Below are 56,329 nucleotides of genomic sequence, written 5' to 3' on the forward strand. Positions count from 1 at the left end.
GACCGCGGCAAGCGCTGGACGACGAGCCGGTCGTCACCGACGGCAACATCACCACGAGCCGGTCGCCCGACGATTGTCGAGCGGTAGTGACAGCGATCGTTTTGACTGAGAATCGATGTCGCTGAGAAGTAGCAGCGCTCTTGGGCGTGCGGTGAGGTGATGAACACGCTCCCGCACGATGAGCGGGCGCTGGTGCGATCGGAGAGCACGGTCGAGTCGTAGGCGGCGATCCGCCGCGACCCCGAACCCGGCTGCTTCACCGCTTCGAGCGCCGTCCGTTGGAGGATCTACAGCTGAGGCGCGGAGGCTGGGACACTGACAGCATGGCGGTGACCGTCGTGGATGGATGCGTGGCGGCGGGTGAGCGGCGCGTCGAGTACTGCCTGTACTCCTGCGGGGCGCCTCGCCGGGCGCTGTTCCAATACGGCACGCCGGGCACACGGTGGCTGTCGCCTCAGCTGACCGAGACCGCCCGATCAGCCGGGTTCGACCTGCTGGTCATCGACCGTCCCGGCTACGGCAGGACCAGCAGGCGGCCGGGACGGCGGATCGTTGACGTGGTCGACGACGTGCGCATCGTGGCGCAGAACGTGGGCTGGGAGCGGTTCGCCGTCTGGGGCGGGTCGGGCGGAGCGCCGCACGCGCTGGCGATCGCCGCCCTGCTGCCGGATCAGGTGAGCGCCTGCGCCAGCGTGGTGGGTCTGGCTCCCTATGATGCGCCCGGCCTGGACTGGTACGCCGGGATGTCCGCCGGCAACGTGGCAGAGTTCCGTGCTGCGGCCCGGGGCGAGCAGGACTATCGCGTGCTCGTCGAACGGCTGGCTGCAGAGGCGCTGGCCGGCGTCGAGGCCGGCGGCCTCCAAGTCGCCGATGCTTACCAGTTACCCGAGGCCGACCGCCGTGCACTCGCACGACGACACCACGAGGACGGCTACCTCCAGCGCATGCGGCTGACCTACCGTGACGGCGTTGACGGCTGGGTCGATGACTGCATCGCCTTGACCCGGCCGTGGGGCTTCGAGGTGTCGACGCTCACCACGCCGACCAGCGTGTGGTACGGAACCGCCGATGTGCTCGTCTCCCGGGACCACCATGAGTACCTGCTGGCCACCATCTCCGGTGCACGACGGCGGGAGCTTCGCGGCGGCCATGTCCTGAGCGATCGGGACCTCGCGGCGATCTACGACTGGCTGGCGGATCCGCTTCGTTAGCCGAACGCGCACGCCAGACACCCGGCGGCGCGATCGTCGAGACGGCCGACCGGCGCGATCGTCGTCTCAGATCGGTGGTCGGCGAAGCTGCCCGGCGATGGGGGCTAACCGGCCGGCTCCAATCGGGAGCCGCCCGTGCTCCGTCGCAGCTCCTTGAGAACTGACCTCGGCGAACTGCAAGCGACTGTCCGGAATCACCGTGGCCCACCACCCGGCGGCGTTTCGGGGATGAGGTCCCTGCCGTAGACGTACCGTAAGGACGCATTGAGGTCAGGGTCGACGGGAAAGGCGTCGTACAGGCGGGTGAGCGTCATCAGGCGCTCGAGTACGCCGGTCACTCCGGCCAGGCGCAGCCATCCACTGTTCTCGTAGGTCTGACGCAGCAGCGTAAGCAGCTCCCGCAGACCGGTGGAGTCGCAGAATGTCACCCCATGGACGTTGAGGATGATTTTCGTTCGCCCGTTCGTGATCGCTTGGTCGGCGACTTTCCTGAGCAAGTGCACCGAGGGCTTTTCGAGATCTCCGGCCACGGTGATGACCGTGTGGTGGAGATCGTCGGGGAACGGGGTCTCGGCTACCGTGAGCGGGACACTCACTGGGCCCCCTCATGATTGTGAAATCAGGGCGAGACGCGCTGCTCCTGACTCTCCAATGCTAGAGCACTATCGATGGAAAGCCAGGAGTGGAGCGGAAGGTTCACAGCACCGGGAGACCGGGCTTGCAGGGAAGGTCGGACAGTCCTGCTTTTCCAGCGGGTGTGTGACGATCGGGAAATGTCCACCGAACAATCTGAGGCCCGCACGGCTCTGTCATCGAAGACGTACGCCACCCCACCAGTCCTCACCCCGTCTGCGGGTGCGTGATCCATGTGAAGTGCTCTTGCCCGTCGGCGCACACCAGGTCGACCTGGATGTAGTCGACGAGAATGCCCAGCAACACCCGCTGTCCGTCCCGGTCCACCGAATTCCACCACATGGCGCGCTGCTCCGCCGGCGGCTGCTCCCCCTCGGCGGCTCCGGCCACCACCAGGCGCGTCCACCCCTGAGTCTGGCCCATCAGCGTCAGTGCCTGGGGAACGATCTGCTCCTCCAACGGCGCAGCTGCGACGCGGACTGTACCGCAGCCGTCGCACACGTATACGTACCGCTGCCGCTTCAGACTCGTGCCGCACATGCCGCACACGACGAAGTCATCCAAGAGAAGGACGGGCTCCGGCGGAACGCTGTGGACCCGAGCGGGACGTGATGTCGCGGCGGCCCTGCTGCTGCCCCCTCTCGCCCCGCCCGGGCGCGCGGTTCCTCGCGCCGACCCGTCAGCTGATCGAAACGCCGCCCTGAAGAGGGCCGGCTCGATCCGGAGCTGCACGGCGGACGCGGCTCCGTGGGAGCGGCCGCCCGCATCACCCGGCGGATCCTGGCGTTCCAGGTCTGCTCGGAGCTGGAGGACGACCCGGCCGGCCTGTTGTCAGGTGAGTGTGGAGTAGTCGGTGTAGCCGCGGTGGTCGCCCCCGTAGAAGGTGGCGGGGTCGGGGGTGTTGTAGGGGCCGCCCGCGTGGATGCGGGCGGGGAGGTCGGGGTTGGCGAGCCAGAGGGTGGCGAGGCTGACGGCGTCGGCGAGGCCCTCGGTGAGGGCGTCGGCGGCGGTTCGCGGGGCCGCGGGGAAGGCGTCGGGGGTGGGGTGGGGGTTGAGGATGAGGGGGTGCGGCCAGGCCTCGCGCAGGGTGCGGCTGAGGGATCGGCTTCCGCCTTCGAAAAGGTGGAGGTAGGCGAGCTGGGTCTCTGCGAGCGTGTTCAGGAGTTCGCGGTAGAGCGGGACGGGGTCGGCTTCGACGATGCCGTTGTAGGGGTTGCCGGGGGAGAGCTTCAGCGCGGTGCGTTCGGCGCCGATCGCGTCGGCGACGGCTTCGACGACCTCGACGGCGAACCGGATCCGGTGGGTCACCGAGCCGCCGTAGCCGTCAGTGCGCAGGTTGGTGTTGTCGGCGAGGAACTGGTGGAGCAGGAAGCCGTTGGCGGCGTGGATCTCGACGCCGTCGAAGTCGGCCTCGACGGCGTTGCGCGCGGCGCGGGCGAAGTCGTCGATCGTGGTGGCGATGTCGGTGGAGGTCATCGGCCGCGGGGTCGGGTGGTCGAGCATCCCGTCCGGGCCGGGCAGCTGTTCACCCGAGGCGACCGCCGACGGCGCGAGCGGCAGTTCGCCGCCCGGGTACAGGACGGGGTGGCCGATCCGGCCGCAGTGCGTGAGCTGCAGGAAGATCCGGCCTCCGGCGTCGTGGACCGCCCGCGTCACCTGCTTCCACGCCTCGACCTGCACGGGGTCGTGGATCCCCGGGGTCGCGAAGTAGCCCTGGCCGAGAACGTTCGGCTGGGTGCTCTCGGTGACGATGAGCCCGGCGGAGGCCCGCTGCGCGTAGTACTCGGCGTGCAGCGCGGTGACACGCCCGTCGGGAGTGGCCCGGTTACGGGTCATCGGCGCCATGACGAGCCGGTTCGGCAGTTGCAGTTTCCCGATCGTGACGGGCTGGAACAAGGGGTTCATGGTGGGTTCCTGGCTAGGGGAGGGGAAGGGGGCGGATGCCGAGCGCGGCGAACTCGCCGGTGACATCGGCGCTGTAGCGGTGTTCGGGACGCATCACGAAGACCCGCAGGTCGTCACCGACCGCATCCCGCCAGAGGGCGGCGTAGCGTCCGCCGTCACCGCCCAGATAGCGGGCCGCCATCGGGACGAGGTCACGGGCGAAGTCGCACTCCCGCGTCTCGACGACGGGGCCTTCGAGGCTGACATAGCGGTAACCGGTCGACACCACGAGCCCGAACCGGCCGGACTCGCTGATCGCCCGGCCTTTCCGGGAGCCGAGTGAGGTGATGACCGAGATGTCGTCTGCCGCCCGCCGGTACCAGACCGGGACGGCCAGCGTCCCCGTTCGGGCCACGGCATGCAGTACGCCGACATGGGGCTCATCGAGGAATCCGTTCGGATCCCCATCGGAATAGGTCACTGACCTAACTTAGGTCAGTGACCTAATCCTTGGCAAGCGGGCGGTAAGGTCAGGGGATGGCAGGGACACGACCACGGCACGAGAGCAGATGCGCCGAGATCATCGAGATGGCCCGCGACTTGCTTCTCGGCGAAGGCCTGGATGCGTTCTCGATGCGTACCGTGGCCGCGTCAGCCGGGATGCGGCTGGGCAATCTGCAGTACTACTTCGCCACACGCGACGACCTGCTCGAGGCCGTGATCCGGGCCGAGATCGCGAATGATCTCACGGTGGTCGAGGGCTCGCTCCGCGCCGAGAGCGCGGTGCGTGACGTCTCCGAACTCGCCCGGCAGCTGGTGGAGAACTGGTCGTCCGGCGCCGGCGGGGTGTATCTCTCCCTCGCCTCGCTGGCCTATCACAGTGATCGTTTCCGGGCGCTGAACCGCGAGGTCTACGAGTCGTTCTACGCCGCGATCGGTTCACTCGTCCGTCGGATCGACCCCGATGCGGCGCTCCCGGACGTCCGGACCAGGGCACAGCTCATGACGTCGCTCCTCGACGGCGCTGCCCTGCAACTGCATGCGGCCGTCCACACGAAGGCCGAGTCTGACGCACTGATCGAGCGAGCGGCGGCCCTGCTGGTCGCGATCGCCGCAGACCGGCAGAGCTCAAGGAGTAACCCCGCAGTTCCCTGAGCCCTCCATCGTCACTCATCCGGCCTGTCTCTCCTGGTGAGCATCGGGTCCGATGATCGTCAGGGCTTGATGGCCGTGCCCTGGGCGGAGATCAGGCGCCAGGCGCCGGAGGCGTCGGCGGCGAAGACGTGGGTGTAGCGGCTGCCCGCGCTGAACGTCGTCCCGTCCGGGTTCTGGAAGGTCATGCCCGTTCGGCCGACGACCAGGCCGACGTCACCGATCCGGCGGACGACGGCCTCTTCGGGGAAGGAGTCGATCGCCGGGAAGCGCAGGGCGCCGCTGGTGATCAGGGTGAGCAGGGCGGTCTTGTCGGCGACCGCTCCGTCCTCGACGCCCACCAGGACGAAGTCCTCGGCGAGGAGCGCGTCCAGCCGGGCGACGTCGGCGTCCATCAGGGCTTGGAAGAAGTACTGGTCGTGCCGCAGCAGGGTGTCTTCGCTCATGGGCGCGTAGCCTAAGGGTTATCGTCGGCGTCAAGGTCAAGCCCGGCACGGCGGATCAAGGGCGGGCCCGGAAGGTGGCGCGGTAGGTCTGCGGGGATGTGCCGACGGTACGGGCGAAGTGGGCCCGCAGTGTCGCAGTGGAGCCCATGCCCACCGCTTCGGCGATCCGGCCTATCGGCAGATCGGTGCTTTCCAGCAGGTGCTGGGCGCGGCGGATGCGGGCGTGCAACAGCCACTGCAGGGGAGTGGTCCCGATCTGAGCGCGAAACCGGCGAGTCAGGGTCCGTACGCTGAGGCAAGCGTGACGGGCGATGTCGCCGAGGCTGAGCGGCCGATGCAGGTTGGACTCCATCCAGGTCAGCACGGGCTGGAGCGCGGTCCCCGGGTCGCGGGGATCGGCGTGTCGGATGAACTGCGCCTGGCCTCCGTCGCGCTGGGGCGACATCACTATCCGGCGGGCGGTCTCGGCGGCCACCGCCGAGCCGTGATCACGCCGGACCAGATGCAGGCACAGGTCGATGCCGGCCGCCACCCCGGCCGAGGTGAGCAGATCGCCGTTGTCGGTGAACAGCACCGAGGCGTCGACCTCGACGGCGGGGTAGCGCCGGGCCAACTCGGCGGCGTAGGTCCAATGCGTGGTCGCCCGCCGTCCGTCGAGCAGCCCGGTGGCAGCCAGCAGGAACGCCCCCGCACAGATCGAGGCGATCCGTGCGCCGCGCCCGGCCGCCGCCCGCACCGCCTCCAGGACGTCCCCGGGTGGCTCTTCCAAGAAGTTCCAATGACCGGGGAGCACGAGGGTGTCGGCCGCTGCGAGGTCATCCAGACCCCAGGCGGTCTCCAGCCGCATCGCGCCGAAAGGCTCCAAGGTCCGTACGGCACCGCCGACGGTGCACACCCGCGTCTCATACAGCGGCTGATGCCGATCACCAGTGGAGCTGCCGAAGACCTGGGCGGGCACCGTCATGTCGAAGGCGACCACCCCGTTCATCGCCAGCACAGCGACCACATGCATGGCCAGAATCTAGCGCAGTACGGCATTGCAGCCACTTTCCGCATGATCCTTCAGTGACCACGATCGAACCCATGACAGATCACTTCACCGGCTTCGCGATTCCCGACACCTCCCTGACCCGCACGGCGTACGGGTTCGTCCAGGACATCACCGCGCAGGCCGTCTTCACCCACAGCGTGCGCAGTTACCTGTTCGGCCGGGCCATCGGGCAGCGGCATGGCCTTCGCGCCGAGCACGACTACGACGACGAGGTCTTGTTTTTGGCGTGCATGTTGCACGATGTCGGACTGACCGAGCGGGGCGAACGAGGTGGACGGTTCGAGGTGGACGGCGCGGATCTGGCCGCGGAGTTCCTCGCCGGACAAGGGCTGGCCGCGGACCGGACCCGCCTGGTCTGGGAGGCGATCGCCCTGCACACCAGTCTCGGTATCGCCGACAGGATGCGGCCCGAGATCGCGCTCACCCATGCCGGTGCGGGGGCGGACGTGGCGGCGTTCGGTGCCGAGGAGCTTCCCGAGGGCTATGCCGACCGGGTGCACGCCGCCTACCCGAGGCTGGGCGGTGGCGTCGAGTTGACCGAGCTCATCATCGGCCAGGCGGCGCGCAACCCGGCCAAGGCCCCGCCGTTCTCCTTTCCGGCGGAACTGCTGCGGCAGGACGTTCCCGGCACCGCCGTTCTGCCGTGGCGTGAGGTGGTCACCGCGGCCTGGTCCGGCATCGCCTGACAGACCGGCAGATCCTGGGCGCGGGGACCGGTGGTACCTCGGTGCCGCGGTCAATCCACCGCCATCCGCCCAGGTGACCGCATCCGCGGCGAGCAGCCGTTCCAGCCCGGCCACGTCACCGCGCAAGGTCGCGGCCGGAAATCCCTGGACGATACGGCGATGCTGTTCACGGTCTGCGTCGACCCGCTTGCGAGCTTCGCCGGCATGCCCCCTCACCCGGCGATGGAGCTGCCGGGAGCAGGCCTCGTCGAGGTGTCAGCGCCCCGGCCCGGCGGCCGCTGCGGCCTTCGAGCAGTGCCGCGGTGTCCGCCGGGAGCAGCCGGCCGAGGTTCGCCGGCTCGGCGGCGATGAGTTCGCGCTGGTGCTGCACGACATCGCCACCCCGCAGGACGCCGAGACCGTGACCGAGCGCATCCTGGCTCAGCCGCCGTCCTGCGGTGGCAGCGATCTGATCAGCCCTGCTGCCGATCGGTGAGTCCTCCCCGGTGCGCCGTCCGCCACCTCGGTGACCAGGTCGAACTCCGAAGAAGGAGATTCACGGCACGGGCCTCAGAGGCTCAAGCGGCATGCCTGAACGGTCTTACTCGACTGCTTCGTCCTATTGACTCGGGCAGACAGGAGGTACTACTTTCCCGCAGGAAAGCGTTTTCCGAATCCCTCCCCATAACAGCCACCCCCACATCAACCCCCGCCATCGACAGACCCGGCGGCAGCATGGAGGAACAGTGGAAACATCCATAACCGACGTGAAACGGCGTCGGCGTCGGACCCGCTTGACGGTTGCCATCGCGGCAGCCGCGACCGTGGTCGGCGGTCTGGTGGTCACCATGACGCTGCCCGTGTCGGCTGCCACAATCGCCACCAACCTGAGCCTGAGCGGCGGCGCCGACGGCTCCAGCAAGGCCGACGGCACCAGCTACGGCAACGTCAAGGACGGCAACACGAGCACCTACTGGTCGCCCAGCAGCTCGACCGGCTCCGTCTCGGTCAAGTGGGGCAGCGCCACGACGGTGAGCAGCGCCGTCATCAAGCAGGCCTCCGGTGGCGGCTCCATCGGCTCGTGGCGTCTGCTCAACGGCGACAACGGCTCCGTCCTGGCCAGCGGCAGCGGCAACCCGAGCACCATCTCCTTCTCCTCGACCTCGTTGAAGAAGCTCACCTTCAACATCACCAGTGCGTCCAGCGCACCGCGGATCGCCGAGTTCGAGACGTACGCGGGCAGCAGCCCGAACCCGACCGCCAGCCCCACCGCCACCCCCACCTCCAGCCCGACCGTCACCCCCACCGGTAATCCCGGTACCGGCGCTCCGACCGGTCAGTGGCCGTCATCGGCGGGTTCGGTGAAGATCTCCGGCACCGTGTCCGTGTCCGGCACCTTCGACGGCGGGATGAAGACCTACTGCTGCATCGGTGACGGCGGCCAGAGCGAGTCGCAGGACCCGATGTTCAAGATCGCCAACGGTGGCACCCTGCAGAACGTCATCATCGGCTCCCCCGCCGGTGACGGCGTCCACTGCGAGGGCACCTGCACGCTGAAGAACGTGTGGTGGAACGACATCGGCGAGGACGCCGCCACCTTCAAGGGCACCGGCGGCGGCACCTCCTACGTCATCGGCGGCGGCGCCAGGTCCGGCTCCGACAAGACGTTCCAGCACAACGGCAACGGCACGGTCAGCATCTCCGGCTTCTACCTCAACGGCTCCGGCAAGCTGTACCGGGCGTGCGGCAACTGCTCCAGCTCGTACCAGCGCCACGTGAAGATCGACAACGTGCTGGTCTCCGACGTCGACATGGTCGCAGGCATCAACAGCAACTGGGGCGACACCGCCACCATCACCCGCCTCGTCGTCGACGGCAGCGCCACCGTCTGCGGCAAGTACAAGGGCGTCAGCAAGGGCAGCGAGCCCAGCTACATCGGTGAAGGCTGGAACGACTCCAACTGCAAGGTCACCAGGAGCGACGTCACCTTCAAGTAAGCCGTAGGCACGTCCTCGAAGAAGGGGCGCCCACCGCGAGGTGGGCGCCCCTTCTCTGGTATCGGTCCACCGGTTGGCGGCCAGGGCGCCGACGGGGGAACCGGGGACGGGCGGCTGATCGGCCGGCGTGCCGGGGGCGCGGCAGGCCCGGGGAAGGGCCGTGCCGTCGGCTGCCGTGACACAACTGATCAGCGGCTGTCGTCCGGGCGGTAGACGCTGAGGTCGCCGTAGGCCGACAGAACGCCGGCCAGGTCACCGGGTCCGTGCCGCAGGGTGGTGTCCAGGAAGGCGAGAGTGGTCGCGGCGACCACGTGCGGGCTCTCGGCGCGGCCCAGGGAGCCGACTATCGAGGGCACCGGCGGCAGGTACAGGGGTCCGTCCATGAAGGTGAGGTGCGCGGCGCCGGGGATGGTGAGCCGGTAGCTCGTCTCGGTGCTGAGCTTGAGGACCTCGGTGAGGCGGGGGAGGTAGTCCGGGTCGGTTTCGGGGGTGATGGCCTGGGTGAGCGCGAGCGTCGGCTGGTGGAGGGAGGGGGAGGCGGGGCCGTGGGGATAGCCGTCCAGATTGATGACGGCGTCGAAGCGGCGCTCCTGCCGGGCGGCCTGCAAAGCGGCGGCACCGCCCATGGAGTGGCCGGTGACCGCGACCCGACCGGTGTCCAGGCGTCCGGTCAGCGGACCGGTGACCTCACCTCGGTCCAGACGGTCCAGCCGGGTGAGGACGAAGCCGAGGTCGGCGGCCCGGACAGCCGTCCACTCAACCGCCAGCTTGGCGTCCTCATCCCGGTCTCCGGTGGAGGCGATCGTGGCGCGAATCGTTCGGCCGTCGGCCAGCACGACGGCGGCGGAGTCGTAGGGATGGTCGAGGGCGGCGACCACATAGCCGTGGCTGGCCAGTTCCTCCGCCCAGGCGGTGTTCTGGGTGCGCACTCCACTCGACCCGGGAGAGAACAGCACGACCGGGAAGCGTTCGCCTTCACCGGCCACCGGGGCGTCGACGACCGCATGGGTGCGGGCACGCGGGATGCCGTCGACCAGGAAGCCGGGCAGGCCGACCTGGCGGGCGAGGGCATCGGAAACGGTGCGCGCCTCGTGCTCGGTACGTGCGAGGTACTGGGCCCGCCGCGCGCCTGCGGGGCTTTTCTGCGCCGGATACCAGAGTTGGACCACGACCGTGCGCCGGTCGTGCGGATCGGCGGTGAAGCTCTCGGGGCGGCGTGGGTCGGTCCACTGCGCCACGTGGGTGCCGACCGCGAAACGGCCCGACGGCTCGGGGAACACGGGTACGGGAAAGGCCCAGGCGGCCACCGGACCGGTGGCGATCAGGCCGGCGCAGGCCACCGACCCCGGCAACGCCAGCCACCACCGGGCCCGCCACGCCGGGCGGCCGGTACGGCGTCGCAGCAGGGGAGAGAGGGCGAACGGTAGCGCGACGGCGGCGCCTGCCAGCACCGGCAGCATCTGCCAGCGGATCCCCAGCACACTCAGCGCGATCGCGGACAGCACGAGAAGCACCCCCGCTGCGATCGTGGCGCGTGGGCGGGCGGCGGGGGGAAGCCAGCGCGCCACCACCAGCGCGACGGCGCCGAGCACGGCAAGGAGTTCCAGAGGGGACAGGTACAGCCCCGAGATGATCTCAGTCATCCGGCCATTCTCAAGGTGGGGCACGCGATGCCACATCGACCTCGGGGCGCCATTGCATGCGACCGGAGTCGCAGGCCGAGGCGTGTCCCCGGTGCGACCGGAGTCGCAACCGGGCATCCGGCCCGTGCGACCGGAGTCGCAATCGAGCGCGCCAGGTGCGCGGCCGCTTTGCGACCGCTGGTTCTGTCCGTGGAAGGGCGGTTCGCGAACTGACGTGAACCCGTCCGGCATCGATGGAGGCTCCGCTGACGCCTGCCATCACGCTGGGCCGTTCACGCCCTCGGCTCCACCACGTGGGGCACAATGCGGCAATGGAGATCATCGAGGCCCCGGCGGTCGCCGCTCTGCCCGAACGGCACTACGCGGGCATCCGGGCGGTCACTCCGTTCAAGGGCATGTTCGGGGTGCGGGATCAGCTCATGAAGGATCTTCGTGCCCGGTTCGATCAGGGGGACACGTTCTTCAGGCTGCACGTCATCGATATGGCCGGAGAGATGCACATCGAGGTCGGGGTCGTCACCGGCGCCGCGGTGAAACCGGATGGACGCGTCCTGCCCGGAGTCCTGCCGGCCGGGGATTACGCCACGATGACCTATGTCGGCCACGGGCGGCGGGCCAACCGGACGCTCCTGGAATGGATCCGTGGCAACGACCTGACGATGGACTGCGTGCCGGACCCGGCCGGTGACCGATTCGGCTGCCGCTACGAGCTGTACCGCACGGACCCGCGGACCGAACCGATGAAGACCCGCTGGCGGACTCAGCTGGCCATCCTGCTTGATCGTTGAAGGGATGATCGGGCGGTGCGAGGTCTGGCCCGTCGGCCCTCTTCGGCGGCGTGTACGTCGCAGCCTCCTATCCGAGCCTGAACGAGGCGATGGAGGCTCTGGCCTTCGCCGCCACACCGTGACGGCGGCCTTCCCACCGGGGAGTGCGAGCCCAACCCCCGGCACGGGCCGGTGCGCGACGACTTCACCCCGCTGACCGATCCGGACCACTGGCTGGGCTGGCTCGGCGACGATCCCGCCGAAGAGGTCCGCGCATCGATCGCGCAGATCCCCGACGAGCAGGTACCCGGCTCGACCCTGGAATGGGTCAAGGTCCTCGACCCGCCCGAGTTCCTCACCGGAGGGCGGCGCGACCCCGAGGACCCGGACAAGGTCCTGGTCGTGCGGGCCGCGCTGGCGCTGCCGTTCGCGCTGTCGGTCTGCCCGCCCGAGGGGGAGCGTTCGGTGCTGCAGGGCGTGTTCTCCTGGGTCGCCGCCGGGCTGGACCGGCCCGACGGCAGACGCGACCGGGTGTGGTTCGACCTCGGCACCGACCTGCAGGAGGCCGCCGAGCTGCTCCGCGACCGCATCTACTCCCTCGACGATCCGTCCTGACTTCGAGACGGCTGTGCACAGGTGCCGCGAGACGTAGTGGTGGGCGAGACCGATGGGGACATCTCCTACTTCCAGTCTTGATGACTGAACGTGTCCGATGTTTTACTCTTTGATGATCCTTGGAGCATCCAGTCTTGTGTTCCATGTGACCGATCAGGAGGAGGTGCGGCATGAAGGCGAACGAGACCACGCTCCGCCGCCTGATACAGGGTGAGCAGCAGTTGCTGGTCCCGCTGTACCAACGCCAGTACACCTGGGAGCGTGAGCAGCTCGCGCAGCTGTGGGCGGACATTCTGGCCCAGGTCGACGTGCTGGCCGAGGGAAGGCAGGACGCGCCGAGCCATTTCCTGGGATCGGTCGTGCTGGCGCCGGGACCGGACCTGGCGCCGAGCCGCTCGCAGTGGATCGTGGTGGACGGCCAGCAGCGGCTGACCACGCTGATGCTGGCGCTGTGCGCGGTCAGGGATCATCTGGCGGCGGAGGACCCGTATGCGGTGGAGCGGATCAACGAGCTCCATCTGGTCAACAGGTTCCAGCGCGGTGAGATGCGTTACCGGCTGCTGCCGACCCAGCGGGACAGGACCGCGTTCAAGGCGTGCGTGGACGGGGTCCCGGAGGGCCGGGCGGACAGCCTGATCGGCAACGCCTACCAGTTCTTCAAAAGCATGCTCAGGAAGTTCGACGACCCGGCCGATCCGCACGACATCGACCGGGTGGAGACGGTGCTGCTGGACCGGCTCAATCTGGTGCAGATCCTGGTGGAGAAGGACGACAACGCGTTCCGCATCTTCGAGTCGATCAACAACACCGGGATGCGGCTGAGTCAGGTCGACCTGATCCGCAACTACGTGTTCATGTGCCTGCCCACCCGCGGCCAGCACGTGTACGACACCTACTGGGAGCCGATCCAGGAACTCCTGGCGCCTAAAGCGATGGACCAGCTGATGTATCTGGCGCTGGCGCTGCGCCACGGGGAGGAGGCGCAGTACAACGCGGTCTACCGGGGTCACCAGCGGCTGCTCACCGCGATGGCGGGCGATGAGGGGCAGGTCGAGGCCTACGTCAGGGAGCTGGCACGTCGCGCCCGGCATCTGGAGCGGATCCTGAACCCCGACGAGGGCACGCCGATCGGCAGGAGGTTGGGCTTCCTCAACGAGTGGCAGGCCAGTACGGCCTACCCGCTGGTGATGCGGTTGCTGGAGTTCCTGGAGGAGGATCTCGTCACCGAGGAGGAGGTCGCCGAGGCGCTGCTGTACGTCGAGAGCTTCCTGGTCCGCCGCCTGATCGCCGGGGTGACCACCGGCAACCTGAACCGCATCTTCCAGCGGATCACCGTCCAGCTGTCCCCCGAAGGGTCGTCGGTGCCGCAGGCCGTGCGGACCGCCCTGTCCCCGGCCCGGCTGTACTGGCCCTCCGATGAGCAGCTGCGCGAGGAGATCCGCAGCCGCGCGTTCTACTGGCAGGGCCGTACGGCACAGCAGAAGCTGGTGCTGCGCCGGCTGGAGGAGGCGCTGGGCAGCAAGGAACGGGTGGACCTGTCCGACAAGAAGATCACCATCGAGCACGTCCTGCCGCAGACGCCGACCGCGGACTGGCTGGGGGAGCTGTCCCGCGACGGGGACGACCCCGATCTACTGCACCGGCAGCTCGTGCACACGCTCGGCAACCTCACGCTCAGCGGCTACAACTCGGAGCTGGGCAACGTCTCCTTCGCCAGGAAGTGCAGGCAGCTGTCGCAGAGCGGCCTGATGATGAACCAGGAGATCGCCGCCGCCGGGCAGTGGGGCAAGGCCGAGATCCTGGCCCGGGCGGAGCGCCTGGCCGAGCGCGCGATCGCCATCTGGCCGGGGCCCGAGGAGACCGGCCGCGGCAGCGCCGCCTCCCGCGACTGGACCCTGCTGCACAACGCGCTGGCCGCACTGCCGCCCGCCACCTGGACCTCCTACTCCGAGCTCGCCGAGCTGATCGGCTCGCACGCGGTCCCCGTAGGAGTACATCTGGCCACCACCCCGGTGCCCAACGCCCACCGGGTGCTGACCAAGTCCGGTCAGGTCTCGGAGGGCTTCCGGTGGCCGGATCCCGATGACGAGCGGGACGTCCACGACGTCCTGCGCGCGGAGGGAATCACGCTGGACGAGGCCGGTCGCGCGGCCGCGGACCAGAAGATCAGCGCTCGCGAGCTCGCCGAGCTGCTGGGGCTGCCGGGCGCGGCCGACCTGGCCGAGGCCGAGCTTGCAGAGGAACAGCAACCGGACGCCGAATCGGTGGGAGAGCGCGAGCAGCGCTTTCTGCGGCAGCTCAACGAGCACAGCGGCCCGCAGACCGCCGGTGCGGTGCAGCGCGTGCTGGAGCACTGGCGGGCACGCGGGGGAGAGGTGCAGTACGGCGCCGCGGCGGGTGCCTCGTGCGCCCCGGTCGTCCGGGTCGGCGGCAGGGCCACGGCCGTCATCCGCTTCTACGCCAAGACGGTCGAGATCCCGTTCGGGACGCTGAGGAAGCGCCCGCCGTTCGACGACCCCGGACTCCGGGAGGAGCTGCGGCAGCGGCTCAACGACGCGCCCGGCGTGGACATCCCCGTCTCCAAGCTGGAGCTCTATCCCTCCTTCAAGACCACCCAGCTCGCCAACCCCGCGGTCTTCGACGTCGTGATCGCCCTCCTCGACTGGTTCGCCGCGCAGTCGATGCCGGGTCTGCAGTCCGTCCGGTGAAACGATGTCCGCATGGCGGGCATCAAGGATCCGTTCCGGCGGCTCACCGGGCACAGGGAAATGCCCGGTGAGCCGATCGTGGACTCGGTCCACCGGCTGGTCCTCGCGGGGGAACGGGGAGGCCGCTCCGTTTTCGACGAGCTTGCCGGTGCCTTGCTCGCCGTCGTCTCCGACGCCGATCTCGCGGAGCAGGTCCTCGATGTCCTGACCGAGGCGGATCCGAAGGTCTGGATCGAGCTCGACGCGGTGTTGCGCTCCTGGAGGTACGGCTACCGCGACCCGCGTATCGCGCCGTCGCGTGTCATAGGGAAGGCGGACGATCCGCTGGCCGTCATGCTGGCCGCCTGCGACCGGAGCGGGTACGAACGCGAGAGGGCGCTCGGCCACCCCATCATGCGCACGGACGTGCGGCTGTTTCCGGTCCTGGTCGTCCGGACCGTCGACTGGGTCGGCGCAGTCCGAGACCGGGCACTGCAGATTCTGGAGGAGGCGCTCTCAAACGCGGACGCGGCGGCGCTGCAGGCGGTCGTCCCGGTCGCGGTCCGGCTCGGGGAACGGCAGCGCGGGCATTCTCTCACCGAGCTGGTCCGCCATGCCCTGGTGCGCGCCGGTGACGAGACGCTGAGCACCGTACGGCGAAGCGAGGACCTGCGCACCCGGCGCTTCGCCTTCGAGGTCACACTGCAGGCCGGACGGATGGACCGGGAGCAGCTGCTCGAAGCGGCCCTGCACGAGCCCGACGTGATCTCCCGTACCCGGTGCGCGCGGGCGCTGTCCGCCGAGGCGATCGCCGACGACCGGCCCGAGATCATGCAGCGGCTGCTGGAGGGCACCTCGGCGCGGGTCCGCGTCGAGGCGCTGACTGCTTTGGTACGGCTCGGCCACACCGACGCGGGACCGCGTTTTCTGGCCGACGACGCCTCCCTGATGCGGCTGACCGCGCAGTGGGCGGTCCGCCGGGCGGGCGGCGACCCGGCCGAGCACTACCGGCGACATCTGTCGGCTCCCGCCGTCCACGGCACGCGCGGGCTGCTGGCCGGGCTCGGCGACTGCGGCGGCCCGGCCGACGCCGATCTGGTCCTGCCCCATCTCCGTGACCCGAGACCGCGGGTCCGGGCGGAGGCCGTACGCACCCTTCGCCGGCTGGGCGCACGGATCGATGTCACCGCGATGCTGGAGGATCCCGCGCCGGCGGTGGTGCGCAGTGTGGTCACCACCCTGCGGGCCTCGGGTCCGGATGCGCCGGTGGAGCGGTTGTGGGAATTGCTCGATGCCGGTCATCCCCGCCATGTCCGGCAGGCCGCCCATCGGCTGCTGGCTGATCGGAATGCCTGGACCCGGATCCGGGCGGATCTTCTGCTGGCCGGGGACGTGGATGAGGTGCTGAGCCGGCGGGCCCGCGCCGATCTGGCCGTCTGGTGTGCGCGGGATGCGGTACGGGTTTATCAGAAGTGCCCCGATGAGCTCCGCGGTGAGCTGGAGGGCCTTCTGTCCGCGGCGGGGGAGGCCGTCGACCAGGATGACGCCCGTCTGCTGCGCTGGCTGATCCAGACAGGCAGGTGATCGCCGCGGAACCTGCGGGTGTCTCCGGTATCCGCCTGACGGCAGTGGCCGCGTGGTCCGTTCTCCGGTGCTGTCGCGGTGACGGATGGGGTGACGGGGTGCGTTCGGCGACCGAGCTGCGGCGGCTGGAGACCGTCTCCTCGGTGATGGCGCGGACCGGCATGTACGCCAGGGACGGCCGGGAGATGGAGACCGTCGGCCGGATGCTCCTGGAGGATCTCTGTTTCGTCGACGGACGTGACGACCACTTCGCAACGGTCAGCGGAATGCTCGCCGACCGCTACGGCGAGTTCGGCGTGCACGGGCCGTTCGCCGCGGTGTTCTGACGTGATCGTAACTGTGTGGCGGAGGTGGCGTCGGTCCACGCCGAGCAGTTCCACCGTCCGGGCTATCTGCAGGTCGGCCGCGAATTCGACGAGAGCGGATGGAACGCGCTGCTGGACGCGGTACGCGACCGGGTTGAGGAACAGGATGTGCGCCGTGACGAGGTCGAGGCGATCTCCGGGGTGCCCAGCCCGGTCGTCGACAGGCGGGTGTTGTGTCACGTCTGCGCGGCGGGGGAGTGTGCCTTCGTCGACTGCTGGGACGAACCCGCCCTGCGTTGCGTGCCCGGAAAGGGAAACTGCGAGCCCGTCTTCGACGGTGCTCCGCTCGTACGGTCGGTGCGCGTCCCGGCGGACGACTTCGGCAGCGGTCTCGTCTTGAGTCTGTACGGCAAGGTGCTGCGCTGGGGACCCGGCTGGTGGATTCACGGTCGTCGACATGGTCCGTTGCCGTACGGTGCTCCCACCGGAGCTCGGCGGCAGAGTGATCAAGCCGCCGAGCCGCGTTGGGCGACCAGGCCGTCGGGTGCCGGGACCGCCGACGGGCTCCGTGAATGGCAAAATGATCCAAATGCCGATTGATTCGCATCTGCTCGCCGTGTTCACGGCCACCACCATCGTCGCTCTGATCACCCCGGGCCCCGACATGTTGTTCGTGCTGGGATGCGGCGTGCGGGGCGGCGCCCGTGCCGGACTGCTGGCCACGCTCGGCGTGATCACAGGTGATGCGCTGTACATCGTCGCCGCCGCGGCCGGGCTCTCCGTGCTGCTGACGGCCTTCCCCGTCGTGTTCACGGTGCTGCGGCTCGCCGGCGCCGCGTACCTGATCTATCTCGGCGTCCAGATGTTCCGCAACCTCAGGAAAGGCCAGGCCGACGATCCGGCCGGTGGCGGGATGACCGGCCGGCGGGCCTTCCTCAACGGCGTGGTGTCGTCGGCGGCCAACCCGCAGACGTTCACGTTCATGGTCGCCTTCCTGCCGCAGTTCATCGATCCCGGGGCGGGGCCGGTCTGGCTGCAGTTCGCCATCCTCGGGGCGATCCTGATCGTCCTGGAGTTCACGGCCGACGCGACGGTGGGCGTGCTGGCGGGGCGGATCGGCGGCTGGCTGCGCAGCCGGCAGGCGGTGCGCCGCCGGCTCGACGCCGCGACCGGGACCCTGTTCATCGGCCTGGGCGTCACTCTCGCGGTCCAACGTTAGAACGCGGGACCCGGGCCGGTCGGAACCGTACGGCTTGACATGCAGCCTTCCGGCTGCCTAATTTAAAGGCAGCCGGAAGGCTGCATATTGACGGGCGGCGGCCCGGGCAGGAGAGCGGGCATGGACGAGGTGTTCAAGGCGCTGGCCGATCCGAGCCGGCGTGCGCTGCTCGACTCGCTCAACGCCCGCAACGGGCAGACACTGCGCGAGCTGTGCGCCGGACTCGACATGGCCAGGCAGTCCGTCAGCAAGCACCTCGCGGTGCTGGAGGAGGCCGGGCTCGTCACCACCATGCGGCGGGGCCGGGAGAAGCTGCACTACCTCAACGCCGCGCCCGTGCACGAGATCGCCCACCGGTGGATCAGCCGCTACGACCGGGCCAGGGTCCAGGCCCTGGCGGACCTGAAACTCGCTCTGGAGGAGACCCCGATGGACGCGCCGACCTTCGTCTACACCACCTACATCCGCACCACCCCGCAGAAGCTCTGGCAGGCGCTGACCGAGCCCGCCTTCACCCGCCGCTACTGGGCCACGGAGTTCATCACGGACTGGTCCGCCGGCTCGCCGATGACCTGGGACAACCACGGCGTGCTGATCAGCGACCCCGAGCAGGTCGTGCTGGAGGCCGAACCCTACAGCCGGCTCTCCTACACCTGGCACGCCATCACTCCGGAGCTCGCCAAGCGCTTCGGATGGGACGAGGAGTTGCTCGCCCGGCTGTCCGGCGAGCCCCGCTCGAAGGTCACCTTCACGCTCGAGGAGGCGGGGCAGGTCGTGAAGCTCACCGTCGTGCACGACGGCTTCGAGCCCGGATCGGGTCTGGCCGAGATGGTCAGCCACGGCTGGCCGAACGTGGTGGCGAGCCTGAAGTCGCTGCTGGAGACCGGCGAGCCGCTGCCGGACGATGCGTGACCGGCCCACGAGCCGCCCGCGATGACGTGAGACGACCGCCTCCGGCGAGCCGGAGGCGGTCGGGCCTGGAGCGGCCGGATCCGAGGCGGCCGGGCCTGGAGCGGCCGGGCCTCAGGCGGACGGTCAGGCGAAGGACCAGGTGAAGATGTGCATCTGGCCCTCGTCCACCGGCGAGAAACTCAGGGACTTGAGCGTCTTGCCCGGGTCCAGGGGGATGGGCTGGGAGGCGTACACGTGGGTTCCGATGGGCTGGAGCAGCCATGATCCCCAGAACTGCCGGTAGGGGGCGGTGGCCACGATCTCGTTGCCGTACTGGGGGGTGTCGCCGCCGAAGTCCAGGATCCAGTCGCTGAAGCCCAGCCGGGCCGTGCCCGTGGTCCCGTCGGTGTAGGTGAGCGTCACGGTGGTCTGGGGGTGGCCGTGGGTGCCGGCGCCGAGGAAGGAGAGCCTGCTCGCGCCGGCCGGGGCCGCCACCTCGACGGGGGCGGCGCCGACGCGGAGGTTGTCCCACTCGCCCCTGCCCGTGTCGGGCCAGGTGAAGCGGAACTCCTTCCAGGTCACCGGCTCGCCCGGGCGCAGGCCCGCCTCGGCCAGAGCCTGGGCGGAGTAGCTGAAGCCGGGGCCGTCGAGGTTGGACTCGCCGGGCGCGGTGATGTCACCGATGCCGGCGTTGTTGTGGTGCCACTCCGGGGTGCCGCGCCCGGCGACGTTGAGCCGGACGCCGGCGGTCGCGTCGCCCACCGCGATCGGCACGGTGCGGAAGCCGTGCTCCGTGCCCGCCTGCACCGAGATCCTGAGCTTCACCTGCGCTTTCCCCGACGCCGGTACGGCCAGCGTGCCGCCGGACGGCGTCACCGTGACGCCCGCGGGCGGCCGCGCCTGCCAGGTGAGGGTCGCCGACCGGCCCAGGGAGCGGACGACCAGGTCCGTTTCGAAGACGCCGCCCGGCTCCACCGGGCCGCTGCCGCGGGTCAGTCCCGCCAGGTACGGCTTCGAGCCCTGGTCGAAGGAGGGCGGGAAGTCGCGCGGGCTGGCGCCGAAGGCCTGGTTCGGGGTGGAGCCGAGTGTGAAGTCCAGCCGTCCGCCGCCCGTGGCGAACGACTCCGGCAGCCACGCCCGGCTCGTCCCCGTGCCGTTGACCTTCAGCCCGCGGATGTACGGAGCGGCGGCGCCGGGCGCGTTGATCACGATGTCGCCCGCGGGCCGGTCGACCACCACGCGGTCGAACAGCGGCGTGTTGACCAGCAGCTCGGCGCGGCCGGGGATGGTCGGGTACAGGCCGATCGCCGACCAGACGTACCAGGCGCCCATGGTGCCCAGGTCGTCGTTGCCGACCAGTCCGTCGGGCCCGGGGCCGAACAGCTCCTTCTGCACCCGGCGCACCAGCTTCTGCGTCTTGTGCGCCTGCCCGGCCCACGCGTACAGCCACGGAGCGGGCAGCGCGGGCTCGTTGCCCATGTAGGCGTAGGGCCGCGCCGGACCCGCGTTGAGCTCGGTGAAGTACTCGTCCAGACGGGCGACGGCCTTGTCGCGCCCGCCCATCGCCGTGAACAGCCCGTGCACGTTGTGCGGCACGAGCCAGTGGTACTGGGCGCCGTTGCCCTCCATGTAGACGTCGGGGTCGCCGGGGTCGAACGGCGACTTGAAGGAGCCCTCGCCCATGCGGGGCTGGATCCAGTCGTTGCCGGCGTTGAAGAGGCTCTGCCACGCCTGCGCCCGCTGCATGAACTCCGCGGCCGTGGCCCGGTCGCCCAGGCGGGCGGCGAGCTGGGCGATCCCGAAGTCGGCCAGGCCGTACTCGAGGGTGGCGGAGGGGTCGTTCGGGACGTGGCCCTGCTTCATGAAGGCGGCGTTGCCGGGACGCTCGTCGTAGCCGAGCTGCGGGTGGCCGATGTCCATGGGGCCGGCCCGGCGGGCCGCCTCCGCCATGGCCCGCAGCGCGGCGGTGTGCTCGAAGTCGCGGGCGCCGAAGGCGTACATGGTGGACAGGATCACGTGGAACGGGTCGCCGACCATGACGCCGGTGACCGCGTTCTGGTGGGACCAGCGGTCCCAGACGTTGCCGAGGACCTGGGCGTTGGCGTACATGGACTGGGCGATGTCGGCGGCCACGTCGGGCGCGAGGAGGGCCAGGAGCTGCACCTCGCTGCGGTAGATGTCCCAGCCGGAGAAGGTCGCGTAGTGGTGGTGGCCGGGGCGGACCGTGCGGATCTTGCCGTCCATGCCGGTGTAGGAGCCGTCCGCGTCGTCGAAGACGTACGGCTGCAGGAGGGCGTGGTAGAGGTTGCTGTAGAACGTCCGGCGCTGGTCGGCGGTGCCGCCGCCGACGGCCACCTTGCGCAGGCGGTCGTTCCACACGGCGCCGGCCTCCTGCCTCACCTGGTCGAGGCCCTTGCCGCCGATCTCCGTCGTCAGGTTCCGCCTGGCGCCGTCGATGCTGACGTAGGACAGGCCGACCCGCATCTGGACCGGCTGGGAGGGGTCGAACTGCAGGTAGGCCCCGGACCCGGGCCCGTTCACCGTGACGTCTCCCGGGACCACCAGATCGCCCCTGACCTTGGCCTCGCCGGCGTTGTCCACCGCGGCCGCGCCGGGGCGCACCTCGTCGTCCTTCCAGGTGCCGTGGCCGGTGACCGGGCGGTCGAACTCGGCGTGGAAGTACACCTTGTAGCGCATCGGCGGGCCGCAGAAGCCACCGGTCTGGACCCATCCCTGGACCGTGTTGCCGCTGATCTTCGTCTCACCGTCGTCCACGCCGTTGACCGAGCCGCTGGTGTTCAGCAGGATCGTGCCGGGCCTGCCCTGCGGGAAGGTGAAACGGGCCACGCCGGCCCGCATGTTCACCGAGATCTCCGTCTTGATCCCGGTGTCCAGGACGCTGCTGTAGAAGCCGGGGGAGGCCACCTCGTTCTCGTGCTTGAAGGTCTGGACGTAGTCCTCGCCGTGGGTGGCGGGGGAGCGGCCGATCGGCCCGGAGAAGGGCAGCACCGGGAAGTCCTGCGCGCCCGTGCAGCCCGGCCCCGAGATGTGCGTCATCGAGAACCCGCGCAGCCGGTTGTCCTCCCACTGATAGCCGCCGCCCGCGTTGGCCACCGTGTCGGGGCTCCACTGCAGCATGCCGAACGGCAGCACGGCGCCGGGGAACGTCATGCCCCCGCCCCCGCCGTGGCCGAAGTCGGCCGCCGCCTCCTTGGTCCCGTGGAAGACGTTGACCAGGGAGACGGGATCGCGTTCGAGCGCGACGTCCGGGGCGGCCGCGGCCGGGCCGGGCGATATCAGGGCGGCCGCGACGAGGGCGGCGACCATCGGTAGAGACCATTTGGACACGGCAATCCTCCAGGGATGAGGTCCCTATCACCGCACCTCGCGCCGCTGATCACGGTCAACGGACAGAAAGGGCGGTCACAACCTGCCGCCGGGGGTAGGGGTCGACGGGCGCGGAAGCCGGTTGCCACATTCGCAGGTACCTGTGTGTCGAGCCGGCGTGAGGAAAGCAGCGATGACTGTCGTGTCCACGGTTTCCGTCGAAAGCCCAGCCGAGCCCGCGGTCTCCGTCGAAAGCCCGGTCGGAAGCCCGGTCGGGAGCCCGGTCGGGAGCCCGGCCGGAAGCCCGGTCGCGAGCCCGGCCGAGCCCGCCGCCGATCCCCGCGATCCCGCGGTCAGGCTCGCTCTGCTCCTCGACCCGGACTCGGCCGTCCCGCTCGGCGGCGCGGACGAGAGCGGCGTGAGGGCCGTCCACGGGCTGGTCGGCGGGGCTCCCGTCGTCGCCTACTGCACCGACGCCCGCACGATGGGCGGCGCGCTGGGCGCGGCCGGGGCCGTGCGCATCGTGGAGGCCATCGAGGCCGCCGTACGCCAGGGCTGTCCGGTGATCGGCCTGTGGCACTCCGGAGGCGCCCGGCTGGCCGACGGCGTGGAGTCCATGGACGGCGTGGGCCGCATGTTCGCCGCCATGACCCGGGCCTCGGGCGTGGTGCCGCAGATCTCGGTCATCCTCGGCCCCGCGGCGGGCGCGGCGGCGTACGGGCCCGCGCTCACCGACCTGATCGTCATGGCGCCCGCCGGCCGGGTCTTCGTGACCGGCCCGGACATCGTCCGCAGCGTCACCGGCGAGGTCATCGACATGGACGGGCTCGGCGGCCCCGACGCGCACGCCCGCAGGTCCGGCGTGACCCACGTGGTGGCCGCCGACGAGCAGGACGCGATCCGCCGCACCCGCCTGCTGACCGGCTTCTTCACCCGCCCGGGCGCGTTCGATCCGGCCGCCCTGCGCGAGCCCCGCGACCTGCGCGCGCTGCTGCCCGAGTCGCCGCGCCGCGCCTACGACGTGCGCCCGCTGGTGCGCGGGCTGCTGGACGCCGACGGCGGCTTCGAGGAGCTGCAGCCCCGGTGGGCGGCCAACATCCTGGTCGGCCTCGGCCGGCTCGGCGGCCGGTCGGTCGGCGTGCTGGCCAACAACCCCCGGCACAAGGGCGGCTGCCTCGACGCGCTGTCAGCGGAGAAGGCCGCGCGGTTCGTCCGCATGTGCGACTCCCACGGGGTGCCGCTCGTCGTGCTGGTGGACGTGCCCGGTTACCTGCCGGGCGTCGGCCAGGAGTGGGACGGCGTGGTACGCCGGGGCGCCAAGCTGCTGCACGCCTTCGCCGAGTCCGTCGTGCCGCGGGTCACGCTGATCACCCGCAAGGCGTACGGCGGGGCGTACATCGCGATGAACTCCCGCTCGCTCGGCGCGACCACCACCTTCGCCTGGCCCGGCGCCGAGGTCGCGGTCATGGGCGCGGAGTCGGCCGTCGGCGTGCTGCACCGCAAGGCCCTGGCGGCCGCCCCCGCGCAGGAGCGCGAGGGGTTGCGCGCCCGGCTGGTCGAGGAGCACCGTCGGATCGCGGGCGGCGTGGAGCGGGCTGTGGCCCTCGGCGTCGTGGACGAGGTGATCGCACCCGAGACCACCCGCCTGCGGATCGCCGAGGCCCTCGACCGCGCCCCGCGCACCCGTGGCCACCATTCCAACATCCCTTTGTGAGGAACCAGGAGGCGCATCATGTCCCAGTTCACAGCCGTACTGGTGGGCGGGCCCGCCCATCTGCCCGCCGAGCGTCGGATCCAGAGCGTGGACTCCCCGGAGGAGACGCTCAAGCTGCTCCACGGCGCGGGTTACGAGCACTTCCGGCACCAGGGCGCGTCCACCGAGATCGACGGCGAACCGGCCCTGGTCTTCTCCTGGGTCATGCGCACGGCCGTGGCGGAGTGACTCAGGAGTGACTCACAGGCGCTCACCGACCAGCCGGGAGGGCAGGTCGGTGCGGCGGGACACGTTGAGTTTGCGGTAGACCCGTGTCAGGTGCTGCTCCACGGTGCTGACCGTGATGTGCAGCTTGGCGGAGATGTCCCGGTTGGAGTAGCCGTCGGCGGCCAGCGCGGCCACCCGCCGCTCGGCGTCGCTGAGGATCGGCTGCACGCCCGGCGCCTCGCCGTCGTGGTCGCCCGGGGACAGCGCCTGGCTCAGCCCGTCGGCGTGGCACTCCTGCGCCAGCGCCTTCGCCCGCCGCGCCAGCATCCCGCCGCGCCGGTACTCGCCGATGGCGTGGTAGGCCTCCACGAGGTCGAACAGAGCCCTGGCCAGCTCGTACTTGTCGCCGCCCGTCTGGAGCAGGTCGGCCGCGCGGCGCAGCAGGTTCACCCGGTGCCTGGCCTCCCCGGTGGCGGCCAGCACCCGCATCGCCATGCCGTGCACCCGGCTGGAGCGTCCCGGGCCGCGGCGCAGCTCCTCCTCGACCAGGGACCGCCCCTCGTCGGGGTCCCCGAGGCGGACCAGGCACTCGGCGGCGTCCACCCGCCAGGGGATGAACTCCGGGCTGTCCAGACCCCACCGGCCGGTCAGCTCACCGCACAGCCGCAGGTCCCGCAGCGCCTGCTCGGCCTGTCCCGCCATGAGCGTGAAGCGGGCCTTGCCGTACAGGTAGAGCAGGCCGAAGCGGGTCTCCAGCATGGCCTCCGGCACGGGCTGGGTGGCGTGCGGCAGGCACGCCTCCTGGCGGGACATGGCCGCGCCGGCCCACAGCAGCGCGCCCAGCGGGGCGCCGACGGCCACGCCCCAGCTGCCCGGAGGGATGATCTCCAGGGCGCGGCGGGCGTCGCCGGCGGCCGCGGCCAGGTCGCCGCGGCGCAGCCCGATCTCGGCGCGGATGGCCGACAGCCGGGCCTGCCTGCTGGGCGCCTGGCGGCGTACGGCCTCCTCGATGAAGGCGTCGCACCACGGCGCGGCCCGGTCGGCGCGGCCCACGTAGGTGAGGGTCAGCAGCGCGCTCTCGACCGTGTCCATGGACATCTCGTCCAGTTGCGAGCCGCGCAGGACGCGTTCGGCGGTCGCCGCGGTCTCCGCGTTCGGTCCCTCCGCCAGGGCCCTGACGAGCATGTTGGCCGACTCGACGCGGCGGGCGGCGGTGAGCGAGTGCGTGGCGCAGGCGGCCTCGCGGGCGTCCGGCTCCGGCAGGTGGGACAGGAACGACGGGCAGGCGCCGTGGAACCAGGCGCGGGCCACGGCCAGCTCCGTCATGCCCTCCCGGTCCAGTTCGTCCAGGCCCCTGAGGTGGTGCAGGACGTCCTTTGCGTCGGCCACGTGGCCGTGCCACAGCAGCGCCTTGGCCAGCACCACGGCGTCGCCGCCGCCCAGATGGCCCTTGTGCAGGGCCTCGGTCAGCTCGGCCAGCTGCCCCACCGGGGTGCTGGGGTTGATGCGCCACCTGGCGCGGACGAGCTTGGTGGCGATCCTGGCCCGCCACCGCTCGTCGGCGCAGCCCTGCCAGGCCAGCTTCAGGTAGTCGATGGCCGGCTCCACTCGGCCCTCGCGCAGCGCGTGGCCCGCGGCCTCCTCCAGCACCGACACGTTCCACGGCTCGTCGGCGCGGGCGGCCAGCAGCAGGTGGTCGGCCACCACCGTCACCGCCGCGCCGTCCTGGTAGGTCAGCTCGGCGGCGCGGCGGTGCAGGCCGGTGCGGTCGGCGGCGTCGAGCGCGGCCAGCACCGCCGACCGGGCGGCGTCGTGCCGGAAGCGGCCCTCGCCCAGCACCCCGGCGCGGGTCAGGGCCTGGAGCGCCTGGGCGGTGTCGGCCTCGCTCTCGTCCAGCAGGCGGGCGACCGGTCCCGGCTCGCCCAGGACGGCCAGTGCGCGGGCCGCCCGCAGCAGGTCCGGGCCGGCGCCGTGCAGGCAGTTCAGTACGGCCTCGCCGTACCGGCCGCCGGGGGCGTCCGTCTCCCGGAAGTCCTCGGCGAGCGCGTCCACCAGCAGGCGGTTGCCGCCGCTCAGCTCGTGGCAGCGCGTCGCGTGGCGGTCGGCGATCTCCCGGCCCGCCCGCCCGGCCACCCGCTCGGCGACCTCCTCCGGCGACAGGTGGGCGAGCCTGATCCGGCGGCAGTGGGGCAGGCGCAGCAGGTCGGCGTGGAGCAGGGACGGCTGGTGCGCGTGCTGGTCGGTGCTGCCGAAGGCCAGCATGATCTTGGTGTACTTGACCCGGCGGGCCAGGTAGGACAGGCACAGCTGGGAGCCGCGGTCGGCGTGGTGGGCGTCGTCCACCACGATCAGCAGCGGGCAGCGCTCCGACAGCTCCAGCAGGACCGTGCAGAGCGCGTCCACGATCTGCACGTCCATGTGGTCGAGGGTCTCGCCCGCGAGCTGGGCGCGGGCGCCCTCCTGCAGGAGGCTCAGCGTGGTCGCGCGGTGCTCCTCCGGCATCGGCGTGTTGTGCACGAGCTGCGACAGCACGCCCAGGGGCAGATCCCGTTCCGCCCGTGAGCCGGTCGCGGTGAGCGGGAGCGCGCCGTGGTCGAACGCGTGCTCGGTGAGGCCGTCCAGCAACCGGCTCTTGCCGGTGGCGATGGGGCCCGTCACCATCGCGATGCGGCCCCGCCCGGCCACCGCCTCATCCAGGAGGTCCCGCAGGAGGGCCATCCCCTGTACCTGGTCGTGCTCGGCCATGACGGCCCTCCTTGGTCGTGTCAATACGGCAGGTAGCGTCCTGACGGGGTACGGAGGTCGAGCCGGTGGGCGCGTCTGCGCCGGGGCTTCTCCCTCACCCTCCGGATCCGGGTCATCGTGGTTTCCTTCCGTGCCGGCGGCCGCCGGTCGGCCGCGCGCTCGTCAGCCCGCAGCGGCGAGGGGCTGGGGGAGGGGGAGACGGGACGGTTCGGGGCACGCCGCCGGACGGGCCTGCAGCGCCGCGCGGACGGCGGAGAAGGCCGAGGCGGCCATGTCGGCGTGCATGCCCGTGCCCCAGGATGTGCCCCCGTCCACCGCGCACTCCGCGTAGATCACGACCTCGCCCGGGGAACGGCCGTCGAGCGGTTCGCGCTCCAGATGTGTGTCGTGCAGCGGCGGCTCGGTGATGTGCACCGCCAGGACCCGGATCCCCCAGGGGCCGAGCAGCGAGGCCAGGTCCTCGGCCGCGCCCGGCCCGGCCTGCCGCGCGCCCCCGTCGATGTGGAGCGTGACCTCGACCGGCTCGCGGTTCAGCGGCAGCGGGCGGAAGGGGTCGCCGTGGTAGAGGTGCTCCTCGCGGAACAGCGCGCCGATGCGCTCCGGCGACAGCTCGCCGCCGGCGGCCTCAGCCTGCGCCTGCACGCGGGCGGCCAGGTCCTCCTGGAGGCCGCGCGGCAGGTTGAGCCCGTGCCAGGCGCTCATCACGTACGCCACGCCGCCCTTGCCGGACTGGCTGTTGACCCGGACCACCGCCTCGTAGGTGCGGCCCACGTCCTTGGGGTCGACCGGCAGGTACGGCATCTCCCACGGCAGTTCGCCCACCGGCGTCCCGGTCGTGGCCGAGCGCCGTTCGCGCTCGTCGAAGCCCTTCTTGATGGCGTCCTGGTGCGAGCCGGAGAAGGCGGTGTAGACCAGGTCGCCGCCGTAGGGGTGGCGCGGGTGGACCGGGAGCTGGTTGCACAGCTCGACGGTGCGGCGCACGGCGTTGATGTCGGAGAAGTCGATGCCGGGGTCGACGCCCTGGACGTACATGTTCATGCCCAGGGTCACCAGGCAGACGTTGCCCGCCCGCTCGCCGTTGCCGAACAGGCAGCCCTCGATCCGCTCGGCCCCCGCCAGCAGCGCCAGCTCGGCGGAGGCCACGCCGGTGCCGCGGTCGTTGTGCGGGTGCACCGACAGGCAGACGTGCTCGCGGCGCGACAGGTTGCGGTCGAGCCACTCGATCTGGTCGGCGAAGACGTTCGGCAGCGAGCGCTCGACGGTCGTGGGGAAGTTCAGGATGATGTCGCGGCCCGCCTCCGGCTGCCAGACGTCCATGACCGCCTCGCAGACCTCCAGGGAGAAGTCGAGCTCGGTCTCGTTGAACAGCTCGGGGGAGTACTGGTAGCCGAGGTCGCAGTCGCCGAGCACGTGTTCGGCGTGGTCCATCATGACCCGCGTGGCGTGCACGGCCAGGTCGCGGCAGCCGTCCCGGTCGATGCCGAAGACCAGCCGGCGGAACAGCGGGGAGGTGGCGTTGTAGATGTGGATCAGCGCGCGCGGCGCGCCCTTGAGCATGTCGAGGGTGTCCCTGATCAGCTCTTCGCGGGCCTGCGTCAGCACGGTGATGCGGACGTCGTCGGGGATGCGGTCCTGCTCGATGAGCAGGCGCAGGAAATCGCGGTCGTCCTGGCTGGCGACGGGGAAGCCGACCTCGATCTCCTTGTACCCCATGCGCACGAGCAGTTCGAACATCACCAGCTTGCGCTCGGGGGACATCGGGCGGGCCAGCGACTGGTTGCCGTCGCGCAGGTCGGTGGACAGCCAGCGGGGGGCCTTGCGGATGCGTCTGCCGGGCCACGTGCGGTCCGTCAGGTCGATCGGCCGGAATTCTCGGTAGCGTTCGGCGCCCAGCATCCTCGGATTTCCTTTCCCTGAATCGAATGAGTCGCGGCGGTCCACCGGATTCACGCTGCCAGAGCGTTTTTCGCGGAGCGACGCGCGGAATAAGAGAAACGGAACAATCCGCGTTTCCTCCGCGAATCCGCTCCGCTCTGTGGAGATCTTTACTGGGTATGCCAGAAGCTATAGGGGTCCGCGGGTCCCCACAAGATAGGGGGTCAGGAGTTCACGGCCGGTATCCGGGGGGAGCATCGCAGGGGGATCGAAAGGTGTACTCCCCCTGCTGCTTTCGGGTTACGCCGCTTACCGAGGGCCCGGACGGCGGTTAAGACTCCAGTCATGGCGGCTATCGCTCTCGGGCTCCGGGCCGTGCCGGCCCTCCCCCGCACCCTCGTCCTGTGCCTCGCCGAGGCCCGCCCGCTCGTCCTGGCGGTCTCGCTCCTGCGCTTCCTGACCGGCGTCGCCCTGGCCCTGCCGGTGGTCGCGGTGCCCGGTCCGTCGACGGTTCTGAGAGGGGCGGCGGCCTGGGTGCTGTCCATTTTCGCCGTCTACCTGCTCAACGGCGTCACCGACGTCGCCGAGGACCGGATCAACGGTTCCGGCAGGCCGATCGCCCGAGGCGACCTGGACCGGCGGACCGCCGCCGTCGTCGCCGCCGCGGGCGCCGGCCTGGCGATGCTGGCCACCGTGGGGCTCCCCGAGCCCATGACCTGGATCGTCGCGGGGAACCTGGTGCTGGGCTATCTCTACTCGGGGCCGCCGCTGCGGCTCAAGGGCAGCGCGGGCGGCACGGTGGCCGTGCTGTGCCTGTCGGGCCTGCTTTCATACCTGGGCGGGTTCGTCGTGGCGACGGCCGGCGGCACGGACGTCTCGGTGCCGTCGGGGCTGGTGGTCTTCGCCGCGGCGGCGATCGGGTGGATGGTGTTGGTCGGAGTGCCCGCAAAGGACCTTTCGGACATCGATGGAGACGCCGCCGCCGGGCGGCGCACGTTCGGCGTACTCGTCGGGGAGCGCAGGGCGCGGCTGGCGATGGCGGTGGCCTCCCTGGCCCTGTGCGCCGCGCTCGGCGCGGCCGTCTGGTGGCTCGGGGCGCCCCTGCTGGGCGTCTTCCTGGCCATGGCCGCGGGGAGCGCCGGAGTCGTCGCCGTGACCCGCCGCCGGCGGGCGGAGAAGGGGCGCAGATCGCTCCGGCGCCCGTACGGCGTGTTTATGGGAACGCAGCATGTTGTTCACCTGACCGCTGTTGTATGCGCTATATAGATGCGACCGGAAATGTTGCATTATTGTGTGCAGCAAGGGATAGTTGGGGGGCGCTCGAACATTAGTCCCACGGTGGAGGGGGGACATTGGCGGTGCACGGGCAGTCGGGCGATCCGGCGAGATTAGTTGAAACGTGTCGTATCGAAATACTCGCCGAGTTCGAGTCGGCCTTGCAGGCCGCCGGCAGTATGGTCTTCGCGGATCCGCAAGCCCGTGAACAGGCCCTTTCGACCGCTCGTTACGTCCTGGACGACGTGGCGGCTACGCTACGCGCTGGAAAGGTACAGATAAGTGAGCTGTACAAATTCCACGCCTGGGAAGTCGGAAACGCCAGGGCGGCCGGCGGCGTTCACCCGAAGGCCTCGCTTGAGGCCAGCTCACTTTTTTTCCGCGCGGCGTTGCGTCACCTGGTCAGGGGAATTGCCGCGGAGGCGGACGGCGGCACGGCGGCCGAACTGATCGTGCTGGCGGTCGCCGGCCTGGAGGAGAGTCTGTCCCGGCGGGTGCGCGAGTCCGCCGACGGCTACCACAGCTTCCTGCTCAACCTGGTGCACGAGGCCCAGGAGGAGGAGCGCCGCCGCATCGCCCGCGAGCTGCACGACCGCATCGGCCACGGCCTCAGCGTGGCCCACCAGCAGCTGGCGCTGTCGGAGGCGTACCGCGCGTCCGACAGCGCCCGCGCCTCCGCCAAGATCGGCATGGTGCAGCAGGCCATCCAGGAGACCATGGAGAACCTGCGGCAGCTCACCTCCGAGCTGCACCCGCGGACGCCGGTCAAGAGCCTGGAGAAGTCGCTGATGGGCTTCCTGGAGGAGGTGGAGGACGACGAGGTCTCCGTCGCGCTCGACGTCAGCGGCGACGAGTCGTGGGCCGAGCCGTGGGTGCGCGAGGAGGCGTTCCTCATCGTGCGCGAGGGCGTGCGCAACGCCCTCAGCCATGGGAGCCCGCCCATGGTCCTGATACGTGTGAACATCGCCCCCCACGAGCTGTCGGCGTCGGTGCTGGACAACGGGCGCGGTTTCGACCCGGCGGCCCCGTGCGGCCACGGGGTCGGCATGACGTCCATGCGCGAGCGCGCCGAACTGCTCGGCGGCCGGGTCGTCGTCACCAGCGAGGTGGGGCAGGGCTGCCTCGTCGAGCTGTTCATCCCGTTGAAGAGGCAGCCCCGTGGTAGCAGAGACACCTAGCGACGCCATCTCCGTGGTGCTGGTCGACGATCACGCGCTGTTCCGCGAGGGACTGCGCGAGATCCTCGAGTGCGACGGCGGCATCCGCATCGTCGGCGAGGCCGGCGACTCCGAGACGGCGGTGGCCGTGGTCGCGAAGAACCGCCCCGACGTGGTGCTGCTCGACGTCGAGATCCCCGGCGACGAGGTCACCGACACCGTCGCCAACATCAGGAAGCTCTCGCCGGAGACCCGGATCATCATCCTCAGCATGTACGACGGCCCGCAGCTCCTCACCAGGCTGCTGTCCGCCGGCATCCGCGGCTACCTGCTCAAGAGCGTGCACCGGCACGAGCTGATCGCGGCGGTGCACAGCGTGCACGAGGACGCCTCCAGGGTCGTGCTGGCCGTCTCGCGTCACAGCCTGGCCAGGGTGCAGTCGCCGAGCACCGGGATGCTGTCGGAGAAGGAGCTGGAGGTGCTGCAGCTGGCGGCGCAGGCGCTGAGCAACGCGCAGATCGCGCGGCGGCTCGGGCTGGCCGAGGCCACCGTGAAGCGGCACCTGCGCAACATCTTCGTCAAGCTCAACGCGGTCTCGCGGATCGACGCGGTGAACAAGGCGCTGGCCACGTCCCTGATCTCGCCCCAGGCCAGGAGCGAGGTGGACTGACCTCGGCCGTCGGCCGCTCACAGCAGCGGTGAGGCCGACTGGGCGTGGTGGGCGGCGGGGAACAGCTCGTCCAGCCTGCCGAGGGTCTCGGCGGGCAGCTCGACCGAGGAGGCGGCCAGGTTCATCTCCAGATGCACCGGATCGCGGGTGCTCGGCACGGGGATGACGTGCTCGCCCTGCGACAGCAGCCAGCTCAGTGCGAGCCGCCCGGCTCCCAGGTCGAGCTGCGCCGCCGCCGCCTCGAGCTCCTGGAGCCGGGAGGCGCCGCTGCGCCGGTGGTCGGGGTGGAAGCGGGGGTCGGCGAGCCGCCAGTCGCCCGGCTCGAACCTGGCCTGCGGCCTGACCCGGCCGGTGAGGAAGCCGCGGCCGAGCGGGCGGGCTGCGATCACGGCGATGCCCAGCTCGCGGGCGGCGGCCAGCAGCTCGGGGGAGGGGAGCGGCCCCCACAGGGAGTACTCGACGCCGACCGCGCTGACCGCATGGACGGCGTGCGCGCGGCGAACCTGCTCGGTCATGCCGCCGGACAGCCCCAGGCGGCGGATCTTGCCCGCGCGCACCAGCTCGGCCAGCCCCGCGACGCTCTCCTCCAGGGGCACCCGGGTGTCCTGGCAGTGGAGGTAGAACAGGTCGACGCAGTCGGCGCGCAGGCGCCTGAGCGAGGCGTGCAGGGCCCGCTCCAGCTCGTGCGGGCGGCCGTCGAACACGACCGGGTCGCCGGGCCCGCCCACGCGCACCCCGCCGCGGGTGCACACCACCACCTCCTCGGCCCGTCCGGCGAGCACCCGCCCGATCAGGCTCTCCACCTGCCCGTCCGCGTAGAAGTCCGCCGTGTCGAGCAGCGTCACCCCGGCATCGAGCGCCCTGCGCACCAGCCGGTCGGCCTCGCGGGGCCCGACCGGCCCGTACGCACCGCTCAGAGCGAGCGTGCCGAGCCCGACGACGGAGACGACCGGGCCCCCCGGACCCAACCTGGTGTAACGCACGAAATCCCCTTCGCGCATCGGTCATTATTTTCGACATGGTAAGTCAAGGGGTGGAGATTTTTTCTGTCAACCAACGCGCCCCATAAATCGGTGTACAGATATCGCCGCGCCCCCCAGGCGATGGTAGGCATATGAAGGGACAAGCGGAGAGGGCGGCGGGCGCATTGGCCCCCTAGCCGCACCCCTATTTTCCGGACCACCGCCCACTGATACTCCGCGCAGCCCTTTTCGGGAAATGCCGCGCCTGGCTACTGTGCGATGGAGGACGGATGTGAGGAGGGACGGGGTGATCGAGGAGATCCTTCCTGACGCTGTCGTGGCCTTCCACACCTTCACCGACCCGCCCGGCGTCGTGCTCTTCCCCGAAGAGGCCGCCCTGGTCCGGAACGCCGTGGAGAAAAGGCGCAGAGAGTTCACCACCGCCCGCCACTGCGTGCACCGCGCCATGGAACTCCTGGGCGTGCCCGCCGCCCCCGTGCTGTCCGGTGTCTACGGCGAGCCCGTCTGGCCGCCCGGCGTGGCCGGCAGCATCACCCACTGCGCCGGCTACCGCGCCGCCGCGGTCGGCGCGGCGCCCGCCGCCATCGGCATCGACGCCGAGCCCGACGAGCCGCTGCCGCCCGGGGTGCTGGAGGCCGTCTCGCTCCCCCAGGAGCGCCAGATGCTGAGCCGGCTGGCCGCCGACCACCCGGGCACGAGCTGGGACCGCATCCTGTTCAGCGCCAAGGAGTCGGTCTACAAGGCGTGGTATCCGCTGGTCTGGCGCTGGCTGGACTTCCAGGACGCGGTGATCGTCCTGGACCCGCTGCGGGGCACGTTCGAGGCCCGGCTGCTGGTGGCCGGGCTGCGCTGGCAGGGCAGGCCGCTGAGCGGGTTCGCGGGGCGCTGGACGTCCGGCAACGGCCTGGTGCTGACCGCGATCGCCGTGACCACCGCCCGGGCCGGGGGACCCGCGGAGGGAGCGGCGGCATGACCAGGTTCGGGGTGGTCCTCATCGCCGAGGGGGCCTCCAGGGACGCGTGGGCGGCCCGCTGCCGCCGCGCCGAGGCGCTCGGCTACGACGTGATCTCGGTGCCCGACCACCTCAACCTGCTCGCGCCCTTCCCGACGGCGCTGCTGGCGGCCGAGGCCACCGAGCGCGTCACGATCGGCACGTACGTGCTGAACGCCAGCTTCCACCGCCACGCCCTGCTGGCCAGGGAGGTCACGACCGCCGCCGCCCTCATCGGCGACCGCCTGGAGCTGGGGCTCGGCGCCGGCTACGTGGCGGCCGAGTTCGCCGCGGCCGGGCTGCCCTTCGACCCGGCCGCCCGCACCGCGCGGCTGGAGGAGCTGGTCGACGGGCTGGAGGCGAGCCTGGGCGGCGAGGGCCCGCCCATCATGATCGGCGGTCACGGGGACCGGGTGCTGCGGCTGGCCGCCCACCGCGCCGACATCGTCAGCTTCACCGGGGCCCCGTACCGGCCCGAGTACGGCAGGACCGCGCTGGTCACCGCGGAGGAGCTGCTGCGCCGCGTGGAGTACGTCAGGACCGCGGCGGGAGATCGCAGGCCGGAGCTGAACGTGCTCTCCAAGGCCACGGTGCTGACCCGGGACCGGCGCGCGGGCGTGGAGAGCCTGCGGCGTTACGCCCCCGACCTGACCACCGAGGAGCTGCTGGAGGTGCCGACCCTCTTCGCCGGCGCGCCCGCGCAGATCGCCGAGCAGGTGCGCCGCAACGAGGAGCGCTTCGGGTTCTCGTACGTCACGGTGATGGACTCGGCGATGGAGGACTTCGGGAAGGTCATCGAGCACCTCCGGTGACCGGCCGCAGCGGAGCGGTGCGGGCGAGCCCGTGCAGGCAGGCGTTCAGCGTGCGGGCCTGCACGTTCAGGTAGTAGCTGTGCCGCAGCAGCTCGTCGAGCTGGTGCAGGGCGAGCCAGCGGAAGGCCGGGTGGCCGGGCAGGGGGTCCTCCTCCACCTCGATCAGCAGATAGCGGTTGCGGGCGTGGTAGAAACGGCCGCCCTCCTCCGACAGCACGGTGTCGAACAGCACCCGCTCCGGCGGCGCGTCCAGCACTTCGGCCAGCAGCGGCGGCCGGGCCCCCGGCGGCAGGTGGTCGTAGTTGCCCGGCGTGCACTGCACGGTCGGGGCCAGCTCCACCACGTCGGTGTAGCCGGGCTCGACACGGGCGTGGACCAGCGCGTGCACCACGCCCTCGACGCGGCGCACCAGGAAGGCCACCACGCCCGTCCCGACGGGCGCGATCATCGGCTGGCTCCAGGCGTTCACCTCGCGGCCGCCGGCCTCCACCCGTACGCCGATCACGTCGAAGAAGCGGCCCGTCTCGTGCGAGATGCGGCCCTCGGCCCGCCGCCACCGGCCCACCCGGTTCAGCGGCACCGGCCGGGCGTGCACGTCGGTGGTGGACCGGATGCCGCTGAGCCAGCTCAGGATCTCCGGAGTGCCGTGCAACGCACCCCGGCGCCGGTCGCGCGAGCGCGCCACCGCCGCCCCGAACTCGCCCTCGCCCTCGTCGGCGCCCTCCTGGACGGGCAGGCAGGCCAGCACCGTGCGGGCGTCCATGTTGACCAGATCGGGCACGGACAGCAGCTCGCGCACGCGGCGCAGCGGCAGCCACCGGAACCCCGTCGCCGCCTCGACCCCGCCGTCCACCTCCACGACCATGTTCCTGTTGCGCTTGCGGTAGAACCAGGCGCCCTGCTCCGACTGCCGCACGTCGGCCAGCACCCTTCCCTGCGGCCCGCGGAAGTGCTCCAGGTACGGCACCGCCCGCCCGTTGTGCACCCGCAGGTAGTTGCTCCTGGTGGCCTGCACGGTCGGGGAGAGCTGCGGCCCCCCGGGGTTGCCCGGCTCGTTCTTGGCCTGCATGAGCACGTACGGGACGCCGCCCACGCGGCGCAGCAGGATGCCGAGGATGCCCGCCTCCGGCTGGTTGATGATCGGCTGGCTCCAGTCCGGCACCGCCCAGCCCGGGCGGCTCACCTCCAGCCCCTCGACCGTGAAGAACCCGCCGCGGGCGTGGTGCAGGTTGCCCGTGGCCGGGTCCTCGCGCCAGCCGGACAGCTCCTCCAGCGGCAGCCGGGTCGTCCGCATGAACGTGTGCCCGGCGATCTCCTCCAGCCAGTCGTGGACGTCGATGACGGAATCCATGCGGCGCTCCGATCCGTCGATCAAGTGCGGCGGTCCGATGCCGCCGAACCTGTCATCGTCCGGACGCGCGCTCAACCCCTAGTCGGAACGGCTTCTTCCCCTGTCACCTGCTTAGGGGTTCTGCGGCCCGGGGGGCCGTTCATAGCCTTTTACTGTGGACGCCATGACCGATCATCGGGAAGTGCGGGCGAGTGACCACGACCGCGAGCGGGTGGCCGAGATGCTCCGCGTCGCGGTCGCCGAGGGGCGCATCACTCTGGAGGAGCTGGAGGAGCGGGTCGACCGCGCCTACACCGCCAGGACGCTGGGCGAGCTGGACGATGTGATCGTCGACCTGCCGCGTTCCGGCGAGCCGATCACGTCCGTGCCGACGGCGCGGCCGCCCGTGCTGTCGCCCGGCGCGGCCGAGCTCCAGCTCCACACCGGCAGCGGCCGGATCGAGCAGACGGGGCGGTGGTCCGTGCCGCGGGTCATGAGCGCCAAGGCGGGCCGGTGGGGCAAGGTGCGGGTCGACTTCACCCGCGCGCACTGCCCGCACCCCGAGGTCGTGCTCGACGTCGAGATCACCTCGTGGTTCGGCGACATCACCGTGCTGGTCCCCCGGGGGTGGCGGGTCCGCGACGACGAGGTCGTACGCCGCTGGCTGGGCGCCGTCCACAACCGCCCGCCCGGGCCGCTCGCGACCGACGGCGTCACCGTGCGCCTGACCGGCTACGTGCAGACGGGCGACGTGTGGGTGAGGTACCACCGGGCCGCAACCTGAGGAGGATCGCAATGGCGTGCCGGATCTGTTCGGGTCGTCTCCATCCCTTCGCCGACTTCGGCAGGCAGCCGCTCTCCGACGCCTTCGTCGTCCCGGGCGACCCGGGCGAGGAGTTCTTCTTCCACCTGGCCGTCGGCGTCTGCGAGAGCTGCTCGATGGCGCAGCTGCTGCACGAGGTGCCGCGTGAGCGCATGTTCCACGCGGGCTACCCGTACCTGTCGTCCGGGTCGTCGGTGATGCGCGAGCACTTCGGGAGCCTGGCCAAGCGGCTGCTGGCCACCGAGCTGGCCGGCCCCGACCCGTTCGTGGTGGAGCTGGGGTGCAACGACGGCGCCATGCTGTCGGTCGTCGCCGACGCGGGCGTGCGGCACCTGGGCGTGGAGCCGTCCGGCGGGGTCGCCGACCTGGCCGCGGCCAAGGGCGTGCGCGTGCGCAAGGACTTCTTCGAGGCCGCCACGGCCGCCGCCGTACTGGCCGAGGACGGGCCCGCAGACGTGATCTACGCGGCCAACACGCTGTGCCACATCCCCTACCTGGACTCGATCATGGCGGGCGTGGACACGCTGCTGCGGCCCGGCGGCGTGTTCGTCTTCGAGGACCCGTACCTCGGCGACATCGTCGAGCGCGCCTCCTTCGACCAGATCTACGACGAGCACTTCTACTTCTTCACCGCCGCCTCCGTCCGCGCCATGGCGTCGCGGCACGGCTTCGAGCTCGTGGACGTGGAGCGGCTGCCCGTGCACGGCGGCGAGGTCCGCTACACGCTGGCGCGGCGCGGCGCCCGCACGCCGACCCCCGCCGTGGCCGGACTGCTGGCCGCCGAGGAGGCCGCGGCGCTCTCCGAGCCGGCGACGCTGCGCGGCTTCGCGGCCCGCGTGGCGCGCAACCGCGACCGCCTGGTGGGGCTGCTCACCTCGCTGCGCGAGCAGGGCGCCCGCGTGTACGGCTACGGCGCCACCGCCAAGAGCGCCACCGTGCTCAACTACTGCGGCATCGGCCCCGAGCTGGTGTCCCTCGTCGTCGACACCACCCCCGCCAAGCAGGGCAGGCTCACGCCCGGCTCGCACATCCCCGTACGCGGCCCCGAGGCGTTCGCCGACCCGTACCCCGACTACGCCCTGCTGCTCGCGTGGAACCACGCCGAGGAGATCATGGCCAAGGAGACCGGCTTCGGCCGGGCGGGGGGCGCGTGGATCCTGTACGTGCCCGAGGTCCACTCGGTGCGGGCCTGACATGGAGTACCGCGAGCTGGCCGTGACGGGCGCGTACGCGTTCGTCCCCGAGGTCTTCCCCGACGCCCGCGGCGACTTCGCCTCCCCGTACCAGGAGAGCGTGTTCGCCGCGGCGGTGGGGCGGCCGCTGTTCCCCGTGGCGCAGGCCAGCAGGAGCGTGTCCCGGCGCGGCGTGGTGCGCGGCGTCCACTACACGCTGACGCCGCCCGGCACCGCCAAGTACGTCTACTGCGCGGCGGGGCGGGCCGTGGACGTCGCCGTGGACCTGCGGGCGGGCTCGCCCACGTTCGGGCGGTGGGAGACGGTGGAGCTGAGCGGCGGCGGCGGGGAGGCGGTCTATCTGCCGCCCGGGGTCGGGCACGCGTTCGCCGCGCTGGAGGACGGCACGGTGATGTGCTATCTGCTGTCGGAGGAGTACCGCAGGGAGCACGAGCTCGCGCTGTCGTACTTCGACCGCGAGCTGGGGCTGCCCCTGCCGGTCGAGTCCCCGCTGCTGTCGGAACGCGACCGGCGGGCGCCCACGCTGGCCGAGGCGGCGGCCCGCGACCTGCTGCCCCGCTACTGACTCACAGGAGGTCGCGCAGAGCGACGATGATCTTCTCCTGGAGCCCGGCGGGGAGCGAGGGGTACATCGGCAGCGAGAAGATCTCCCTGGCCGCGGCCTCGGTCACCGGCAGGCTGCCCGGGCCCAGGCCCAGGTGGGCGAAACCGGACATGGTGTGCACCGGCCACGGATAACTGATGTTGAGATGGATGTCGTGGGCGCGCAGCGCCTCGATGATCGCGTCCCTGCGGGGGTGGCGGACCACGTACAGGTAGTAGACGTGCTCGTTGCCGTCCCCGGTCGCGGGGAGCACGAGGTCGGTGCCGGCCAGGGCCTCGGCGTAGCGGGCGGCCACGGCGCGGCGGCCGGCGACGTACCGGTCGAGGCGGGTGAGCTTGCGGCGCAGGATCTCCGCCTGCACCTCGTCCAGGCGCGCGTTGTGCCCGGGCGTGCGCACGACGTAGTACGTCTCCTCCATGCCGTAGTAGCGCAGCCGCCGCAGCGCCCGGTCCACCTCGTCGTCGGAGGTGAGGACCGCGCCGCCGTCGCCGTACGCGCCCAGCACCTTGGTCGGGTAGAACGAGAAGGCCGCCGCCCGGCCCATCGACCCGGCGACCCGGCCGCGGTGGCGGGCGCCGTGGGCCTGCGCGCAGTCCTCCAGGATCACCAGGTCGTGTGCCTGGGCCAGCCGCTCCAGCGGGGCCATGTCCACGCACTGGCCGTACAGGTGGACCGGCAGCAGGCAGCGGGTGCGCGGCGTGATCGCGGCCTCGGCCTGCGAGACGTCCATCAGGTAGGTGTCGGGGCGCACGTCGGTGAAGACCGGTGTGGCGCCCACGGCGTCGATGGCCACCACCGTCGGCGCGGCCGTGTTCGACACGGTGATCACCTCGTCGCCCGGCCCGACGCCCAGGGCCTGCAGGGCGAGCTTGATGGCGTTGGTGCCGTTGTCCACGCCCGCGCAGTGGCGCACGCCGTGGTAGGCGGCGAACTCCTCCTCGAAGGAGCGCACGCTCTCACCGAGGACGAGCCGGCCGGAGCGGAACACGGTCTCCACGGCGTCCATGATGTCGGCGCGTTCGGTCGCGTATTCGGGAAGATAGTCCCAGACATGGGTGGGCATGGCCCCGAGTAAAACGTGGCCTCCCGCGGCGGCGAAACCCCTAGAAAAGGGCGGCGCGGTTGAGGGGACGGATAGGGGATGACGTTCGATACCCGCGCTCCCTACCGTGGGCGGTGAGTGACAGTGCTAATGAACCGGCAGTGCTAATGAACCGAAAGACTTTCACATGACGGGGCATTGTCTTTTTATGTGTCATCCCGACCACGGTCACGTCATTCCCACGCTGGCCGTGGTCGCCGAATTGACGCGACGGGGTAATCGCGTCACCTATCTCACGGCGGAGAGCACCGCCGCCCTCGTGCGCGAGGCGGGGGCGGCGGCCGTCACCTACGACTCGCCGTACGCGCGGATCGGCTCGCGCGAACGGGAGGACGACCCCCTGCGCCTGCTCTCGCTCCTGCTGGAGGAGAGCGAGGCCATGCTCGGCGCGCTCGAGCGCCTGCCGGAACGGCCCGGCGCGATCGCGTACGACATCTCCGTCCTGCACGCCGGCCGCATCCTGGCCAGGCGCGAGAAGATCCCCGCCGCCCAGCTCGTCCCGATCTTCGCCTCCAACGCCCACTACTCCGTCCTGGCCTCCACCTACGAGGGCGAGGACGGCGGCCGGCTCGACCGCGAGCTGCCCGGCTGGATCGACGGCATGCTCGGCCGCATCGGCGCCCTGGCCCGCCGGCACGGCGTTCACGACGACCCCGCCGAGCTGTGGTGGGAGGTCCAGGACTGCAACGTCGTGACGCTGCCGCGATCGTTCCAGTTCGCGGGGGAGACCTTCGACGACCGGTTCGCCTTCGTCGGCCCCTGCCTGGGGGAGCGGCGGTTCCTGGCCGAATGGGAACCGCCGGGCGACGGGCTGCCGGTGGCGCTGCTGTCGTTCGGGAGCGTGGCCACCACCCGCCCCGAGCTGCTGCGCACCTGCGCCCAGGGGCTCGCCGAGCTGCCCTGGCGCACCGTGGTCACGCTGGCGGACGGCCTCGACCCGGCCGACCTCGGGCCGCTGCCGCCCACCGTCGAGCCGCGCCGCCGGGTGTCGCACCTGAGCGTGCTGCGGCACGCGTCCGCGGCGGTCACCCACGGCGGCATGGGCACCTCCATGGAGGCGCTGTCCCAGGGCTGCCCGCTGGTCGTGGTGCCGACCACCGCCATGGACGGGCCGCCCGCCCGGCGGATCGGGGAACTGGGCCTGGGCGTCGCCCTGGACCCCGCGCGGCTGACCCCCGCGCTGGTGGCCGAGCAGGTGCTCGCCGTCGCGGGCGACCCCGGCGTACGCCGGGCCGCCGAGGCCGTGCGAGCCGAGATCAACGACTCGGGCGGCACGTCGCGGGCCGCCGACGTGCTCGAACGCCTCCTGGCGAGAGAGACGGTGTGATGGAGACCTCCGCTTTGCAGTTCCGCGTGCTCGGCCCGGTCAAGGTGATCAGGGGCGGCGACGAGCTGTTCATGAGCGCCAACCGGGAGCTGGTCATCCTGGCCGGTCTGCTGCTCAACGCCAACCGGGTGATGAGCGTGGAACGGCTGATCGAGGCCGTGTGGGCCGGGTCCGCGCCGTCGAGCGCGTGGCGGCAGGTGGCCATCTGCGTGTCGCGGCTGCGCCGTACGCTGGGGGCCGGGGTCATCGAGACCTCCAGCCCCGGTTACCTGCTGCGGGCAGCGCCCGGCAGCATCGACTGGCTCAGGTTCACCTCCATGGTCGACAGGTCGCGCACGCTGGTCGAGCTGGGCTCGGCCGAGGCGGCCGTCCTGCTGCTGCGGGAGGCGCTGGCACTGTGGCGGGGCAGGCCGTTCGAGGACATCCGGGGGCTGCAGTACGACGTGGCGCGGATGGAGGAGTCGCGGCTGGAGGCGCTGGAGACCTGCCTGGAGCTGGAGATCGAGCTGGGACGTCACCACCAGGTGATCCCCGAGCTCGTGGCGCTGGTGGCCGAGTCACCGCTCCGCGAGCGGGTGCGGGCCCAGCTCATGCTGGCCCAGTACCGCGCGGGGCAGCGGGCCGAGGCGCTGCGCACCTACCAGAGGACGCGCCGCCACCTGCTGGAACAGATCGGCCTCGAACCGGGCCCGACGCTGCGGCGGCTGCACGAGCAGATCCTCAGGGACGAGTCCGCGCTGATGCGGCCCGGCGTCTCCGCCCCCCGGCCCGTCACGGTGATGCCGCCCTGTCAGCTGCCGCCGCAGGTGCTGCCGTTCGTGGGACGGCAGGAGGAACTGGCCGCGCTGGACGCCGCCCTGCTCAGGGACGCCGCGCCGGCCACCGTGGTCATCAGCGGCCGCGGCGGGGTGGGGAAGACCACGCTGGCGGTGCGCTGGGCCCACGCCCGGCTGGACGGCTTCCCCGACGGGCAGCTCTACGCCGACCTGACCGGCGCCGACCCGGACGCCGTGCTCGACCGGTTCCTGCGCGCGCTGGGCGTGCCCGCCCAGGACCTCCCCGGCGGTTCCGAGGAGAAGCTCGCGCTCTACCGGAGCTGCACCGCCCGGCGCAGGGTGCTGGTGGTGCTGGACAACGCCCGTGACAGCGACCAGGTGCTGGCCCTGCTGCCGGGCGGCGCGCACTGCCGCGTGCTCGTCACCGCCGAGGACCCCCTGGACGACCTGGTGGCCCGGCAGGGCGCGCACCGCCTGTTCCTGCGGCCGCTGCCCGAGGACGCGGCGCGGGAGCTCGTCGGCCTGCTGGCCGGGGCCGCCTCCGCGCAGGAGGTGCGCGAGCTCGTGGCCACCTCCTGCGGAGACCCCCTCTCGCTGCGGTTGGCGGCCGCCCGCCTCCGCCACGACGTGATCCACGACGTGATCCCGGCCTAGAGAGCCGGTGAGAGCCGGTGAGAGCCGGTGAGGGCCGGTGAGGGCCGGGGTTCAGCGGTGCCTTGCGAGGACGGTGGCCAGGACCGTCTCCAGAGCGCCGGGGGAGGGGGTGTCCTCGCGGACTCGCCAGGCCACGTGGCCGTCGGGGCGGACGAGGACCGCGCCGCGCGGACCGAGCCCGTACTCCTTGGCCCAGGTGGGGGAGACCCAGCTGGGGGCGGCGGCCCCGTCCGTCTCGGCCTCGGCGATCTCCGCCGCGCGCACCGGGAGGCCGGCCGCCGCCTGGAGCCAGCCGCTGCCCGCCGGCGTCAGCAGCGTGAAGTGCGGGCCGAGGAGGTCGAGGGTGGAGACCCGGCCGTCCCCGCAGGTCAGCCACACGTGAGGGGCGCGGTGGCCGGGGCGGGCCGTGGGGACGTAGTCGCGGTAGGGATCCTGCGCCGCCGGGGGCGCCGTGCCGTCGGGGACGACGCCGTCCGAGTCGTAGTGATGGCCCAGGACCAGGCCCTCCGAGCTGCGCCGGTCCGCCTGCCGCCGGATGGCCTCGGCCATGGACAGCCGGCCCTCCATCATCTCCCAGGTGATCCGGGCGTTGGTCAGGCTCTCCTGCACCGTGCGGGCGGCGATCGGGCGGCGTTCGGTCTCGTAGGTGTCCAGCAACCTCTCGCCCGCCTGCCCGCGCAGGACGGCGGCCAGCTTCCAGGCCAGGTTGTGGGCGTCCTGGATGCCGCAGTTCATGCCGAAACCGCCCTGCGGGGTCGCGACGTGGGCGGCGTCGCCGGCCAGGAAGACCGGGCCCGCGCGGAAGGCGGTGGCGAGGTTCGCCTGCTGCAGCCACGGCATGACGCCCAGGAGCGTGACCGGCAGGTCGGGCACCCCCACGGCGGCCCGCACGGCGCGCAGGCACACCTCCTCGGTGAAGTCCTCGGGGCCGCCGCCCCGCGCGGGGTCGTAACCGGTCTGCACCATCCAGCGCAACCGGTGGTCCACGGCCTCCACGGCGCACGGCGGGTCGGTCAGGAACGACAGGGCGGCCCGGCGCTCGGCGGGCAGGAAGCCCAGGTCGGCCTCGAACATGATGCTGATCATGTGACCGAGCGGCGGCGGGCCCTCGGCGGCGATGCCCAGCGACTCGCGGATCCCGCTGCGGCTGCCGTCGGCGGCCACCAGGTAGCGGCAGCGCACCAGCACCGGCTCCACGCCCTCGACCAGCGCCTCGACGCCGGAGCCGGTCACCGTCATGCGGGTCATGGCGGTGCCGAAGCGCACGTCGGCCAGTGACCCGGCGAGCCGGCGCAGGATCACCTCCAGCACGTCCTGCGCGCACAGGTGCGTGTACGTCGGGCTCTGCGGGGCGTCGCGCTCCAGCTCGGCCGAGGCGCGGACGAAGTCGCCGGCCGTGAGCGAGCTGCCCACGCCCACCGCGAGGTACTGCTCGCGCGGCATCCCCGCGCTCTCCACCTCCTCCTGGAGGCCCCACGCGCGCAAGAGCTCCATGGTCCTGGTGGTGACGAGCCGCGCCTTGGGGAAAATCGACGTGCCGGAGCGGCGCTCCACGAGCAGGGTCGATATTCCGTGCCGGGAGAGCTCAATGGCGGCGCAGAGTCCCACCGGGCCGCCGCCTACCACTAAAACTTCGACATCGAGCTCTTTCATGAGAATCAGCGTTACGCAGCTCCATTGTTCGGTCAATGCGGAGATAACCGCGTGATACAGGCGTGATACACCGCCTCGGTAGCTTTATTCATGGAAGATCCAGATAAGTCAATCCGGCGATTGTCGAATTCCTGGAGACCGTGATGCTGTTTGCACAGGGCGCCGTGGCGCTGGTGACCGGCGGGTCACGCGGAATCGGCCGGGCCGTCGCGCTCGACCTGGCCCGCGAGGGCGCCACCGTCATCGTCAACTACGCCCGCTCCGAGCACGACGCCAAGGAGGTCGTCGCCCGGATCGAGGAGGAGGGCGGCCGCGCGACGGCCGTCCAGGCGGACGTCACCGACGAGGAGGCCGTACGCGCCATGTTCCGCGCCGTGCGCACCGAGCACGGCCGCCTCGACGTGCTGGTGACCAGCGCCGGCATCACCTCCGATCGCTACCTGGTGGCGATGGGGCTGGAGCAGTTCCGCGCGCCGGTCGAGACCAACCTGGTCGGCACCTTCCTGGCCTGCCGGGAGGCGCTGCGGCTGATGCAGCACCAGCGCAGCGGCTCCATCGTGACGCTGTCGTCCTCCAGCGGGCTCGACGGCGGCTTCCCCGGCCAGACCAACTACGTGGCCTCCAAGGGCGCGATCGTCGCCTTCACCCACGCGCTGTCGAACGAGGCGGCCCCCCATGGCGTGCGGGCCAACGTCGTGTGCCCCGGTTTCGTGGCCACCGACATGACGCGCAAGGTCCCCGCGGACCTCAAGAAGCAGTACGAGTCCCGCATCCGCCTGGGCCGCATGGGCCGTCCCGAGGAGATCGCGTCCATCGTGAGCTTCCTGGCCTCGCCCAAGGCGTCGTACATGTCCGGATCCGTGGTGGTCGCGCACGGCGGCGGCCTCGGCTGAGCAAGAAGGAACAACCATGACCATGGACGAACTCCGCGCCAGGGCCGCGGCTCGGCAGCAGACGTGCTCCCAGATCAAGAAGATGATCGTCTCCCGGCTCGACCTGGAGATCGATCCCGACTGGATCACCGACGACCAGCCGCTGTTCGGCCGCGGGCTCGAACTGGACAGTCTCGACGTGCTCGAACTGTACGTGGCCATCGAGGCCGAGTTCGGCGTGGCCCTCTACGACAGCGACATGGCGGTGTTCGGCTCGGTGTCGCGGCTGGCCGAAGAGGTCGACCCGGCGCTGCGGGCGGTCTCCGCATGACGGCCACCGAAGAGGTGCCGCCGGTGACGGCGCAGGCGCCGCCGGGAAGGGCGCCGGCACCCGTGCAGCTCTCCCACGACCAGGTACGGCAGGTGCTGCCGCACCGGTGGCCGATGCTGCTGCTCGACCGGGTCGGCTCCGTGGTGCCCGGCGTCAAGGGCACGGCCACCAAGAACGTGGCCGGGACCGAACTGTGGTTCCAGGGACACTTCCCCTCCGAGGCGGTGCTGCCCGGCGTCGTGATCGTCGAGGCCATGGCGCAGCTCAGCGGGGTGGTCTTCGCCCTGGCCGGGGCCAGTGAGATCAGCTACCTGGCGGGGGTCAGGTCGATGCGGTTCCGCCGCCCGATCGTCCCCGGCGACCAGGTCACCCTGACCGCCGAGCGGACCGCGGGCGGCGGCGGGTTCGCCGAGTTCCGCGTGTCGGCGCGGGTGGACGGCCAGATCGCCGCCGAAGGAAACCTCACGATCGCCGATCCGGCGTCACAACGTACCGTGCGAAAGGTGTGATCATGGCAACCGTCCTCGCGACCGAGCATCCGGAGGACACGGCGTACGGCCAGGTGGGCGACGCCACCGTGCCGCTGCGTTTCTCCTCACTCGCGGAGGAGTACCGCGTGCTCAGAAACCGCGCCGCGGTCCTGGACCTCGGAGGGCACGGCCTCATCCAGATCACCGGAGCCGACGGCGTCGACTTCGCGCAGCGCGTGCTGGCCCGCGACGTGGAGTACCTCACCTCCGACCGCTGCATGATGAGCCTCGTCCTGGACGAGTCCGGGCAGGTCGTGGACCAGGTCCTCGCCTTCGGCCGGGAGGACGGGCTGCTGCTGGAGAGCTCCTGCGGCGCGGGCACCCGGCTCCTGGAGCACCTGCTGGCCCGGGTGGCCGACGACGACGTCCAGATCACCGACCGCTCCGGCGACCTGACCGTCATCGGGCTGGAGGGCCCCTACGCGTGGGGCGTGGTGGGGCGGCTGATCGACGCGGAGCTGGCCTCGCTGCCGTTCGAGTCGGTGGTGGACACCGCCTGGGACGACGTGGAGATCGTCTTCGCCCGCACCGGTCTGACCGGCGAGTACGGCTACCAGATGATCGTCCCCATCGAGTCCGCCGCCGCCCTGTGGCGCAGGTCGCTGGAGCACGCGCAGGCGGCGGGGGTGGAGGCGCTGGAGCTGGCCATGCTGGAGGTGCGCCAGCCCATCCCGCGCCACGAGGTCACCCCCGGCGCGTCGGTCATCGAGATCGGCGCCAACTGGCTGGTGGACATCACCAAGGACGACTTCGTCGGCAAAGACGCGGTCGTCGAGGCGTTCGAGGCCGGCGGCGGGCGGCGCACGGTCGGCTTCACCGGCTGCCCCGGCGTCCCCGCCCTGGGCACCCGCGTGCAGGCGGCCGGCCAGGACATCGGCGAGGTGGTCTACGCCGTGCACAGCGTCGGCCTCGACGCCACCCTCGGTCTGGCCCGGGTGACGGAGGACCTGGCCGCGGCGGGGCTGGAGCTCACCGTCGGCGGTCTGCCCGTGACCACGCTGACCAGCCCCTACGTCGTGCCCAAAAGCTGGAGCATCCCGATCATCTGATCGGGCCGGTGCCGAGTTAAGGAGAGCAAGCATGGCGCTGCGGCCCGTCGTGGTCACCGGCCTGGGCATCATCTGCGCGGCCGGCCGCGACCCCGCCGAGTTCTGGCGGCGGCTCACCGCCGGCCAGGGCGGACTCACCCCCATCGAGGACGAGGCGTTCGCCGTGTTCACCGCCCGGTACGCGGGCCAGGTGCCGGACGCGTGGATCGACGACCAGCTCCCGCAGGAGGACCGCGGCCGGGACCGTACGGCCAGGCTCGCGCTCGTCGCCGCCCGCCAGGCCGTCGGACAGGCCGGTCTCGTCTCCCGCGATCCCGGCACGGACCCCGGGCGGCCCGATCCCGGGCGGCTCGGGATCATCCTCGGCAAGTGCCAGGCGACGCCCGACGCGGCGGGCCGCTACCAGCCCATGCACCGCACGGCCGACGTGGTGGCCGACCGGCTGGGGCTGCTCGGGCCGCGCATCCTGGTCTCCACCGCCTGCGCGGCCGGGGGCAACGCGGTCGGCCTGGCCAGGGACAAGATCCTCACCGGCGAGGCGGACGCGGTGCTGGCGGGCGGCGTCGACCCGCTGCTGTTCGGCACGTACGCGGGCTTCGCCGGGCTGCAGGCGCTGAGCACCGGCCCCTGCCGCCCGTACAGCAGCTCCGACGGGCTCAACCTGGGCGAGGGCGCGGCGTTCCTGCTGCTGGAGCCGCTGGACCTGGCCCTGGCCAGGGGCGCGACCCCGCTGGCCGAGGTGGCCGGCTACGGCCTGTCCGCCGACGCCTACCACGCCACCGCCCCCGACCCCACCGGCCGGGGCGGGGCCAGCGCGGTACGGCGCGCCCTGGCCGACGCCGGTCTCACCTCCGCCGACGTGCACTACGTCAGCGGCCACGGCACCGGCACCCCAGCCAACGACACCATGGAGGCCAAGGTCATGCGCCTGGTCTTCGGCGAGCGCGCCGGGCGGGTGCCCACCAGCAGCATCAAGTCGTTCGTCGGCCACACGCTGGGCGCGGCGGGCGCGGTGGAGGCGGTGGCGAGCGTGCTGGCGCTGCAGCACGGCGTCGCCCCGCCCACGATCGGCTTCGAGGACGAACCGGCCGCGGCCGATCTGGACTTCGTGCCCAACGCGGCGCGGCCGATGACGATCGACACGGTCGTCTCCAACAACTACGCCTTCGGCGGAAACAACGTCTCGCTCGTGCTGACCCGGCCCCGCGGCCCGCGCCCGTACGACGGGCTGCCGCACCGCGCCGCCGTGATCACCGGTCTCGGGCCGGTGACCGGGGTCGGCGCCGGGATCGCCGAGGTCGCCGAGGCCGTCGCCACGGGGCTGCAGGAGCCCGGCAGGCCGCCGTCGCTGGACGGGCGCACGTACGCCCCGCGCTCGTTGTGGCGGCACATGAACCACCTGTCCCGCATGGCCATCGCCGCCTCCCGTCTGGCCTGGGAGGACGCCGGGCTGAAGCTCCCCAGGAAGGCGCTGGACGAGGTGGGGCTCGTGTTCGCCACCGCGGCGGGATCGGCGGAGAGCACCGGCGGGTTCGACGAGAGCATCGCGCTCAACCCGAACAAGCCCGCCGTGCTGAGCTTCTCCAACGTCGTATTGAACGCCACCGGCGGTGCGGTCTGCCAGACGCTCGGCCTGCGCGGGCCCACCACGACGATCTGCAACGGCGGCGCGTCGGCCTCGATCGCCCTCGACTGCGCGCTGGAGATGATCCGGGCGGGCAAGGCCGAAGTGGTCCTGGTCGTCGCCGCCGACGAGACGACCGCCCCCGCCCCGGCCTCGGACCCGCCGGTCCCGTACGGAGAGAGTACGGCCGCGCCCGTGCCCGGGTCGGCGGCCGTGGCCTTCGTGGTCGAGTCCGCCGAGCACTGCGCGGGACGGGCGGGAAGGGCGTACGCGACGGTGACCGGCACCGCGCACACCACCGGCACCGGGACCGAGGCGGTCCTGCGTGAACTGCCGGTGTCCGGGGCCGGGCCGGCGGAGCTGGTGATCGGGGCCGGGACCGGTGGGCCGGAGGACGGGCAGGAGGCCGCCGCGGTGCTCGGCTGCGCGCCGGGCGCGCTGCTGACCGCCTCGGCCGGGCTGACCGGCGACTGCCAGGCGGCCACCGGCGCCATGAACCTCCTCCTGGCCGCCCTGGCGCTGCGCGAGCAGATCGCACCCGCGCTGACCGGGCTCACCGCCCCGCGCGCCGGGACTCTCGGCTCGTACGTGACCAAACCGGACCTGCCCGCACCGGTACGCCGCGCGCTGGCGTTGACCGCCGCCCACGGCTCGGTACGCGGTGCGGTGCTGCTGGAGGCCGTATGAGCACGCCCCCGTTCGACGTGGCCGAGACGGACCGGCTGCTGACCACCACCCGGTCCGTACGCCGCCGCCTCGACCTGGAACGACCCGTTCCCCGCCAGGTCGTCGAGGAGTGCCTGGAGGTCGCCGTCCAGGCGCCCACCGCCAACAACCACCAGAACTGGCGCTGGCTGGTCGTCACCGAGCCCGACGCCAAGGCGCGGCTGGCCGAGATGATCCGCTCGTCGTGGCAGTTCCACCTCAACGACATCTGGACGAGGGCCGGCCGGCGCCGCCACCACCGGCAGGCCCGCCGCAACCACGACTCGGCGCAGGCGCTCATCGAGATGATCGCCAAGGTTCCCATGCTGGTCATCCCGTGCGTGCTCGGCCGCCCGCCGGACGTCGCGGCCATCAACGCCGCCTGGCGCGAGCGGATGTCGGACAAGGTCCCCGAGGACCCCGGCCACCAGGTCCAGCACGGCGAGACGCGGGCCAGCATCTTCTACGGCTCGATCTTCCCGGCGATCTGGTCCTTCCAGCTCGCCCTGCGCAGCCGGGGCCTGGGAAGCACGATCACCTGCCTGCACGTCCCGCACGAACGCGCCGTGGGGCGGCTGCTCGGCATCCCCTCCGGGGTCACGCAGGTGTGCATGATCCCGGTCGCCTACACGGTCGGCACCGACTTCCGTCCCGCCGACCGCCACAGCGCCAAGGAACGCACGTACTGGGAGAGGTGGGGGACGTGACCCGACGACCCGAACAGCCCGACGTCGTGATCGTCGGCGGCGGCATCTCCGGCGCGTCGGCGGCCTGCAGGCTGGCCGCCGGCGGGCTGTCGGTGGTTCTGCTGGAGAAGCAGGATGCCTACCGCGACCTGGTGCGCGGCGAGTGGCTGGCGCCGTGGGGCATCAGGGAGGCCCAGCGGCTCGGCGTGTACGACTGCTTCTCCGCCGGCGGCGGCTGGGAGATCCGCGAGTGGATGACCTGGGACGAGGCCGTCGCCGAGGACGAGGTCGAGGCCGTGGACATGACCCGGTTCATCCCGGGCATCGGCGGCCCGATGTCCTTCCCGCACCACAGCGTGTGCGAGCTGATGGCCGAGCAGGCCGTGGCCTCCGGGGCCCGCCTGGTCATGGACGCCGCCAAGATCGGGGTCACCGCCGGGCCGCGGCCGGTGGTGACGTACCTGACGCCCGGGGGCGCGCACGAGCTGCGGCCCCGCATCGTGCTCGGCGCGACCGGGCGCGGCAACACCGTCGGGCGTCAGATCGGCGTCACCATGCGCAACTCCATGCACCACTGGGGCGGCGGCATGATGGTCGAGGGCCTGGACTCCTGGCCGGCCGACGTGCAGGCCATGGGCACCGAGGGCGACGTGATGTTCATGGTCTTCCCCCAGGGGTACGGCCGCGCCCGCCTCTATCTGAACTTCCCCACCGTCAACAAGCACCGCTACCGGGGGCCGGGCGGTGTGGAGCGGTTCCTGGCCGCGTTCGAGCTCGACTGCCTGCCCGACCGGGGCAAGGCGGTCACCGAGGCGGTGCCGGCCGGGCCGCTGTCGGTGTGGCCGTCGGTGTCCAGCGTCCCCGAGGTGCCGCCCGTGGTCGAGGGCGTGGTGCTGATCGGCGACGAGGCGGGCAACGCCGACACCGTGCTCGGCACCGGCCTGTCCTGCGCGATGCGCGACTCCCGTACCGTCTGCGACATCCTGCTGACCTCCGGCGACTGGTCGCCCAAGGCGTTCACCCCGTACGTGGAGGAGCGGAACTTCCGCCTGGAGCGGCTGGACTTCGGCGCCTCCATCATCAGCAGGCTGCACGTCGAGTTCGGCCCGGCGGCCGTCGAGCGGCGGCGGCGGGTGCGCAGGCTCATGGCGAAGAACTTCGCCGCGCAGGTGACCGGGCTGCTCAACATGGTCGCCCCAGAGGACGTACCGGAGTTCGGTTTCAGCGAGTTCTTCGCCGAGCGGCTGTTCAGGGAGACGGCATGACTGAGAAGAAGTTCATCCGGGTCAACGACGTGGAGCTGGCCTACGTGGACGAGGGCGAGGGCGAGGCCGTCATCCTGCTGCACGGGTTCCCCGACTCCTCCCATCTGTGGCGGCACCAGATCCCCGCCCTGGTCGAGGGCGGATTCCGGGTGATCGCGCCCGACCTGCGGGGCTTCGGCGACTCCGGCAAGCCGCAGGAGGTCGAGGCGTACGGCATGCAGACCATCGTCAACGACGTCGTCGCCCTGACCATGAAGCTCGGCGTCAAACGGCCCCACCTGGTGGGCCACGACTGGGGCGCGGCCATCGCCTGGATGTACGCCTTCCTCATGCCGCGGCGCATCGACCACCTGGCGGTGCTGTCGGTCGGGCACCCCGGGGTGTTCGCCAACCCGTCGCTGGAGCAGCGCGCGGCCTCCTGGTACATGCTCTTCTACCAGTTCCCCGGCGTGAGCGAGGAGCTGCTGCGGCGCAACGGGTGGCGGCTGTTCAAGGAGATCATGGGCCGGGACGGCGACTACGACCGCTATCTGCGCGACCTGGCCAGGCCCGGCGCGCTGACGGCCGGGCTCAACTGGTACCGCGCCAACCGCTCGCCCGCCGCCGAGCTGCGCCCCGCCCGTCCCTTCCCGCCCGTGCTCGCGCCGACGCTCGGCATCTGGGGAGCGGGGGACAAGGCGCTGCTGGAGGAGGGCATGGCCGCCTCCGGCAAGTTCGTCAAGGGCCCCTGGCGGTACGAGCGCGTCGACGACGCCGGCCACTGGCTGCCCCTCGACGCCCCCGACCAGGTCAACAAGTTGCTGCTCGGCTTCCTCGGCACCGAGCGGCCCGCGCACGAGGAACGGCGTCCGCGCCGTCGCCTCTGAAAGGTGTTCATCGCATGCTCGGCTATCTCTTTCCCGGTCAGGGGACCGTCCGCGTCGGCATGGGCGCGTGGCTGCGCCGCCGTCCCGCCGCGCGGGAGCGGCTGGACCGGTTCGACGCGCTGCTGACGCGGCCGATCTCGCCGCTGTGCGCCCGCGGGCCCATGGATCGGCTGGTCGCCACCGAGCACGCCCAGGTGGCGGTGACGGCCTGCAACCTGGCCGCGCTGACCGTCCTGGAGGAGGAGGGGTACGAGCCCGCCGTCGTGGCCGGGCACAGCGTCGGCGAGCTGAGCGCCCTGCACGCCGCCGGGGTGCTGACCTTCGACGACACGGTACGGCTGGTCGGGATCCGCGCGCGGCTCATGGCCGGGGTGGGGGAGATCGGCGGCATGCGGGCCGTGATGGGGCTGCCGGTCGAGCAGGTGGAGGACCTGGCCGCGCTCGCCTCCGAACCGGGGGAGCCGGTCGTGGTGGGGCTGGAGAACGCGCCGGGGCACGTGGTCGTCTCCGGGGCGCTGCCCGCCCTCGACCGGCTGACCGCGCTCGCCACCGCAGCCACCAAGATCATTACGCTGCGGGTGGGGAACGCCTTCCACTCGCCGCTGATGGCGGCCGCCGTGCCGGGATGGGCCGAGGCCGTACGGCAGGCCCCGATGCGGGAGCCGCGCGTGCCCGTCGTGCCGAACGTCACCGGCGAGCCGACCACCGACCTGGGCACGTTGCGGGAGGCCCTGATCGCCCAGCTCACCGGCCGGGTGCTGTGGACGCGCACGGTCACCGTGATCGACGCCGTCGCGCCCGGAGTGGAGGTCGGCGACAGCAAGGTGCTCGCCGGCCTGTCCCGCCGCGCCGAGGCCCGCTGCCTCAGCATGGCCGACCCGGGCGCCCTGCGCCGCCTGGCCAAGACGGTGGCGGCATGAGCGCGGGCGCGGGCGGCGGCGTGGGCGGAGGCAACGTGTCCGGCGGCTGGGGGAGAGACGTGAGCGGGAGCAGCGTGTCCGGCGGCTGGGGAAGCGGTGTGAGCCGGGACGGTCCGAGCCGCTGGGGGAGCGCCGTCGTCGGGTACGCGGGGCTCGCACGGCCGCAGGAACTGGTCGGCGCGATGTCGCTGGAGGAGGTCTTCACGCCCGCCGAGCGGGTCAGGTCCGCCGGCGGGCGCACCCTCCAGCACTGGGCGGGGCGGCTGGCCGCCAAGCGCGCGGTGCTGCGCCTGCTCGGCGTGCCGCCCACAGCCGAGCGCCTGGGGCAGGTGGAGGTGCTGCCCGAGCCCACCCCGGTCTGCCGGGGTGACGCCGCCTGCCTCACCGGGCACCCCCCGGCCGTCCGCCTCACCGGCCGGCTGGCCGGGCTCGGCGGTTCCGGCAGCATCCGCGTCTCGCTCAGCCACACCGCCCAGCGCGCTCTCGCCGTCGCCCTCCGCACCGCCCGCCTGCCTGAGGACGCGGCCCACCCGCTTGAGGACGCGGCCCACCCGCTTGAGGACGCGGCCCACCCGCTTGAGGACAAGGTCCAGCCGCTTGAGGACGCGGCCCGCTCTCCCGAGAACGAGGAGGACCGGTGACGGACGCCAGGAAGATCGCGGAGGAGCACCTGCTGGCCTGGTGCGACGGCGCGCCCGAGGCCGTCACCGCCACGGTCGCCTCCTTCTCCGACCCCGACTCCGGCGGGCCGGTGGGCGGTGCGGAGCTGACCGCGTACGCCGCCGCCGTGCTGGGGCGCTTCCGCAACCCGCGCTTCGAGGCCGGACGCGTGCTCGGGGACGCCGACGCGGCCGTCGTCTCCTGGACGCTCACAGCCGACCACCGGGACACCTACCTCGGCATCCCCGCCACGGGCGGTGCCGTCACCGTCCACGGCACCGACCTGGTGACCGTGGACGCGGACGGCGCGCACGTACGGCGCGACTTCGACCGGCTGGCGCTGACCGGGGCGCTCGGCTACGGCGCGCGGTTCGTGCCCGAGTCCGGCGGGACGCGCGAGTTCGGCGTGAGCTCCCGCACCTCCACCGGCCGCGCCGAGCGCCCCGGCGCGCTCGTCCTGACCTGGCTGGAGGTACGCGACGACGCCGAGGCCGCCGACGTGGACCTGCTCAGCGTGAAGATCGTCGACTCTCTGCGCGCGACCCGCGGCTTCCTCGGCGTGAGCACGTTCGACATCGGCGACCGCAAGTACACGCTGAGCGCCTTCGACCGGCCCGAGTCCGTGCGCGCCGTCCACGCCAACCCCCACCGGCGCGCCGTGCGCCGCTTCTTCAAGAGCGGCCTGTGCACCCGCGTCCACACCAGCGTGTGGCGGCCGATCCACGCCCGCGACTACGCCCGCTGCCCGGACTGCGCGGCGGTCGTCGCGACCGGCGCGGACACGTCCTGCCCGTGCGGCTGGACACCCGGCGACGCCCCGACCCTGTGAGACCCGCCGAGCGATCTGGAGACCTCGATGTTGGAATTCACCGCCGAGCACCGGCCCGGTGACGGCAGACCGGCCGTGGTGTTCATGTCCGCGCTGTTCGCCGGCGGCTGGATCTGGGACCACCCGTTCCTGCGGCTGTCGGCGCAGGGGTGGCCGGTGCTGCGCACGAACGAGGCCATCTGCGCCCTCGACCGCCAGGTCGCCGGATCGATCGAACGGCTCGGGGACGCGCTGCTGCGGTCCTGCGACGACGCCGGCGTCGGGGACGCCGTGGTGTGCGCCAACTCGCTGGGCGGGCTGGTGGCCATCGACCTGGCGGGACGTCATCCCGACCGGGTGCGGGGGATCGTCGTGAGCGGCGCCCCCGGCCTCACCCCCGACCCCGACGTGGGGCTGAGTTTCGACCGGCGCGGCAGTGTGCGGCCCTTCGGGGAGGACTTCGGCGAGCGCATGGTGGCCGCGCTGTTCCACAGCGGGCGCAGCCACTTCGCCCCCGAGCGCATGGCCGAGGCGGGCGCCCTGCTGGAGCGGCCGGAGTCGATGGTGAGCATGGCGCGCAGCATCAAGGCCACCCGCCGGTACCAGGTCGGGCCCGCGCTGGAGCGCGTCCGGTGCCCCTCCCTGTACGTCTGGGGCCGCCACGACCGGATGACCCCGGTCGCGCCGTGGCTGGAGGTGCTGGCCGGCCATCCGGATGCGGAGGTCCTGGTCGTGGAGGACAGCGGCCACATCCCCATGGTCGAGTGTGCCGAGGGATACACCGCGGCACTGGAACGGTTCGTCATCCGCTGCGCCGGAGCCCTCACGTGAACACCTCCGCGCACCCGGCCGTTCCCGCTGTCCGCCGGGGGGATCCGACCGCGCTGATGGGGGTGGACATCGTGGAGTGCGACCGGCTGGCGCGGGCGGCGGCCCGCGGCGGCGAGGTGTTCACCCGGCACATCACCACCCCGGCCGAGCGGGCGCTGGGCCCCGGCGTGGCGGCGTTCTCCGTCAAGGAGAGCCTGATCAAGGCCGTCGGCATCCGCCCGGAGGGATTCACCTGGCACGACTTCGAGGCGCTGCCCGATCCGGTGCCCGCCTGGGTCGCGGCCCTGCTGGATGAGGCGGCGGACGAACTGGCGGCCTCCGCGGGCGTCTTCCTGGCCGACGGCGCCGCCTACGCCGTCCGCGGCGCCAGCGCCCGGGCCGCCCTCGTCCGTCTCAGGAGCGGCACGCCTGTGGGGGCCGCCCGGTGGGGGGAGAGCCAGGGATTGTTCGTGGCGCTGGCGATCGTCTACGTCGAGCAGGAAGGGGTGCCGTCATGAGGAGAACCGTCCGGCCGGGAGAGTCGGTCCAGCGGGCGCTGGACGAGGCGGGTCCCGGGGCGCACGTCACCCTGGCGGAGGGCGTCTTCGCCGAGAGCGTGTGGATCAGGCATTCCGGTGTGACCCTCAGCGGCGCGGGCCCCGGCAGGACGACGCTGGAGCCCGGCGAGATCACGCCGTCCGGGGTGCCGCGGCTGCACGACGCCGCCGAGGACGTGGTCAGCGGGGTCACCGTCTACGGCGACGACCTGGCGGGAGTGCGGATCGAGGGGCTGACGGTGCGCGGGTTCTCCGGGGCGGGCGTGTACGCGCACTCCGTCGCCGGCGTCACCGTGCGCCGCGTCGAGGCTGCGGGCAACGCCGTCTGGGGCGTCTACCTGCGCGAGTCCACCGGATGCCGGATCATGGACTGCCGTGCCTCCGGCAGCCAGTACGCGGGCGCCGCGCTCAGCTTCTGCCCGCCGTCCGACCACCTGGTGGCGGGCAACGAGTGCCACACCAACGCGTTCGGCGTGTTCGTCGACAACTCCTCGGGCGTCAGGGCGCTGCGCAACGCCTGCCACGGCAACGCGGTCGGCATGCTCCTGCTCAACCAGGTCTACGAGGGGGAGCCGCCGGGGGGCGTCACCGACTGCCTGGTGGCGGGCAACGACCTGTACGGCAACGGCCTGGCCGCCGGCGCCGAGCCGGACGGCCTGGGCGCGGCCGGCCCGCCGA

General features: G+C 71.8%; 52 protein-coding genes (1 of these 52 cut by a window edge). 38 read left to right on the forward strand and 14 right to left on the reverse strand.

Going from position 1 to position 56,329, the window contains the following annotated elements; genetic code table 11:
• The first annotated feature begins 323 nt into the window (after positions 1-323).
• Entirely contained in the window at positions 324-1,211 is an 888-nt protein-coding gene (locus Psi01_RS36860; RefSeq protein ID WP_204068802.1) for an alpha/beta fold hydrolase, read from the forward strand.
• Between the two features lie 194 nt (positions 1,212-1,405).
• Here Psi01_RS36860 and Psi01_RS36865 read toward each other — a convergent pair whose 3' ends face one another.
• From Psi01_RS36865 to Psi01_RS36880, 4 genes are all read right to left on the reverse strand, one after another.
• A complete protein-coding gene (locus tag Psi01_RS36865) occupies positions 1,406-1,807 on the reverse strand; it encodes an STAS domain-containing protein (protein ID WP_204068803.1) in 402 nt (133 codons plus the stop codon).
• Between the two features lie 244 nt (positions 1,808-2,051).
• Positions 2,052-2,408 (reverse strand): recombinase zinc ribbon domain-containing protein, encoded by a 357-nt coding sequence (locus Psi01_RS36870; RefSeq protein ID WP_204068804.1) that lies wholly within the window; start codon positions 2,406-2,408, stop codon positions 2,052-2,054.
• Positions 2,409-2,675: 267 nt separating this feature from the next.
• A complete protein-coding gene (locus Psi01_RS36875) occupies positions 2,676-3,749 on the reverse strand; it encodes an alkene reductase (protein ID WP_204068805.1) in 1,074 nt (357 codons plus the stop codon).
• 13 nt (positions 3,750-3,762) lie between these two features.
• Positions 3,763-4,143: a pyridoxamine 5'-phosphate oxidase family protein gene (locus Psi01_RS36880; RefSeq protein WP_204068806.1), complete on the reverse strand. Its 381-nt coding sequence runs from the start codon at positions 4,141-4,143 to the stop codon at positions 3,763-3,765.
• Between the two features lie 122 nt (positions 4,144-4,265).
• Here Psi01_RS36880 and Psi01_RS36885 point away from each other — a divergent pair, with 122 nt between their 5' ends.
• The gene (locus tag Psi01_RS36885) at positions 4,266-4,883 is read left to right on the forward strand and encodes a TetR/AcrR family transcriptional regulator (protein WP_204068807.1); all 618 of its coding nucleotides are present in this window, start codon (positions 4,266-4,268) and stop codon (positions 4,881-4,883) included.
• 59 nt (positions 4,884-4,942) lie between these two features.
• Here Psi01_RS36885 and Psi01_RS36890 read toward each other — a convergent pair whose 3' ends face one another.
• Positions 4,943-5,326, reverse strand: a complete 384-nt coding sequence (locus tag Psi01_RS36890) for a YybH family protein (protein ID WP_204068808.1) — start codon at positions 5,324-5,326, stop codon at positions 4,943-4,945.
• Positions 5,327-5,381: 55 nt separating this feature from the next.
• Positions 5,382-6,338 carry a GlxA family transcriptional regulator gene (locus tag Psi01_RS36895; protein WP_204068809.1) on the reverse strand — a complete coding sequence of 319 codons (957 nt, stop codon included), beginning with the start codon at positions 6,336-6,338 and terminating at the stop codon, positions 5,382-5,384.
• Between the two features lie 71 nt (positions 6,339-6,409).
• Between Psi01_RS36895 and Psi01_RS36900 the strand changes: the two genes are divergently transcribed.
• Together Psi01_RS36900 and Psi01_RS36905 are read left to right on the forward strand one after the other, a co-directional pair.
• Positions 6,410-7,063 (forward strand): HD domain-containing protein, encoded by a 654-nt coding sequence (locus Psi01_RS36900; RefSeq protein ID WP_239128301.1) that lies wholly within the window; start codon positions 6,410-6,412, stop codon positions 7,061-7,063.
• Positions 7,064-7,836: 773 nt separating this feature from the next.
• A complete protein-coding gene (locus tag Psi01_RS36905; protein ID WP_204068811.1) occupies positions 7,837-9,039 on the forward strand; it encodes a pectate lyase in 1,203 nt (400 codons plus the stop codon).
• A 188-nt stretch (positions 9,040-9,227) separates the two neighbouring features.
• On the opposite strand, the gene Psi01_RS36910 is transcribed toward Psi01_RS36905, so the two are convergent.
• Complete coding sequence (locus Psi01_RS36910; protein WP_239128302.1) at positions 9,228-10,682, reverse strand: alpha/beta hydrolase; 1,455 nt, start codon at positions 10,680-10,682, stop codon at positions 9,228-9,230.
• Positions 10,683-10,993: 311 nt separating this feature from the next.
• Between Psi01_RS36910 and Psi01_RS36915 the strand changes: the two genes are divergently transcribed.
• From Psi01_RS36915 to Psi01_RS36950, 8 genes are all read left to right on the forward strand, one after another.
• Positions 10,994-11,470 (forward strand): GyrI-like domain-containing protein, encoded by a 477-nt coding sequence (locus tag Psi01_RS36915; protein WP_204068812.1) that lies wholly within the window; start codon positions 10,994-10,996, stop codon positions 11,468-11,470.
• Between the two features lie 171 nt (positions 11,471-11,641).
• Positions 11,642-12,064, forward strand: coding sequence for a hypothetical protein (locus Psi01_RS36920; RefSeq protein ID WP_204068813.1), 423 nt, complete (start codon positions 11,642-11,644; stop codon positions 12,062-12,064).
• 170 nt (positions 12,065-12,234) lie between these two features.
• The gene (locus tag Psi01_RS36925) at positions 12,235-14,772 is read left to right on the forward strand and encodes a DUF262 domain-containing protein (RefSeq protein WP_204068814.1); all 2,538 of its coding nucleotides are present in this window, start codon (positions 12,235-12,237) and stop codon (positions 14,770-14,772) included.
• Between the two features lie 12 nt (positions 14,773-14,784).
• On the forward strand, positions 14,785-16,335 hold the full coding sequence (locus Psi01_RS36930; protein ID WP_204068815.1) for a HEAT repeat domain-containing protein: 1,551 nt from the start codon (positions 14,785-14,787) through the stop codon (positions 16,333-16,335).
• Between the two features lie 98 nt (positions 16,336-16,433).
• Complete coding sequence (locus Psi01_RS36935) at positions 16,434-16,661, forward strand: hypothetical protein (protein WP_204068816.1); 228 nt, start codon at positions 16,434-16,436, stop codon at positions 16,659-16,661.
• Positions 16,662-16,676: 15 nt separating this feature from the next.
• Positions 16,677-17,240: a hypothetical protein gene (locus Psi01_RS36940; protein ID WP_204068817.1), complete on the forward strand. Its 564-nt coding sequence runs from the start codon at positions 16,677-16,679 to the stop codon at positions 17,238-17,240.
• On the forward strand, positions 17,230-17,859 hold the full coding sequence (locus tag Psi01_RS36945; protein WP_204068818.1) for a LysE family translocator: 630 nt from the start codon (positions 17,230-17,232) through the stop codon (positions 17,857-17,859). The genes Psi01_RS36940 and Psi01_RS36945 overlap by 11 nt, the downstream gene beginning before the upstream one ends.
• Positions 17,860-17,979: 120 nt before the next feature.
• Positions 17,980-18,771, forward strand: a complete 792-nt coding sequence (locus Psi01_RS36950; protein WP_204068819.1) for an ArsR/SmtB family transcription factor — start codon at positions 17,980-17,982, stop codon at positions 18,769-18,771.
• Between the two features lie 123 nt (positions 18,772-18,894).
• Here the strand turns inward: Psi01_RS36950 and Psi01_RS36955 are convergent, their stop codons facing one another.
• Entirely contained in the window at positions 18,895-22,098 is a 3,204-nt protein-coding gene (locus tag Psi01_RS36955; RefSeq protein ID WP_239128303.1) for a GH92 family glycosyl hydrolase, read from the reverse strand.
• 172 nt (positions 22,099-22,270) lie between these two features.
• Between Psi01_RS36955 and Psi01_RS36960 the strand changes: the two genes are divergently transcribed.
• On the forward strand, positions 22,271-23,791 hold the full coding sequence (locus Psi01_RS36960) for an acyl-CoA carboxylase subunit beta (protein WP_204068820.1): 1,521 nt from the start codon (positions 22,271-22,273) through the stop codon (positions 23,789-23,791).
• 18 nt (positions 23,792-23,809) lie between these two features.
• Entirely contained in the window at positions 23,810-24,019 is a 210-nt protein-coding gene (locus Psi01_RS36965; protein ID WP_204068821.1) for a DUF5988 family protein, read from the forward strand.
• Positions 24,020-24,031: 12 nt separating this feature from the next.
• Here the strand turns inward: Psi01_RS36965 and Psi01_RS36970 are convergent, their stop codons facing one another.
• Both Psi01_RS36970 and Psi01_RS36975 read right to left on the reverse strand, forming a co-directional pair.
• Positions 24,032-26,743 (reverse strand): AAA family ATPase, encoded by a 2,712-nt coding sequence (locus Psi01_RS36970; protein ID WP_204068822.1) that lies wholly within the window; start codon positions 26,741-26,743, stop codon positions 24,032-24,034.
• A 162-nt stretch (positions 26,744-26,905) separates the two neighbouring features.
• Positions 26,906-28,639 (reverse strand): 2-isopropylmalate synthase, encoded by a 1,734-nt coding sequence (locus Psi01_RS36975; protein WP_204068823.1) that lies wholly within the window; start codon positions 28,637-28,639, stop codon positions 26,906-26,908.
• Between the two features lie 324 nt (positions 28,640-28,963).
• Between Psi01_RS36975 and Psi01_RS36980 the strand changes: the two genes are divergently transcribed.
• The 3 genes from Psi01_RS36980 to Psi01_RS36990 all read left to right on the forward strand — a co-directional run bounded on the left by Psi01_RS36980 (position 28,964) and on the right by Psi01_RS36990 (position 31,720).
• On the forward strand, positions 28,964-29,884 hold the full coding sequence (locus Psi01_RS36980; RefSeq protein WP_204068824.1) for a UbiA family prenyltransferase: 921 nt from the start codon (positions 28,964-28,966) through the stop codon (positions 29,882-29,884).
• Positions 29,885-30,282: 398 nt separating this feature from the next.
• A complete protein-coding gene (locus Psi01_RS36985; protein ID WP_204068825.1) occupies positions 30,283-31,071 on the forward strand; it encodes a sensor histidine kinase in 789 nt (262 codons plus the stop codon).
• Positions 31,052-31,720, forward strand: coding sequence for a response regulator (locus Psi01_RS36990; RefSeq protein WP_204068826.1), 669 nt, complete (start codon positions 31,052-31,054; stop codon positions 31,718-31,720). Before Psi01_RS36985 ends, Psi01_RS36990 begins: the two co-directional genes overlap by 20 nt.
• Before the next feature lie 17 nt (positions 31,721-31,737).
• On the opposite strand, the gene Psi01_RS36995 is transcribed toward Psi01_RS36990, so the two are convergent.
• Complete coding sequence (locus Psi01_RS36995) at positions 31,738-32,721, reverse strand: aldo/keto reductase (protein ID WP_204068827.1); 984 nt, start codon at positions 32,719-32,721, stop codon at positions 31,738-31,740.
• A 268-nt stretch (positions 32,722-32,989) separates the two neighbouring features.
• Between Psi01_RS36995 and Psi01_RS37000 the strand changes: the two genes are divergently transcribed.
• Positions 32,990-33,676 (forward strand): 4'-phosphopantetheinyl transferase family protein, encoded by a 687-nt coding sequence (locus tag Psi01_RS37000; RefSeq protein ID WP_239128304.1) that lies wholly within the window; start codon positions 32,990-32,992, stop codon positions 33,674-33,676.
• Positions 33,673-34,506, forward strand: coding sequence for a TIGR03621 family F420-dependent LLM class oxidoreductase (locus Psi01_RS37005; protein WP_204068829.1), 834 nt, complete (start codon positions 33,673-33,675; stop codon positions 34,504-34,506). Before Psi01_RS37000 ends, Psi01_RS37005 begins: the two co-directional genes overlap by 4 nt.
• On the opposite strand, the gene Psi01_RS37010 is transcribed toward Psi01_RS37005, so the two are convergent.
• Positions 34,487-35,857 carry an NDP-hexose 2,3-dehydratase family protein gene (locus Psi01_RS37010; protein ID WP_204068830.1) on the reverse strand — a complete coding sequence of 457 codons (1,371 nt, stop codon included), beginning with the start codon at positions 35,855-35,857 and terminating at the stop codon, positions 34,487-34,489. The two genes, Psi01_RS37005 and Psi01_RS37010, sit on opposite strands and share 20 nt — an antisense overlap.
• 163 nt (positions 35,858-36,020) lie before the next feature.
• Here Psi01_RS37010 and Psi01_RS37015 point away from each other — a divergent pair, with 163 nt between their 5' ends.
• The 3 genes from Psi01_RS37015 to Psi01_RS37025 are packed head-to-tail and all read left to right on the forward strand — an operon-like array spanning position 36,021 to position 38,417.
• Positions 36,021-36,620 carry a DUF1707 SHOCT-like domain-containing protein gene (locus Psi01_RS37015; RefSeq protein WP_204068831.1) on the forward strand — a complete coding sequence of 200 codons (600 nt, stop codon included), beginning with the start codon at positions 36,021-36,023 and terminating at the stop codon, positions 36,618-36,620.
• A gap of 11 nt (positions 36,621-36,631) precedes the next feature.
• Positions 36,632-37,852 (forward strand): class I SAM-dependent methyltransferase, encoded by a 1,221-nt coding sequence (locus Psi01_RS37020; protein WP_204068832.1) that lies wholly within the window; start codon positions 36,632-36,634, stop codon positions 37,850-37,852.
• A gap of 1 nt (position 37,853) precedes the next feature.
• Entirely contained in the window at positions 37,854-38,417 is a 564-nt protein-coding gene (locus Psi01_RS37025) for a dTDP-4-dehydrorhamnose 3,5-epimerase family protein (protein ID WP_204068833.1), read from the forward strand.
• Between the two features lies 1 nt (position 38,418).
• On the opposite strand, the gene Psi01_RS37030 is transcribed toward Psi01_RS37025, so the two are convergent.
• Entirely contained in the window at positions 38,419-39,519 is a 1,101-nt protein-coding gene (locus Psi01_RS37030; RefSeq protein WP_204068834.1) for a DegT/DnrJ/EryC1/StrS family aminotransferase, read from the reverse strand.
• Positions 39,520-39,706: 187 nt separating this feature from the next.
• Between Psi01_RS37030 and Psi01_RS37035 the strand changes: the two genes are divergently transcribed.
• Positions 39,707-40,885, forward strand: a complete 1,179-nt coding sequence (locus Psi01_RS37035) for a macrolide family glycosyltransferase (RefSeq protein WP_204068835.1) — start codon at positions 39,707-39,709, stop codon at positions 40,883-40,885.
• The gene (locus Psi01_RS37040) at positions 40,885-42,315 is read left to right on the forward strand and encodes an AfsR/SARP family transcriptional regulator (protein WP_204068836.1); all 1,431 of its coding nucleotides are present in this window, start codon (positions 40,885-40,887) and stop codon (positions 42,313-42,315) included. Before Psi01_RS37035 ends, Psi01_RS37040 begins: the two co-directional genes overlap by 1 nt.
• Before the next feature lie 51 nt (positions 42,316-42,366).
• On the opposite strand, the gene Psi01_RS37045 is transcribed toward Psi01_RS37040, so the two are convergent.
• Positions 42,367-43,968, reverse strand: coding sequence for an FAD-dependent monooxygenase (locus tag Psi01_RS37045; RefSeq protein ID WP_204068837.1), 1,602 nt, complete (start codon positions 43,966-43,968; stop codon positions 42,367-42,369).
• 143 nt (positions 43,969-44,111) lie between these two features.
• Here Psi01_RS37045 and fabG point away from each other — a divergent pair, with 143 nt between their 5' ends.
• The 14 genes in view from fabG to Psi01_RS37115 are tightly spaced (at most 31 nt apart) and all read left to right on the forward strand, a layout consistent with a single transcriptional unit that may run on beyond the window.
• Complete coding sequence (gene fabG / locus Psi01_RS37050) at positions 44,112-44,861, forward strand: 3-oxoacyl-ACP reductase FabG (protein WP_204068838.1); 750 nt, start codon at positions 44,112-44,114, stop codon at positions 44,859-44,861.
• Between the two features lie 16 nt (positions 44,862-44,877).
• Complete coding sequence (locus Psi01_RS37055; protein WP_184939121.1) at positions 44,878-45,171, forward strand: acyl carrier protein; 294 nt, start codon at positions 44,878-44,880, stop codon at positions 45,169-45,171.
• Positions 45,168-45,680: a 3-hydroxyacyl-ACP dehydratase FabZ gene (gene fabZ, locus Psi01_RS37060; RefSeq protein WP_239128305.1), complete on the forward strand. Its 513-nt coding sequence runs from the start codon at positions 45,168-45,170 to the stop codon at positions 45,678-45,680. Before Psi01_RS37055 ends, fabZ begins: the two co-directional genes overlap by 4 nt.
• Positions 45,681-45,682: 2 nt before the next feature.
• Positions 45,683-46,750 carry an aminomethyl transferase family protein gene (locus tag Psi01_RS37065; RefSeq protein WP_239128306.1) on the forward strand — a complete coding sequence of 356 codons (1,068 nt, stop codon included), beginning with the start codon at positions 45,683-45,685 and terminating at the stop codon, positions 46,748-46,750.
• 31 nt (positions 46,751-46,781) lie between these two features.
• Positions 46,782-49,061, forward strand: a complete 2,280-nt coding sequence (locus Psi01_RS37070; protein WP_204068840.1) for a beta-ketoacyl-[acyl-carrier-protein] synthase family protein — start codon at positions 46,782-46,784, stop codon at positions 49,059-49,061.
• The gene (locus Psi01_RS37075; RefSeq protein WP_204068841.1) at positions 49,058-49,786 is read left to right on the forward strand and encodes a nitroreductase family protein; all 729 of its coding nucleotides are present in this window, start codon (positions 49,058-49,060) and stop codon (positions 49,784-49,786) included. The genes Psi01_RS37070 and Psi01_RS37075 overlap by 4 nt, the downstream gene beginning before the upstream one ends.
• Positions 49,783-51,030 (forward strand): FAD-dependent oxidoreductase, encoded by a 1,248-nt coding sequence (locus Psi01_RS37080; protein WP_239128307.1) that lies wholly within the window; start codon positions 49,783-49,785, stop codon positions 51,028-51,030. The genes Psi01_RS37075 and Psi01_RS37080 overlap by 4 nt, the downstream gene beginning before the upstream one ends.
• Positions 51,027-51,896 (forward strand): alpha/beta fold hydrolase, encoded by an 870-nt coding sequence (locus Psi01_RS37085; protein ID WP_204068843.1) that lies wholly within the window; start codon positions 51,027-51,029, stop codon positions 51,894-51,896. The genes Psi01_RS37080 and Psi01_RS37085 overlap by 4 nt, the downstream gene beginning before the upstream one ends.
• Before the next feature lie 14 nt (positions 51,897-51,910).
• The gene (locus tag Psi01_RS37090) at positions 51,911-52,816 is read left to right on the forward strand and encodes an ACP S-malonyltransferase (protein WP_204068844.1); all 906 of its coding nucleotides are present in this window, start codon (positions 51,911-51,913) and stop codon (positions 52,814-52,816) included.
• Positions 52,813-53,457: a holo-ACP synthase gene (locus Psi01_RS37095; protein WP_204068845.1), complete on the forward strand. Its 645-nt coding sequence runs from the start codon at positions 52,813-52,815 to the stop codon at positions 53,455-53,457. The genes Psi01_RS37090 and Psi01_RS37095 overlap by 4 nt, the downstream gene beginning before the upstream one ends.
• Positions 53,454-54,305, forward strand: a complete 852-nt coding sequence (locus tag Psi01_RS37100) for a nuclear transport factor 2 family protein (RefSeq protein WP_204068846.1) — start codon at positions 53,454-53,456, stop codon at positions 54,303-54,305. Before Psi01_RS37095 ends, Psi01_RS37100 begins: the two co-directional genes overlap by 4 nt.
• A gap of 27 nt (positions 54,306-54,332) precedes the next feature.
• On the forward strand, positions 54,333-55,115 hold the full coding sequence (locus Psi01_RS37105) for an alpha/beta fold hydrolase (RefSeq protein ID WP_204068847.1): 783 nt from the start codon (positions 54,333-54,335) through the stop codon (positions 55,113-55,115).
• Entirely contained in the window at positions 55,112-55,612 is a 501-nt protein-coding gene (locus Psi01_RS37110; RefSeq protein WP_204068848.1) for a 4'-phosphopantetheinyl transferase superfamily protein, read from the forward strand. The genes Psi01_RS37105 and Psi01_RS37110 overlap by 4 nt, the downstream gene beginning before the upstream one ends.
• A protein-coding gene (locus Psi01_RS37115; protein WP_204068849.1) for a right-handed parallel beta-helix repeat-containing protein crosses the window boundary here: on the forward strand, positions 55,609-56,329 show its 5' portion. Its footprint extends 290 nt past the window's final position; 721 of the gene's 1,011 nt are visible here — the first part of the coding sequence; the start codon lies at positions 55,609-55,611; its stop codon lies off the right edge, out of view. The genes Psi01_RS37110 and Psi01_RS37115 overlap by 4 nt, the downstream gene beginning before the upstream one ends.

This window comes from Paraplanobispora siamensis, assembly GCF_016863175.1.
In the GTDB taxonomy this organism is placed as follows: Bacteria; Actinomycetota; Actinomycetes; order Streptosporangiales; family Streptosporangiaceae; genus Planobispora; species Planobispora siamensis.

What these genes read in the sequence shown, in the direction of transcription:
- Psi01_RS36860 (WP_204068802.1), top strand. Translation starts at nt 324, where the DNA reads ATGGCGGTGACCGTCGTGGATGGATGCGTGGCGGCGGGTGAGCGGCGC.
- Psi01_RS36875 (WP_204068805.1), bottom strand. Translation starts at nt 3,749, where the DNA reads ATGAACCCCTTGTTCCAGCCCGTCACGATCGGGAAACTGCAACTGCCG.
- Psi01_RS36885 (WP_204068807.1), top strand. Translation starts at nt 4,266, where the DNA reads ATGGCAGGGACACGACCACGGCACGAGAGCAGATGCGCCGAGATCATC.
- Psi01_RS36890 (WP_204068808.1), bottom strand. Translation starts at nt 5,326, where the DNA reads ATGAGCGAAGACACCCTGCTGCGGCACGACCAGTACTTCTTCCAAGCC.
- Psi01_RS36895 (WP_204068809.1), bottom strand. Translation starts at nt 6,338, where the DNA reads ATGCATGTGGTCGCTGTGCTGGCGATGAACGGGGTGGTCGCCTTCGAC.
- Psi01_RS36900 (WP_239128301.1), top strand. Translation starts at nt 6,410, where the DNA reads ATGACAGATCACTTCACCGGCTTCGCGATTCCCGACACCTCCCTGACC.
- Psi01_RS36910 (WP_239128302.1), bottom strand. Translation starts at nt 10,682, where the DNA reads ATGACTGAGATCATCTCGGGGCTGTACCTGTCCCCTCTGGAACTCCTT.
- Psi01_RS36915 (WP_204068812.1), top strand. Translation starts at nt 10,994, where the DNA reads ATGGAGATCATCGAGGCCCCGGCGGTCGCCGCTCTGCCCGAACGGCAC.
- Psi01_RS36925 (WP_204068814.1), top strand. Translation starts at nt 12,235, where the DNA reads ATGAAGGCGAACGAGACCACGCTCCGCCGCCTGATACAGGGTGAGCAG.
- Psi01_RS36930 (WP_204068815.1), top strand. Translation starts at nt 14,785, where the DNA reads ATGGCGGGCATCAAGGATCCGTTCCGGCGGCTCACCGGGCACAGGGAA.
- Psi01_RS36945 (WP_204068818.1), top strand. Translation starts at nt 17,230, where the DNA reads ATGCCGATTGATTCGCATCTGCTCGCCGTGTTCACGGCCACCACCATC.
- Psi01_RS36950 (WP_204068819.1), top strand. Translation starts at nt 17,980, where the DNA reads ATGGACGAGGTGTTCAAGGCGCTGGCCGATCCGAGCCGGCGTGCGCTG.
- Psi01_RS36960 (WP_204068820.1), top strand. Translation starts at nt 22,271, where the DNA reads ATGACTGTCGTGTCCACGGTTTCCGTCGAAAGCCCAGCCGAGCCCGCG.
- Psi01_RS36965 (WP_204068821.1), top strand. Translation starts at nt 23,810, where the DNA reads ATGTCCCAGTTCACAGCCGTACTGGTGGGCGGGCCCGCCCATCTGCCC.
- Psi01_RS36970 (WP_204068822.1), bottom strand. Translation starts at nt 26,743, where the DNA reads ATGGCCGAGCACGACCAGGTACAGGGGATGGCCCTCCTGCGGGACCTC.
- Psi01_RS36975 (WP_204068823.1), bottom strand. Translation starts at nt 28,639, where the DNA reads ATGCTGGGCGCCGAACGCTACCGAGAATTCCGGCCGATCGACCTGACG.
- Psi01_RS36980 (WP_204068824.1), top strand. Translation starts at nt 28,964, where the DNA reads ATGGCGGCTATCGCTCTCGGGCTCCGGGCCGTGCCGGCCCTCCCCCGC.
- Psi01_RS36995 (WP_204068827.1), bottom strand. Translation starts at nt 32,721, where the DNA reads ATGCGCGAAGGGGATTTCGTGCGTTACACCAGGTTGGGTCCGGGGGGC.
- Psi01_RS37005 (WP_204068829.1), top strand. Translation starts at nt 33,673, where the DNA reads ATGACCAGGTTCGGGGTGGTCCTCATCGCCGAGGGGGCCTCCAGGGAC.
- Psi01_RS37010 (WP_204068830.1), bottom strand. Translation starts at nt 35,857, where the DNA reads ATGGATTCCGTCATCGACGTCCACGACTGGCTGGAGGAGATCGCCGGG.
- Psi01_RS37015 (WP_204068831.1), top strand. Translation starts at nt 36,021, where the DNA reads ATGACCGATCATCGGGAAGTGCGGGCGAGTGACCACGACCGCGAGCGG.
- Psi01_RS37020 (WP_204068832.1), top strand. Translation starts at nt 36,632, where the DNA reads ATGGCGTGCCGGATCTGTTCGGGTCGTCTCCATCCCTTCGCCGACTTC.
- Psi01_RS37025 (WP_204068833.1), top strand. Translation starts at nt 37,854, where the DNA reads ATGGAGTACCGCGAGCTGGCCGTGACGGGCGCGTACGCGTTCGTCCCC.
- Psi01_RS37030 (WP_204068834.1), bottom strand. Translation starts at nt 39,519, where the DNA reads ATGCCCACCCATGTCTGGGACTATCTTCCCGAATACGCGACCGAACGC.
- Psi01_RS37035 (WP_204068835.1), top strand. Translation starts at nt 39,707, where the DNA reads ATGTGTCATCCCGACCACGGTCACGTCATTCCCACGCTGGCCGTGGTC.
- Psi01_RS37040 (WP_204068836.1), top strand. Translation starts at nt 40,885, where the DNA reads ATGGAGACCTCCGCTTTGCAGTTCCGCGTGCTCGGCCCGGTCAAGGTG.
- Psi01_RS37045 (WP_204068837.1), bottom strand. Translation starts at nt 43,968, where the DNA reads ATGAAAGAGCTCGATGTCGAAGTTTTAGTGGTAGGCGGCGGCCCGGTG.
- fabG (WP_204068838.1), top strand. Translation starts at nt 44,112, where the DNA reads ATGCTGTTTGCACAGGGCGCCGTGGCGCTGGTGACCGGCGGGTCACGC.
- Psi01_RS37055 (WP_184939121.1), top strand. Translation starts at nt 44,878, where the DNA reads ATGACCATGGACGAACTCCGCGCCAGGGCCGCGGCTCGGCAGCAGACG.
- fabZ (WP_239128305.1), top strand. Translation starts at nt 45,168, where the DNA reads ATGACGGCCACCGAAGAGGTGCCGCCGGTGACGGCGCAGGCGCCGCCG.
- Psi01_RS37065 (WP_239128306.1), top strand. Translation starts at nt 45,683, where the DNA reads ATGGCAACCGTCCTCGCGACCGAGCATCCGGAGGACACGGCGTACGGC.
- Psi01_RS37070 (WP_204068840.1), top strand. Translation starts at nt 46,782, where the DNA reads ATGGCGCTGCGGCCCGTCGTGGTCACCGGCCTGGGCATCATCTGCGCG.
- Psi01_RS37075 (WP_204068841.1), top strand. Translation starts at nt 49,058, where the DNA reads ATGAGCACGCCCCCGTTCGACGTGGCCGAGACGGACCGGCTGCTGACC.
- Psi01_RS37085 (WP_204068843.1), top strand. Translation starts at nt 51,027, where the DNA reads ATGACTGAGAAGAAGTTCATCCGGGTCAACGACGTGGAGCTGGCCTAC.
- Psi01_RS37090 (WP_204068844.1), top strand. Translation starts at nt 51,911, where the DNA reads ATGCTCGGCTATCTCTTTCCCGGTCAGGGGACCGTCCGCGTCGGCATG.
- Psi01_RS37095 (WP_204068845.1), top strand. Translation starts at nt 52,813, where the DNA reads ATGAGCGCGGGCGCGGGCGGCGGCGTGGGCGGAGGCAACGTGTCCGGC.
- Psi01_RS37105 (WP_204068847.1), top strand. Translation starts at nt 54,333, where the DNA reads ATGTTGGAATTCACCGCCGAGCACCGGCCCGGTGACGGCAGACCGGCC.